At 68.7% G+C, this 57,450-nt stretch carries 53 protein-coding genes and 1 riboswitch (1 of these 54 only partly in view); of the genes, 6 read left to right on the forward strand and 47 right to left on the reverse strand.

Annotation, left to right across the window (positions count from 1 at the left end; all coding sequences use genetic code 11):
- The 13 genes from ACIA12_RS08585 to hrpB all read right to left on the reverse strand — a co-directional run.
- Positions 1-79 carry the beginning of an O-methyltransferase gene (locus tag ACIA12_RS08585; protein WP_396366287.1) on the reverse strand. It extends 572 nt beyond the left edge of the window, so 79 of the gene's 651 nt are visible here — the first part of the coding sequence; it begins with the start codon at positions 77-79; its stop codon lies off the left edge, out of view.
- Between the two features lie 4 nt (positions 80-83).
- Positions 84-1,583 carry a hypothetical protein gene (locus tag ACIA12_RS08590; RefSeq protein ID WP_396366288.1) on the reverse strand — a complete coding sequence of 500 codons (1,500 nt, stop codon included), beginning with the start codon at positions 1,581-1,583 and terminating at the stop codon, positions 84-86.
- A complete protein-coding gene (locus ACIA12_RS08595; protein WP_396366289.1) occupies positions 1,573-2,778 on the reverse strand; it encodes a PQQ-binding-like beta-propeller repeat protein in 1,206 nt (401 codons plus the stop codon). Before ACIA12_RS08595 ends, ACIA12_RS08590 begins: the two co-directional genes overlap by 11 nt.
- Positions 2,775-4,115 (reverse strand): MATE family efflux transporter, encoded by a 1,341-nt coding sequence (locus ACIA12_RS08600; RefSeq protein WP_396366290.1) that lies wholly within the window; start codon positions 4,113-4,115, stop codon positions 2,775-2,777. The genes ACIA12_RS08595 and ACIA12_RS08600 overlap by 4 nt, the downstream gene beginning before the upstream one ends.
- Before the next feature lie 6 nt (positions 4,116-4,121).
- Positions 4,122-5,348, reverse strand: a complete 1,227-nt coding sequence (locus tag ACIA12_RS08605; RefSeq protein WP_396366291.1) for a tetratricopeptide repeat protein — start codon at positions 5,346-5,348, stop codon at positions 4,122-4,124.
- The gene (locus ACIA12_RS08610; RefSeq protein ID WP_396366292.1) at positions 5,345-6,304 is read right to left on the reverse strand and encodes an arginase family protein; all 960 of its coding nucleotides are present in this window, start codon (positions 6,302-6,304) and stop codon (positions 5,345-5,347) included. The genes ACIA12_RS08605 and ACIA12_RS08610 overlap by 4 nt, the downstream gene beginning before the upstream one ends.
- Positions 6,301-7,482: a cytochrome P450 gene (locus ACIA12_RS08615; RefSeq protein WP_396366293.1), complete on the reverse strand. Its 1,182-nt coding sequence runs from the start codon at positions 7,480-7,482 to the stop codon at positions 6,301-6,303. The genes ACIA12_RS08610 and ACIA12_RS08615 overlap by 4 nt, the downstream gene beginning before the upstream one ends.
- Positions 7,483-7,547: 65 nt before the next feature.
- Positions 7,548-8,579, reverse strand: a complete 1,032-nt coding sequence (locus ACIA12_RS08620; RefSeq protein WP_396366294.1) for a hypothetical protein — start codon at positions 8,577-8,579, stop codon at positions 7,548-7,550.
- A 242-nt stretch (positions 8,580-8,821) separates the two neighbouring features.
- Entirely contained in the window at positions 8,822-9,391 is a 570-nt protein-coding gene (locus ACIA12_RS08625; RefSeq protein ID WP_396366295.1) for a CE1759 family FMN reductase, read from the reverse strand.
- A 158-nt stretch (positions 9,392-9,549) separates the two neighbouring features.
- Positions 9,550-10,218, reverse strand: a complete 669-nt coding sequence (locus ACIA12_RS08630) for a hypothetical protein (protein ID WP_396366296.1) — start codon at positions 10,216-10,218, stop codon at positions 9,550-9,552.
- A 58-nt stretch (positions 10,219-10,276) separates the two neighbouring features.
- Positions 10,277-10,966 (reverse strand): hypothetical protein, encoded by a 690-nt coding sequence (locus tag ACIA12_RS08635; protein WP_396366297.1) that lies wholly within the window; start codon positions 10,964-10,966, stop codon positions 10,277-10,279.
- Positions 10,963-11,472 carry an RNA polymerase sigma factor gene (locus tag ACIA12_RS08640; protein ID WP_396366298.1) on the reverse strand — a complete coding sequence of 170 codons (510 nt, stop codon included), beginning with the start codon at positions 11,470-11,472 and terminating at the stop codon, positions 10,963-10,965. Before ACIA12_RS08640 ends, ACIA12_RS08635 begins: the two co-directional genes overlap by 4 nt.
- Before the next feature lie 100 nt (positions 11,473-11,572).
- Positions 11,573-14,419, reverse strand: a complete 2,847-nt coding sequence (gene hrpB / locus ACIA12_RS08645) for an ATP-dependent helicase HrpB (protein ID WP_396367145.1) — start codon at positions 14,417-14,419, stop codon at positions 11,573-11,575.
- Between the two features lie 110 nt (positions 14,420-14,529).
- On the opposite strand from hrpB, the gene ACIA12_RS08650 reads away from it, so the two are divergent.
- Both ACIA12_RS08650 and ACIA12_RS08655 read left to right on the forward strand, forming a co-directional pair.
- Positions 14,530-16,047: a TldD/PmbA family protein gene (locus ACIA12_RS08650; protein WP_396366299.1), complete on the forward strand. Its 1,518-nt coding sequence runs from the start codon at positions 14,530-14,532 to the stop codon at positions 16,045-16,047.
- The gene (locus ACIA12_RS08655) at positions 16,044-17,453 is read left to right on the forward strand and encodes a metallopeptidase TldD-related protein (protein ID WP_396366300.1); all 1,410 of its coding nucleotides are present in this window, start codon (positions 16,044-16,046) and stop codon (positions 17,451-17,453) included. The genes ACIA12_RS08650 and ACIA12_RS08655 overlap by 4 nt, the downstream gene beginning before the upstream one ends.
- 62 nt (positions 17,454-17,515) lie before the next feature.
- Here the strand turns inward: ACIA12_RS08655 and ACIA12_RS08660 are convergent, their stop codons facing one another.
- The 20 genes from ACIA12_RS08660 to ACIA12_RS08755 form a co-directional block, all read right to left on the reverse strand.
- Positions 17,516-17,941, reverse strand: coding sequence for a DUF805 domain-containing protein (locus tag ACIA12_RS08660; RefSeq protein WP_396366301.1), 426 nt, complete (start codon positions 17,939-17,941; stop codon positions 17,516-17,518).
- 119 nt (positions 17,942-18,060) lie between these two features.
- Positions 18,061-18,735, reverse strand: coding sequence for a class I SAM-dependent methyltransferase (locus ACIA12_RS08665; protein WP_396366302.1), 675 nt, complete (start codon positions 18,733-18,735; stop codon positions 18,061-18,063).
- A 159-nt stretch (positions 18,736-18,894) separates the two neighbouring features.
- Positions 18,895-19,440: a hypothetical protein gene (locus ACIA12_RS08670; protein WP_396366303.1), complete on the reverse strand. Its 546-nt coding sequence runs from the start codon at positions 19,438-19,440 to the stop codon at positions 18,895-18,897.
- 83 nt (positions 19,441-19,523) lie between these two features.
- Positions 19,524-21,245 (reverse strand): IucA/IucC family protein, encoded by a 1,722-nt coding sequence (locus tag ACIA12_RS08675; protein WP_396366304.1) that lies wholly within the window; start codon positions 21,243-21,245, stop codon positions 19,524-19,526.
- Positions 21,242-22,534, reverse strand: a complete 1,293-nt coding sequence (locus tag ACIA12_RS08680; RefSeq protein WP_396366305.1) for a lysine N(6)-hydroxylase/L-ornithine N(5)-oxygenase family protein — start codon at positions 22,532-22,534, stop codon at positions 21,242-21,244. The genes ACIA12_RS08675 and ACIA12_RS08680 overlap by 4 nt, the downstream gene beginning before the upstream one ends.
- A gap of 1 nt (position 22,535) precedes the next feature.
- A complete protein-coding gene (locus ACIA12_RS08685; RefSeq protein WP_396366306.1) occupies positions 22,536-23,069 on the reverse strand; it encodes a GNAT family N-acetyltransferase in 534 nt (177 codons plus the stop codon).
- Position 23,070: 1 nt separating this feature from the next.
- Positions 23,071-24,729 carry an IucA/IucC family protein gene (locus tag ACIA12_RS08690; protein WP_396366307.1) on the reverse strand — a complete coding sequence of 553 codons (1,659 nt, stop codon included), beginning with the start codon at positions 24,727-24,729 and terminating at the stop codon, positions 23,071-23,073.
- Positions 24,726-26,216, reverse strand: coding sequence for a pyridoxal phosphate-dependent decarboxylase family protein (locus ACIA12_RS08695; protein WP_396366308.1), 1,491 nt, complete (start codon positions 26,214-26,216; stop codon positions 24,726-24,728). Before ACIA12_RS08695 ends, ACIA12_RS08690 begins: the two co-directional genes overlap by 4 nt.
- Positions 26,217-26,297: 81 nt before the next feature.
- Positions 26,298-28,673: an NB-ARC domain-containing protein gene (locus tag ACIA12_RS08700; RefSeq protein WP_396366309.1), complete on the reverse strand. Its 2,376-nt coding sequence runs from the start codon at positions 28,671-28,673 to the stop codon at positions 26,298-26,300.
- Positions 28,663-29,964: a serine hydrolase domain-containing protein gene (locus ACIA12_RS08705; protein WP_396366310.1), complete on the reverse strand. Its 1,302-nt coding sequence runs from the start codon at positions 29,962-29,964 to the stop codon at positions 28,663-28,665. The genes ACIA12_RS08700 and ACIA12_RS08705 overlap by 11 nt, the downstream gene beginning before the upstream one ends.
- 21 nt (positions 29,965-29,985) lie before the next feature.
- Positions 29,986-32,835 (reverse strand): aminomethyl-transferring glycine dehydrogenase, encoded by a 2,850-nt coding sequence (gcvP, locus tag ACIA12_RS08710; RefSeq protein WP_396366311.1) that lies wholly within the window; start codon positions 32,833-32,835, stop codon positions 29,986-29,988.
- 73 nt (positions 32,836-32,908) lie between these two features.
- Positions 32,909-33,009, reverse strand: a riboswitch (glycine riboswitch).
- A 21-nt stretch (positions 33,010-33,030) separates the two neighbouring features.
- Positions 33,031-33,624 carry a MerR family transcriptional regulator gene (locus ACIA12_RS08715; protein WP_396367146.1) on the reverse strand — a complete coding sequence of 198 codons (594 nt, stop codon included), beginning with the start codon at positions 33,622-33,624 and terminating at the stop codon, positions 33,031-33,033.
- 217 nt (positions 33,625-33,841) lie between these two features.
- A complete protein-coding gene (locus ACIA12_RS08720) occupies positions 33,842-34,333 on the reverse strand; it encodes a bifunctional nuclease family protein (RefSeq protein WP_164596575.1) in 492 nt (163 codons plus the stop codon).
- A 46-nt stretch (positions 34,334-34,379) separates the two neighbouring features.
- On the reverse strand, positions 34,380-35,021 hold the full coding sequence (locus ACIA12_RS08725) for a MerR family transcriptional regulator (protein WP_396366312.1): 642 nt from the start codon (positions 35,019-35,021) through the stop codon (positions 34,380-34,382).
- A 37-nt stretch (positions 35,022-35,058) separates the two neighbouring features.
- The gene (locus ACIA12_RS08730; RefSeq protein WP_396366313.1) at positions 35,059-35,580 is read right to left on the reverse strand and encodes an FHA domain-containing protein; all 522 of its coding nucleotides are present in this window, start codon (positions 35,578-35,580) and stop codon (positions 35,059-35,061) included.
- 124 nt (positions 35,581-35,704) lie between these two features.
- Complete coding sequence (gene gcvH / locus ACIA12_RS08735) at positions 35,705-36,085, reverse strand: glycine cleavage system protein GcvH (RefSeq protein ID WP_396366314.1); 381 nt, start codon at positions 36,083-36,085, stop codon at positions 35,705-35,707.
- A 36-nt stretch (positions 36,086-36,121) separates the two neighbouring features.
- Positions 36,122-36,934, reverse strand: coding sequence for a DUF881 domain-containing protein (locus tag ACIA12_RS08740; RefSeq protein ID WP_396366315.1), 813 nt, complete (start codon positions 36,932-36,934; stop codon positions 36,122-36,124).
- 1 nt (position 36,935) lies between these two features.
- Positions 36,936-37,268, reverse strand: coding sequence for a small basic family protein (locus tag ACIA12_RS08745; protein WP_020389931.1), 333 nt, complete (start codon positions 37,266-37,268; stop codon positions 36,936-36,938).
- Positions 37,265-38,056 (reverse strand): DUF881 domain-containing protein, encoded by a 792-nt coding sequence (locus ACIA12_RS08750; protein WP_396366316.1) that lies wholly within the window; start codon positions 38,054-38,056, stop codon positions 37,265-37,267. The genes ACIA12_RS08745 and ACIA12_RS08750 overlap by 4 nt, the downstream gene beginning before the upstream one ends.
- 97 nt (positions 38,057-38,153) lie before the next feature.
- Positions 38,154-38,750 (reverse strand): CDP-alcohol phosphatidyltransferase family protein, encoded by a 597-nt coding sequence (locus tag ACIA12_RS08755; protein ID WP_363822261.1) that lies wholly within the window; start codon positions 38,748-38,750, stop codon positions 38,154-38,156.
- 226 nt (positions 38,751-38,976) lie between these two features.
- Here ACIA12_RS08755 and ACIA12_RS08760 point away from each other — a divergent pair, with 226 nt between their 5' ends.
- Together ACIA12_RS08760 and ACIA12_RS08765 are read left to right on the forward strand one after the other, a co-directional pair.
- A complete protein-coding gene (locus tag ACIA12_RS08760; protein ID WP_396366317.1) occupies positions 38,977-39,348 on the forward strand; it encodes a YciI family protein in 372 nt (123 codons plus the stop codon).
- Positions 39,348-40,544, forward strand: coding sequence for an RNA polymerase sigma factor (locus tag ACIA12_RS08765; RefSeq protein ID WP_396366318.1), 1,197 nt, complete (start codon positions 39,348-39,350; stop codon positions 40,542-40,544). The genes ACIA12_RS08760 and ACIA12_RS08765 overlap by 1 nt, the downstream gene beginning before the upstream one ends.
- Here ACIA12_RS08765 and ACIA12_RS08770 read toward each other — a convergent pair.
- From ACIA12_RS08770 to ACIA12_RS08785, 4 genes are all read right to left on the reverse strand, one after another.
- Positions 40,514-41,590 carry a hypothetical protein gene (locus ACIA12_RS08770; RefSeq protein WP_396366319.1) on the reverse strand — a complete coding sequence of 359 codons (1,077 nt, stop codon included), beginning with the start codon at positions 41,588-41,590 and terminating at the stop codon, positions 40,514-40,516. The genes ACIA12_RS08765 and ACIA12_RS08770 overlap by 31 nt on opposite strands.
- Before the next feature lie 72 nt (positions 41,591-41,662).
- Positions 41,663-42,028, reverse strand: coding sequence for a VOC family protein (locus tag ACIA12_RS08775; RefSeq protein WP_396366320.1), 366 nt, complete (start codon positions 42,026-42,028; stop codon positions 41,663-41,665).
- A 36-nt stretch (positions 42,029-42,064) separates the two neighbouring features.
- Positions 42,065-42,232, reverse strand: coding sequence for a hypothetical protein (locus ACIA12_RS08780; RefSeq protein ID WP_396366321.1), 168 nt, complete (start codon positions 42,230-42,232; stop codon positions 42,065-42,067).
- Positions 42,233-42,305: 73 nt separating this feature from the next.
- Complete coding sequence (locus ACIA12_RS08785) at positions 42,306-43,163, reverse strand: helix-turn-helix domain-containing protein (protein WP_396366322.1); 858 nt, start codon at positions 43,161-43,163, stop codon at positions 42,306-42,308.
- 105 nt (positions 43,164-43,268) lie between these two features.
- Between ACIA12_RS08785 and ACIA12_RS08790 the strand changes: the two genes are divergently transcribed.
- Entirely contained in the window at positions 43,269-44,177 is a 909-nt protein-coding gene (locus ACIA12_RS08790; RefSeq protein ID WP_396366323.1) for an alpha/beta hydrolase, read from the forward strand.
- On the opposite strand, the gene ACIA12_RS08795 is transcribed toward ACIA12_RS08790, so the two are convergent.
- From ACIA12_RS08795 to ACIA12_RS08830, 8 genes are all read right to left on the reverse strand, one after another.
- A complete protein-coding gene (locus tag ACIA12_RS08795; protein ID WP_396366324.1) occupies positions 44,159-44,935 on the reverse strand; it encodes a RibD family protein in 777 nt (258 codons plus the stop codon). The two genes, ACIA12_RS08790 and ACIA12_RS08795, sit on opposite strands and share 19 nt — an antisense overlap.
- A 31-nt stretch (positions 44,936-44,966) precedes the next feature.
- A complete protein-coding gene (locus ACIA12_RS08800) occupies positions 44,967-45,554 on the reverse strand; it encodes an acyltransferase (protein WP_396366325.1) in 588 nt (195 codons plus the stop codon).
- Between the two features lie 10 nt (positions 45,555-45,564).
- Positions 45,565-46,155, reverse strand: a complete 591-nt coding sequence (locus ACIA12_RS08805; protein ID WP_396366326.1) for a dihydrofolate reductase family protein — start codon at positions 46,153-46,155, stop codon at positions 45,565-45,567.
- Between the two features lie 141 nt (positions 46,156-46,296).
- Positions 46,297-47,478 (reverse strand): MFS transporter, encoded by a 1,182-nt coding sequence (locus tag ACIA12_RS08810; protein ID WP_396366327.1) that lies wholly within the window; start codon positions 47,476-47,478, stop codon positions 46,297-46,299.
- Positions 47,479-47,564: 86 nt separating this feature from the next.
- Positions 47,565-51,197 (reverse strand): error-prone DNA polymerase, encoded by a 3,633-nt coding sequence (locus ACIA12_RS08815; protein WP_396366328.1) that lies wholly within the window; start codon positions 51,195-51,197, stop codon positions 47,565-47,567.
- A 57-nt stretch (positions 51,198-51,254) separates the two neighbouring features.
- Positions 51,255-52,094 carry an SMP-30/gluconolactonase/LRE family protein gene (locus ACIA12_RS08820; RefSeq protein ID WP_396366329.1) on the reverse strand — a complete coding sequence of 280 codons (840 nt, stop codon included), beginning with the start codon at positions 52,092-52,094 and terminating at the stop codon, positions 51,255-51,257.
- Positions 52,095-52,164: 70 nt separating this feature from the next.
- A complete protein-coding gene (locus tag ACIA12_RS08825) occupies positions 52,165-53,007 on the reverse strand; it encodes an LLM class flavin-dependent oxidoreductase (RefSeq protein WP_396366330.1) in 843 nt (280 codons plus the stop codon).
- A 17-nt stretch (positions 53,008-53,024) separates the two neighbouring features.
- Positions 53,025-54,050, reverse strand: coding sequence for an aldo/keto reductase (locus ACIA12_RS08830; protein ID WP_396367147.1), 1,026 nt, complete (start codon positions 54,048-54,050; stop codon positions 53,025-53,027).
- A gap of 94 nt (positions 54,051-54,144) precedes the next feature.
- Between ACIA12_RS08830 and ACIA12_RS08835 the strand changes: the two genes are divergently transcribed.
- Positions 54,145-54,726, forward strand: a complete 582-nt coding sequence (locus tag ACIA12_RS08835) for a TetR/AcrR family transcriptional regulator (protein ID WP_396366331.1) — start codon at positions 54,145-54,147, stop codon at positions 54,724-54,726.
- A gap of 212 nt (positions 54,727-54,938) precedes the next feature.
- Here ACIA12_RS08835 and ACIA12_RS08840 read toward each other — a convergent pair whose 3' ends face one another.
- The gene (locus ACIA12_RS08840; protein ID WP_396366332.1) at positions 54,939-56,519 is read right to left on the reverse strand and encodes a DNA polymerase Y family protein; all 1,581 of its coding nucleotides are present in this window, start codon (positions 56,517-56,519) and stop codon (positions 54,939-54,941) included.
- Positions 56,520-56,579: 60 nt separating this feature from the next.
- The gene (locus ACIA12_RS08845) at positions 56,580-57,401 is read right to left on the reverse strand and encodes a hypothetical protein (protein WP_396366333.1); all 822 of its coding nucleotides are present in this window, start codon (positions 57,399-57,401) and stop codon (positions 56,580-56,582) included.
- Positions 57,402-57,450 lie beyond the last annotated feature (49 nt).

Genomic DNA, 57,450 nt, shown 5'->3' on the forward strand with positions numbered 1-57,450 from the left:
CGTCCGGCCGCGGCTCGGCTGTCCTGCTGTCCGGCCCATGGCCGAAGATCTGGTCGCGGTACCACTCCACCCGTGACATCGCGTCAGCCCGCCGTCCGGGCCCGCAGGCTCCCGATCGACACCAACGTACCGGCGAACGGCGCAGCGTGTCCGGGCCGTCGGGACTCGTTCCACTCCTGTGCCAACGCTTCTCCCCACAGAATCGTGAAGTCACCGCCTGGTCGACGCCCCTGCAGTGACCAGGACTGGTAACTCGTCAGGCGCAGGTAGTCGCCGGGATAACCGACGACCTCGCCGGCGGCGGCCACGCACTCGGTCCAGCTCCGCTCGGCGTCACGGAAGTACAGGTACGACGACAGCGCGGAAGTCAATCGGTCCGGTAGCTCGAGCAGCCAGCGTGTCTCGGCGATCTGCCGTCCCACCGAGCCGCCGCCGATCGGGCCCAGGTGGGGATCGCTGAGGCTGTACTCCATCGCCATGCTCAGCTCGTCGAGGCGCTCCAGCGGCTCGTAGCAGAAGCCGTCGAGCTCTTCGCGCTGCGAGACCGAACAGTGCACGATCGCGTGCCCGATCTCGTGCATCGTCCGTTCTGCCGACCGGTGCAGCATCTCCCGGCCCTGATCGGAACCGACTCGCGCGGAGATGAAGGCCACCGGCGAATCCGCCTTGCCCGCCTCGATGACCCCGGCCAGTACGTCCTTGTCCGCCGGCGCCAACTCAGGGGTGCCCGTCGGGGAGGCGATCTCGACGACGACGTACCCCGGCGTGCCGGTGGTACCGACCTGCCAGCACTCGATCCCCGGCGTGGCGAGGATTCGCGTCAGCTCCACCCCGAGCTCCCGGTCGCGGGCGATCTGACCGGCCCGCGTGAACAACTCGTCGAGGGTGGTCGTCGGATCCTGCCTGGCCTGTCCGAGCGCGACGAGACAGGCGAACGCGTCATCGTAGGTGCTGCCCGCCGGGTCGATCTCCAGCTCGCCGCAGATCGTCTCCAGCCGGCTTCGCAGTCCGTCCATCAGTCCGTCGGCGGCCTCGAAGAAGGTTGCGACGTCGGTCTCACCGAGCACGCCGAAGCCAAGGCTCCAGTCCCCCACCGTGCCGGCCGGCGCGAGCTCGCGATGAGCGTCGGCGATCCGGTCCCAGCCCTGATCGAACTCGTCTCTGCGTCCCTGCAGGACCTGTCCCCGCAGCTGAGCGAGCTTGCCCCGGACGGCAGCCGACCGGGCCCGCGCGATCGTTGCGACGTAGGCGTGCTCGACCTCATCCGCACTGGTCGCTTCGGCGGCGCCCGGGAACCCCGCCGCCAGCCATTCACCGGCCGCTTGCCGCAATTCGGCTGCCCGCCGGCGGCCGGTCGCCTGCGCCCGTTCCATCGCGCGGGCCTGGCCGGTCGCGTCAGCACGTGCGAGAACGCGGCCCACCGCAGCGTCCAGCTCGGCGCAGTCAAGATCGTTGGACTCACGGTACAGCCGCAGGTACAACAGGTTCTGCCAGCCACGACGGCGTCCGAGGTCGCTGCCAGTGGCAACCAATTCCTGTTCCCAGGCGGTGACCGCCCAGGAGGCGACCTGGTCAGGTTCCATCTCCGCCACCGCCTTCGCTCGCCGGCTGGAACAGGTATTCGTACACATCGCCGTCGTACGACGTCGCGAACATGTGCCCGTCCGAGGTCACCACCGGTGTGGTGTGGACCTCGCCGTCATGCTCGGGTTTTCCCATCACCTGCGAGGTCTGCCACAGGAAAGACCCGTCTGATGCCCGGAGGGCCACGATGTCCTGCTGATCGCGTACGCCGATGACGACGTCCGCCCCCGCTCCGGCGAACGAGGTGTAGGAGAACGGCGCATAGACACCCGGTACCTCCCACCGCACCTCGATCCCACCGGTATCCGCTGCCAGCCCGAAGACGGACCCCATCCTGGTCCCGCACACCACCAGGTCCGCACAGACGTAGGGCGTGCCGTTGATCCGGCCGCCCAGCGCGACCGAGCCGTGCACCTGCCCGGTCTTGGCATCGACGGCCCGAACCACACCGTTCGTCGCTGCGATGACGACGGTGCCGCTGCGCGGTAGTACGACCGGCGAGGCCTTGACCGCCGAGTCGAGCTCCAGACGCCACTGGATCCGGCCCTGGTCGTCCAAGGCCACCACGCTCTCGCCTGCCACGACGACGAGCAGGTCACCTACCAGTACCGGAGTGGAATAGATCTCCCGGCCTGCGATGATCCCGTCGACCGCAGCATCCCAGGGCCTGGGCACCTCGACCAGGCGGTCCACGTCTCCGGTGGACGTGTTCAGGTAGGCCAGGGTGCTCCCGAAGCAGGCGCACACCACGGTCCCGGTCTCCGCCCAGACCGTCGGCAGCGCATAGACCGGGTGGTCGAGCTTGCGGGTCCAGTTGACCTTGCCCGAGGCCCCTATCGCGGCCACCAGACCGTTCGTCGCGGCCACGATGAACTGCCGGTGGGCGGGGTCGGCCACCGGTGAGGCGTAGACACCGGCCGACAGCCGCCTGGTCCAGACCTCCCCCGCCAATCCGTACCTGTACAACGTGACGCAGCCGTCGTCCCCGGCCAGCACCACACCGAGTCCCTCGATCACGGCCGGCGTCGAGTTCAGCGGAACCGGCCTCTCGGCGCCGTCCCGCAGATCTTCACGCGTCAGCCGGCGATGCGCCACCAGGCGCGGTTCCCGGTGCGGGTCGAACCGCGGTACGTCGCCACCACGATCGTTCAGCACCAATCGGCTGCGAACATGGCGGCCGTGCTGACCCGTCACGTCTGCGGCACCCGGCTGAGCCGGTTAAGCCGCCGGGTGAACGCTGTCGCCAGACCGATCGTCGGAATGACGGCCAGCGCGTAGGCCCAGAAGCCGGAGTGCAGCAGATAGATGCCCGCGGCGGCGAGCGGGATGTTGCCCAGCCAGGTCGCGACCGTCGAGGACACCGAGAGGAACCCGCCGTCCTCGTGGGCGGACAGCAGTTCGCCATTGAGCCCCTCGAAGAAGTACGGAATCACCAGGATGAAGAACGCTCCGACCATCAGCAGCGCGGTCCGCATCGGCACCTGCCCGCCACCGAACAGCAGCACCAGCAGCGGTGAGATCAGCAGGCAGACCACGACGGCGACGATCGTCGGCACGGCCGAGTAGCGGGTCACCTTTCGCCGGAATTCCGCGGTGATCTCGGATCCCTTGTCCACCGCGTAGCCGTAGTATATGAAGGCGGCGTTGAAACACGCCTGCGGAACGCGGCAGAAGAGCGTCCAGATGCTCGACGCCACGCCGATCGCCGCGACGCTCTGCACGCCGAGGGTGCCCGCCATCACCAACGGGATCGTGCCGCCGGCATAGTCGTTCATGTGCCGGACGCCGATCCCGGCGCCGCGGCCGAGCATGGTGCCCAGCTGGGCCCGGACCTCGTCCCGGCCCGGCCGTCGAAAGTTGCGATCGGCAACTTGCCGCCGGACGACCCGGATGCCGATCACGGCCATCGCGATCTGGGCCAGCACGGTGGCCAGCGCCACCGAGTACATCGGCGAGCCGAGGGTCCCGGGTACGGCGTACAGCAGCACCGCGTTGAGAGCCGCGTTGATGCCCAGACCGATCCCGAACACCGCGATGCTGCTGCTCCTGGCGCCGATCACCTTGAGGGTCTCCCGGACGGCCGACATCCCCAGCAGGATCGCCACCCCGAAGCAGCGGATCACGACGTACTCACGGGCCGCGCCGGCCACCTCCGGGTCGGCCACCAACAGCGGCAGCACGAACCAGCAGATCGCCCCGAACACGATCGAGACCGCCTCCAGGATCAGCAGGACGATGCCGAAGGCAACGAACACGGCGCCGAACTCGTCCTCCGACCGGCCGCTGCCCTCGGCCCGGGCCAGCCGCGCCGTCATCACGTCGACGAATCCGATGAAGAACGCGTTCAGTACCTGGATGACCGATTCGCCGACCGCCAGGCCGGCCACGTAGACCAGGCCGAGCGGAGCCGTCATCGCCATGTCCACCAGGCCGAACCCGACCGACAGCACGCCGAGGCCGAACATGAGCACGCTGAAGGAGGCGAAGTTCCCAGCGGTCAGTGTGGTGTGATCCCGAGTTCCGAGTCGCATAGCCGTTCAGTTGTCCTGTTCGTTGGTCAGCGCGGCGCGGAACGCACGCTCTTCGGTTGGTCGGCCAAGATTCTTCGCGATGCCGGCGCCGCGTTCCAGCACCTCGGCGGGCGCGCCCGCCGGGTCGAAGTCGACCAGCCAGCCGAGGATCTCCAGGCAGCGCTCCGGCTCGTCCAGCCGCTCGAGGACGCGCACCAGGCGCCAGGCGTAGTGCTGCAACCACGGCGGGCCGCAGCGGCAGGCCTGCAGGTACGCCTCGCTGGCGTTGCGGTACTCGCCGAACGACTCGTAGATCTCGCCGAACTCGCCCCAGCTCGGTCCCCAGACCGGATCGAGATCCACCAGCGCCTGCGCGGCCTCCACCGCCTTGTCCCGGTCCCGGTTCACGTACAGGCATTCCTTCGCCGTCGACTCGAGGTAGGTCTTCAGCAGATGGCGGTCGTAGTACCGGCTGCGGTTCGCGCTCAACGCCGCGACGGCATGTCCGCGGGCGCGCTCCATCAACTCGCGCGTCCGGCCGACGTCCTTGCCCTTCGCCGGGATCATGGCCACGCCCCGGTACCACGAGGACAGACCGCCCTGGTCGACCTCCGCCTTGTGCTCGATCGCGCATCTGGTGCCGAACTCGACGAACCACCGGTAGTCCTCCCGGTCGAGGGCGCCGGTCTTCATCTGGCAGACGATCGCCTGCGCGCACGCGTCCAGCGCCCGCGCCGGGGCGATCTCGCCGCTGTCCAGTTGCCTGCGCAGCAAGGCGAACCAGTCCGCGTCCTGCTTGGCGCCGACCCGGTTCCCGACGATGTAGCCGAGCAGCGCGAACTCGAACGCGAGCGGCGCGTCGAGCGACCGGTCCAGCGACTCGTCGATCAGCGTGGAGGCGATCTCGAACCTGCTGACCGCGACCATCATCGAGGTGAAGTAGAGCCGCTCCGGCCCGTCCGACTCCGGCATCTGCTCGAGTTGCTGCCGCAACCCGGTCTCGCGGCTGGTCCGGCCGGTCCGCAAGGTGGCCAGGTCGAGGTCGTCCAGCCCGGCCGCGATGGCGGCCTCCCGGCGAACCGCCGGCTCGAACACCTGGGAGATCGGAAAGCTCGGGAACGTCTCGTCGCGGAGCCCGAACGCCTCCGACACGCCACCGGAGTACAGGTCCAGCGGCCGGCCGGCGTCGTCGTCGAAGGAACTCATCATCGCGACGAAAGCGTTGCTGACGGCGACTTCTTCGTGAAAGGTCACTGCTGCCTCCCCGGGCGGCGCTGATCGGCAAGGGTGGTCAAGATGAACTGCAGGAGATTGGCGGCCCGGCCGGCGTCGAAGATCGTCCGGTGGCTGATCTTGGTGGTGGCGAACTCGACGAGGTCCAGCCCGACCACCCGGTTGCGCTGGAGCACCAGCTCGACCATCCGCTGGAGTTCGCGCAGCGACAGGCCGTGCTCGGCCGGATAGCCGGTCGACGACATCTCACCGACGTCGAGCACGTCGACGTCGATGGTCAGGTACACGTCGCGCCCGGAGGGCAGCCACCGCACGAACAGGTCCTCGTCGTGCAGGGTCCGGCTGAACAGGGCCGCCTGACCGCCGAACCGTCCCAGCAGTTCGCACACCGCGGAGGCGTCGTCCTCCTCGACCGGGACATAGGGGAACACGCCGGCCTGATAGACGTTCTCGGCGCCGACCAGCCGCGCGACGTGCGACATCACGTTGGTGTTGAACAGTGTGTTCGGCTGCTCCAGCTCCCAGACCTGGACGTCGAGATGATGGTCGAACTGCACGACGGTCAGGTCGGTACCGGGCCGGCTCAGCAGCAAGGCCTCGATCAGGGGGTAGGTGATCGAGTGGTCGCCGCCGATACCGGCCAGCACGGTGCCGGCCGGAAGCGCCGCGAGGATCTCGGCAGCCCGGGCCGACAGCTCGGCGAGCGAGATGCCGAGCTCGCAGTTGCCGATGTCCCACACTCCTGACAAGGGCGTGGGACCGTCCGCTCCGGTCAGATCGAGGACGGCGGACCGCCCCGCTGACCAGGCCATGTGGGACGACGCCCGCCGGATCAACGCCGGTCCGTTCTCACTTCCGCTCTTCGCGGACCCGGCAGAGGTTGGGATACCCAGTACCGCTGCCACTGCTCCTGCCTCGACCTCGCTCGGCAGCGCAGGGCGCGCCCCGGCGAAGATCGGGCGGGTTTCCTCGGTCACCGCCATCCGACCGCGATCCAGAGTGCGACGAATCCGCGGGAGGCCGGAACCTCGGTGCGCCGGCTGGCCCCGGTACTGGCTGGATCGATCGAGACGGTCTGCTCCAGCAGCGTCTCGAGGAAGGCCATCAATGCCGCACGGGCCAGCCCGGCGCCGAGGCAGTAGTGCGCGCCCGCGCCGAAGGAGCTGTGCACGATCGACGGCCGGCTGATGTCGAACTCGGCCGGAGCCGGACTCACTCGCGCGTCGTGGTTGGCCAGCGCCAGCGCCGGGAACATCCATTGGCCCCGCTGGACCGGACATCGCCCCAAGGTCACGTCCGCCGCGGCGACGCGGTCGGTCACGGTCACCGACGAGTCGTGCCGCAGTACCTCTTCCACAGCGTTCGCCAGGAGATCGGGCCGGGTCCGGAGCAACTGCTGCTGATCGCTGTGTTCGGCCAGCTGGTAAACGCCGTTGGCCAAGGCGTCCGCCATCGGCTGCACCCCCGCGACCAGCACCGACAGCGCCGCGGAGATCATCTCCTCGGCCGACAGCCGGCCATCGCGCTGGGCCCCGATCAGATCGCCCAGCAGATTGGCCGCCGGGCCTTGGCGGGCTTCCAGCTCGTCGAGCAGGTACGCGACCAGCTCGACCTTCGCGCCCACGATCAGCCGCTGTTCGGGGCTGTCCAGCGGCACGCTGAACTCGCGGACGAGCAGCCGGGTGTTCTGGACGAACATCTCCCGATCCGGTGTTCGCACGCCGAGCACACAGGCCAGCACATCGATCGCGTAGGGAAGCGCCGCGCCGGCCACGAAGTCGCCGCCTGCCGCCTGCCAGTTCCGGACCGCGTCCACCGCCGCGCTCTTCAGGCTGGGGGCCAGCTCCTTCACGGCGGCCGGCCGGAACCGGTCCCGCATCGTCGCGCGGATCCGGCCATGATCCGGCGGGTCCATGAACAGCAGGGAGGAACCCGACAACTCCTGCATCCGGTCCGTGTACGGGCCGGGGAGGGCGCGGTCCGGTGCCTTCAGGAAGCGCGGGCCGGCCAGCACCTCACGAGCCAGCCGGTAGTCGGCGACGATCCATCCGCCGAGCTCGCGGTCCTCGATCAGCCCGTCGCCGCCGACGGACCGCTGCCAGGCATACGGATCACGACCGAATTCAGCGCACTGCCATGTCGGACCGAATCGCATACTACCCCCAGTAGTGTCGATGTGCAGGGCTGTTCCTGGCCTTCAGGCAGTATTCCGGCCGCCGCTCAGACCGCCATTACCGCAGCAAAACACTGCATTCCCGAAGAAAGGCCCAGCATGCCGATCTGCTGGCCTTCGCTGAGTTTGTCGGTGCCGTCCAGAATCGCCAGGCAGATCAATGGATCGCTACCGCCGAAATGGCCCAGCATCGCCGCCATTCCGATATTGGTACGATCCGCCGGGACCCCGAGCGAGGTGGTCAGCTGCAGCATCGAATCGCGCCGGTCGTGCAGCATCAGCAGATGATCCAGCGATTCGGCCTTGATCTCGGCCACCGCGCAGCACTTCTCCAGCGCGTCGATCACCGCCCGGTCGCAGTCCGCCGCCCACTCGATCAGTTTCTCCGGGTCGTCACCGAAGTAGGCCATCGTCGCCTCGTCCACGTCGACCTTGCTGTTCGCCGCGTCGTCGGGAAGACACGAGGCGATCCGGCCGCAGTACGGCAGCCGGAAGAGTTCGTGGTGCCGGCCGAGCGTCGTCTGCGCGGTGGAGACCAGCGTCAGCCGTGGCGAGGAACGCGTGAGCAGCATCGCCACCGCGCCGTCGCTGTCGGTGGTCGCCGTACCGCTGCGGCGCTGGTGACGAGCGCTCAGCCGATCGACACCGACGTAGAGGATCTTGTCCACCTCGGGCCGGGTGGCGAAGATTCCGGCAGCCTGCTCCAGCCCGAGCAGGGCCGATCCGCAGCCCTGACTCAGCAGCAGCGTCGAGGCCCGGTGACAGCCCGCCTCGGCCGCGACGGCGGCGGACAGGTCCCAGATCAGGTACTCCGGCACCGAGGTGCAGACGACGATCACGTAGTCCACCTCGCCGGGATCCACCCCGGCCCGCTCGAGGCACCGGGTCGCCGCGGTCGAGCCGATGGTCTCGGTTCCGATCTCCGCGGAGATCTCGCAGAATCGTTTGAAGCCGGACCGCTCGAGCCGGTACCGGGACAGTTCGTCGCCTTCGACACTTTCCGTCGCGGGCACCCGGTCGCCCAGTTGGAGGCCGAATGCGGCGATACCGAAGTCGGCTTCCTTCGGGCTTCGGCGCATTACCATCCTCCGACAGAGGTCGCTGGGCGGATCGGACCACTAGGCCACTATTGGGCCAGAACAGGCTCGCATGATCTTCCAGCCGGCGCAACCGGATCTGTGCCGCCACGCCGCAATCTGCGAGCCGATCCGAGGTGTGGTAACGAGATTATCCAGGGCAAATCAATTGGGTCGCGCAATACCATGCCCAACACCCTGGCCACGATGACAGAAGTGGCAATTTTCCCGCCATTCCTGACTTATCAGGAAACGATGGCCGGATCGCCGGCCCGCAGCTTGGCGACCAGTTCGCCGGCCGCCGCCTCGACCCTGGCGGCGAACCGCTCGCCGGCCAGGTCGGTACCGGTCACGTACACCGACGACGAGATCACGTCGGCCTTCAGGTAGGCGAGCAGCGGCCGGAGGGTGAAGTCGAGGCAGAGTCCGTGCCGGGCCGAGCCTCCGGTCGCCGCGATCAGCACCGGTTTGCCCTGCAGCGCGCCGAACGGCAGCAGGTCGACGAACATCTTCAGCAGGCCGGAGTACGACGAGTTGAGAATGGGCGTCAGGATGATCATTCCGTCGGCGCCGGTGGCCGCGGCGATCAGATCCTGCAGAGCGGCCGACGGTGCGCCGGTCACCAGCGACTGGCCCAGGTCGGCGCCGACGTCACGCAGTTCGTAGATCTCGGTCGCGATCCGGTCGCCGGGAGTCCTCCCCCGCACCGCAACGGTCTTGGCCAGGTGCTCGGCCAGAAATCGGGTGTTCGACGGTCTGCCAACGCCGGAAGTCACGACAGCAACCTCGTAACGGCGTTCGCTCGCAGTCTTCATCCGGCGGTGACTCCTTACCGCGCCTGGGCGCATCGCTGGCGGTCGTCATCGGTTCAGGTGCCGGTGCCCCGCGATCAGCGGCTCGGCCCAGCAAATTCTGCCTGTCCCGCCGGACCCGTGCCGATTCTCCGGCGCGCCAGCCTGGTCCGGGATGCGATTCATTCCTCGTCGATGAGTTGCCAGTTGCGGCGTGGGAGGAGGCGGATGAGGAGGTACATGGCGGCGGCTCCGGCCAGGAAGCCGGGGATGGTCCAGCGCCAGCCGAGCAGGGGTTTCTGCTCTGTTTTCAGGACTGTGGTGGTGGGGGTGTCGTCGACCGCGGCGACCTCGGCGGGGGTCTGCGGTGCTTGCGGGAGAAGGGTCGGGCCGCCGACATTGTCGCTGTGACCCGGGCCGCGGTGCAGAAGGCCGAGGCTGACCAGGAGCTTGATGAGCCGCACATCGTCGGTGGCGCGGTGCCAGACCGGCTGGTCGGGGAGTTTGCCGGTGCTGAGGTCCGATTGAGTGGTGGCGATCCAGGGGCCGCCGGGCGCGTCGGGGTAGATGATGTCGAGCCGCCAGGGCGTCATGTCGTGGATCAGCCAGGTCGCCCGGATGAAGGTGCCGCTGGAGTGGTCCATGTCGTCAGCGGGACCTTTGGGCTCGATGTCGAGCAGGGTCTGCAGTTCGGAGTAGGTCTTGTCCTCGTAGCCGGTGGCAACGACTTTGGCGGTGTCCGGTGAGCTCAGCAGCACACTGGTCGGGCCACCCGCGTGCGCCGGGAGAGTGCCCAAACCGGCGATACTCAGGACGATCAGCAGGACGGTACGGCGTACCCAGTGCTTCATGGCGGTCTCCTCAGTCGACTGCCCTTGATACACCGCTGGCTGTCGGCTGGTTCCCGCATCACCGGGCCAGCTCGACCGCGCGGTCCTTCTCCGGCACACCCTCGAGGCGGAACGTCACCCCGTCCCGCACCCAGACCAGTGTCGGCCCAGCCACCCGCACTGTCTGCTCGACACCGGTCTTCTTCTGCAGTACTAGCTCGTGCGGCGTGCTGAACCAGAAGCCGTCGATCTCCTGCACGTACTCCAGCTCTGTATAGAACTTCTTGATGTACATCGGCGACGGCTCCGCCAAAAACTGCTCCAGCCGTACTACACCGGTGCCCGTCGCCCAGCTCATCGCCACGAACCCGGCAGACGCTTGGACGTGCGCCGGTGTCCCCAATGCTTTGGGAACCACTGGTGCGAATCCAGCGGCCTTGGTGGCCTCTGCCAAGCTCAGCTGTCCGGTGGCTGCTGGAGGCTGAGGGGCACTCGTCGGACCGTTGGGAACGTGTACCGCCTCCACTCCCCCGATGTTGAGCCACTCAGCCACGGCGGCCCGCACTGGTGGCGTCACAAGCGCGCCGGCGAGTAGTACGGCCAGTAGAGCCAGCAGCGAACGCCAGCGACTCCGGACGGCGTCGGCGAAGGTACGGCGTACAGGCGGCTCTGCGATTCGCTCGAGCACCTTGGCGGCTAGCCCGTCAGCAACGGGAGGCACTGCGGCGCTACGGCCGAGGGCGCGGAGCTCCTCTTCCAATGACGTCATCGCTGCACCTCCCTGTCAGGTAGTTGCGTCCGTAGTCGCCCCAGAGCCCGGTGCAGTCGCGACTTCACGGTGCCTCGCGGCCAACCCAGCACAGTGGCCGTCTCCTGCTCGTCCAGCTCCAGCAGGTACCGGCACGTCACCACTAGGCGGTACTGCTCAGGCAGACCCCGTACTGCCGCCAGCAGCTCAGCACTGCGCTCAGCAGAAGCCGCCTGGTCCGCCGGGTCGAGTACCGCCTCCGGAAGTACCGCCAACTCCTCGCGCTTCGCCCGACGCCCGCGCGACCTCTGCAGGTTGCGCGTCTCATTGGCCACGATCCGCAGCAGCCAAGGCCGGAACGCCGCGCCATCCCTGAACGACCCCAACGCCCGGTACGCCTTCACGAACGACTCCTGCACCACGTCGTCCGCGTCAGCACCGGCGCCCAGGAACACCGCCGTCCGCTTCGCCACGGGGGCATGCATCAGCACCAACTCGCCGTACGCGGCGGTCTCGCCACCGCGCACCCGAGTCAGAATCTCCGCCTCGTCCGACCCGCCGATCCCGGCCTCCCATCAAACTGCCTACGCCCTCACTACACCTCCGCCGGGCCATTGGTTCCAGTTCCTACTGGCGGGGTTTGACTCGTTTGGTCGGCGGCGCTGTCAGGGGGTCTTCCGGCCACGGGTGGCGGGGGTAGCGGGCGCGTAGGTCGGCGCGGACCTGGGGGTAGCCCTGGACCCAGAACGACGCCAGGTCGCTGGTGATCGCCACCGGACGTCTTGCGGGCGAGAGCAGGTGCAGTACCACCGGGACGCGGCCGTCCGCGACGACCGGGGTGGTGGTCCAGCCGAAGACCTCTTGCAGCTTGACGGCGAGCACCGGGGGCTCGACACCGTCGTACGCAAGGCGTACCTGGGATCCGGACGGCACCTGGATCCGCTCCGGCGCGAGCTCCCCGAACCGGGTCGCCTCGGGCCAAGGCAGCAGTCGGCGGAGCGCGGTCGCAACGTCGAGCTGGCCGAGGTCGCGCGAGCCCTTCACGGACGACAGATCGAGCCAGTCGTCGAGGTTCGCCAGCAAGGCCGCATCGTCGACCGCCGGCCACGGAGCTCCGAGATGCGCGTGACAGAACGCCAGCCGCTCCCGCAACGAGGCAGCCGCCTCGGACCATCGCAGTACGCCGAGGCCACTCCGCCGCAGCCCATCGCGGACGGCCGCCTGAACCAGCAACGGATCCGGCTTCGCCAGCGGTACCTCGCTGAGCACGATCGCACCGAGCGTCTCCACCCGCCGGGTCACGACCCGCCCGTCGTCCCAGCGGATCTGATCGGTGGTGGAGACGAGGTCCCCGGCGATGTCCCGCGCGGTCGCCTCGTCGATCGGCGCCGCCAGCCGAATCCGCGCATCCGCCCGCCCCGGCCCCCGATCAGCAACCGCAACAGCCAACCACCGAGTACTCCGCAACCCCGACTGCGCATCCAGCACAGCCCCCGTCCCACCCGACATCTGATAACTACCCGCCCCCTGCACCCGAGCCCGAGCAATCCGATCCGGATAAGCCAGCCCCACCACAATCCCCGCCGCCAAGTCATCCGGCACCCCCGAACCACCAACCCCACGCTCAGCCGCCCGCCGCGAGCCGGCCCCCGCCGCGCCTTCCGCCGTCGATCGGGTGGCCGCTCCGGCTGCTTGGTCAGCTGTCGATCGGGGTGGGACTTCGGCGGTACCTCGTGATTTCGGTTCCGTGCCGCGGCTGAGGCGTTTTGTTTCTTCTCGCCAGCGGGCTGTGGCTGCTCGGTCGGTGCCTTGGCGCAGCGAGCGCCAGCGGGCGGGGAGGTCGTCGCCGAAATCGCGGGCGGAATCGTCGGAGAGCATCGCCACGATCTCCGTGGCTCGGTTGGCGCCGACCCGCGGCGTACCGTCCAGCAGCGCGCGGGCCAGCCGCGGGTGTGCTGCGATTGCAGCCATCTGTCGCCCGCGCGAGGTGATCCGGCCGTTGTCGTCGATGGCGTCCAACCGGCGCAATAGGTCCGTCGCCGCGCTCATCGCGACCACCGGCGGTGCCTCCAGCAATGTCAGACCATCACCCCCGGGCGCACCCCACGCGGCAAGATCCAGCGCGAAGCCGGCCAGATCCGCAGTAGCTATCTCCGGCGCGGGGTGCTCGTCGAGATGCGAGTGATCGGTCGCCGACCAGCACCGATAAACCCGACCAGGCGCCTCCCGCCCGGCACGCCCGGCCCGCTGATCCGCCGACGACTTCGACACCCGGCAGGTAACCAACGCCCCCAGCCCACGCGACTGATCAGTCCGAGGCTCCCGAGCCAGCCCCGAATCAACCACAACCCGAACCCCCGGCACCGTCAGCGAACTCTCCGCCACCGATGTAGTAACCACAACCCGCCGCCCATCCCCCGGCGTCAACGCCCGCTCCTGCTCAGCCCGCGATTGCCGCCCAAACAACGCCAAAACACTCACCCGACCGCCAGCCCCCGCGTCCCGCCCTCCGCCAGCACTTGCCTCGCCCCCTCCGCCGGCACCCATCAGCAGTTCGGGCTGCGCCGTCAACCGGCGCGTCACCGCGTTGATCTCGGCCTCGCCCGGCACGAACACCAGTACGTCGCCCTCGTTCTCACCCAGCGCCCGCCGCACCACCGCCGCAACGTGATCCAGCAACCGCGGATCAACCCGCCCACCCGGCAAAACCGGCACCGCCACAGACGGCGGCACCCACTCAACCTCCACCCCAAACATCACCGCAGAAGCAGTAACCACCGGCGCCACCCCACCCCCGACGCCACCTTCCCCCAAGCCCTCCCCGTCCCGGCCACCTCCACGCGAGCCCTCCCCATCCCGGCCACCACCACCGGAGCCCTCCGCCCCGCCCGCGCCACCCCGGCCACCTCCGCCCGAGCCCTCCGCACCGCCCGCGCCACCCCGGCCGCCCCCGCCCAGTACGCGGCTCAGCCGGACTGTTTCGGCCGTTGCGGACGTAGCGACGAGCGCGAGGTCCTCGCGTAGGTTGGTGCGGATGTCGACGCAGAGGGCGAGCAGCAGGTCCGCGTCGAGATGTCGCTCGTGGCATTCGTCGATGACGATCGCGGCGACCCCCGGCAGTTCCGGGTTCTGCTGCAACCGGCGTACCAGCAGCCCGGTCGTCACCACCTCCACCCGGACGTCCTTGCCGCCGCTGCGCTCGCCACGCATCGCATACCCGACCCGCCGCCCGAGCGGTTCACCTAGCAGCATCGCCAGCCGGCCGGCCGCGGCCCGGGTCGCCATCCTCCGAGGCTCGGCGACCACCACCACGCCGTCCAGCGCATCGGCGAGAGCCAACGGCAGCAGCGAGGTCTTCCCCGACCCAGGCGGCGCGACCAGCACCGCCGTACCGTGCCGACGGACCGCCTCGACGGTCTCGGGCAGCACCGCCCGTACAGGCAGGTCGGCCCCCGGCACAGACACATCAGGCATCAACACCCCGCCGACGCTAGCCGACCACCCCCACCCAGCACCCGCCACGCACCCACCACGCACCACCGCGCGGATGAGCGTCGCACCGGTGGGGCATTAAGGTCGAACCCGTGCCTGAAGTCGATGCTTCCTTCCTGAACCTCCCCCGACACGAACTGGCCGATGCCGCGCTGCAGCGGGCCAAGGATCTGGGGGCCACCTTTGCCGAGTTCCGGCTGGAGCGGATCCGGTCCGAGTCGATCAACGTCCGCGACGGCGTACTCGAGAGCGCTCGTGACGACGAGGATCTCGGCCTCGCCGTCCGGGTCATCCACGACGGCACCTGGGGCTTCGCCGCCGGTGTCGCGCTGACGATCGACGAAGCCGTCCGCGTCGCCGAGCAGGCCGTTCACCTGGCTCAGGTCTCAAGACCGATCAACTCCGAGCCGATCGAGCTGGCCGACGAGCCGATCTACGACGACGTCACCTGGACCTCCGCGTACGAGGTCGACCCGCTGAGTCTTCCGCGGGCCGACAAGGTCGCACTGCTCGTTGACTGGAGCAACCGACTGCTCCAGCACGACGCAGTCACCCACGTGACCGCGCACGTCTCCTCAGTCAACGAGTGCAAGTTCTACGAGAACTCCGAAGGCACCTCCACCACACAGCAGCGCGTCCGGATCGGCCCCAAGGTCCGCGCGACCGCAGTGGACCCCGAGACCGGCCGGTTCGACACCATGGCCAGCTGCGCACCACCTGCCGGCCGCGGCTGGGAGTACATGACCGGTACCGGCTGGAACTGGGATGAGGAGCTCGCCCAGATCCCCGGCTGGCTGGCCGACAAGATGAACGCCCCGAGCGTCGAAGCCGGCTACTACGACCTGGTGATCGACCCGACCAACCTGTGGCTCACCATCCACGAGTCCATCGGCCATGCGACCGAGCTGGACCGCGCACTCGGCTACGAGGCCAACTACGCCGGTACCAGCTTCGCCACCCTCGACAAGCTGGGCAGCCTCAAGTACGGCTCCCCCGTCATGCATGTCACCGGCGACCGCACCGCGGTCAACGGCCTGTCCACCGTCGGGTACGACGACGAGGGCGTGGCCGGCCAGCAGTGGGACCTGGTCAAGGACGGGATCCTGGTCGGGTACCAGGTCGACCGCCGAATGGCGAAGGTCAACCAGGACGTCCTGGGCACCGAGCGCTCCAACGGTTGCGCGTACGCCGACTCCTCCGGGCACATCCCCATCCAGCGGATGGCCAACGTGTCCCTGCAGCCTGCTGTGGACGGCCCCTCGACCGAGGAGCTGATCAGCAGGGTGAAGAACGGCATCTACATCGTCGGCGACAAGTCCTGGTCGATCGACATGCAGCGGTACAACTTCCAGTTCACCGGTCAGCGGTTCTTCAAGATCACCGACGGCAAGCTGGACGGCCAGCTGCGCGATGTCGCCTACCAGGCCACCACGACCGACTTCTGGGGCTCCATGGAGGCAGTCGGCGGCCCCCAGACGTACGTGCTCGGCGGCGCCCTCAACTGCGGCAAGGCCCAGCCCTCGCAGTCCGGCGCGGTCACCCACGGCTGCCCGTCCGCTCTGTTCCGCGACGTCCGCATTCTCAACACCACGCAGGAGGCCGGCCGGTGACGTCCCCCATTCAGCTCAGCCCGCAGGACACCATCGAGCGCGGACTCCAGCTCGCTGCGGCCGCAGGGGCCTCGGGTTGCGTAGTACTGGTCTCTGAGACCTCCAGTGCCAACCTGCGCTGGGCCAACAACACCCTGACGACCAACGGCGCCATGCGCGGCTCCCGGGTCACCGTGATCGCCACTGTCGGCGCAGGCGAGGGTACTGCGGCCGGCGTGGTCGGCCGCTCGTCCGCTACCGACACAAGCCTCCAGGAGCTCGTTGCGGCCGCCGTGGCCGCCGCGCGCAACTCCGACCCCGCCGAAGACGCCAGGCCGCTTGTGGAGGGCGCTGTCGGCGAGGGCTGGGACGAGGAGCCAGATGAGACCTCCGTCAATGTCTACGCCGAGTTCGCACCAGCACTCGGCGAGTCGCTCGCCAAGGCCACCAAGGAGAGCCGCTGGCTCTACGGCTTCGCCGACCACGAGGTAGTCACCCTGTACGTCGGTTCGTCCACCGGACTCCGCTTGCGGCAGAGCCTGCCCCGGGGATTCGTCTCGGCGACAGGCAAGTCAGGCGACCTGAGCCAGTCGGCCTGGGCCGGCGCGGCCACCCGCGACTTCCGCGACATCGACCCGCTCGCCATCGACGCCGAACTCACTCGCCGACTCGGCTGGGCGACCCGCACGGTTGCCGTCGAGGCAGGCCGGCACCCGACGGTGCTTCCGCCCGCGGCGGTGGCCGACCTGACGACATTCCTCTTCTGGGAGCTCGACGGCCGCGACGCCCACGAAGGCCGCAGCGTCTTCTCGAAGCCCTCCGGCGGCACCCGGATCGGCGAGACGCTGTTCCCGCAACCGGTCGCTCTGCACTCGGATCCGCAGCTGGCCGGGCTCGAGACGTTGCCGTTCGCGGTCGCGAGGGCATCAGGCGGCGCGTCCAGCGTCTTCGACAACGGCCTCGCCCTCGGCCCGACCGACTGGATCCGCGGCGGCAGGCTCGAGCACCTGATGCAGAGCCGCTTCACCGCCGACCTCACCGGCGCATCCGCGGTCACTCCGGCGATCGAGAACTACGTGCTCTCGGTCGACGGCGCCTCCGGTAGTACCGAAGACCTGGTCGCCGGTTTGGACCATGGCCTGCTGGTCACGTCGCTGTGGTACATCCGCCCGGTCGACCAGCAGACGCTGTTGCTCACAGGCTTGACCCGGGACGGCGTCTACCTGGTCGAGAACGGCGAGGTGACCGGTGCTGTGAACAACTTCCGCTTCAACGAGAGCCCGATCGACGTGCTCGCCCGCTTCACGGCGGCCGGCGCGACCGTACCGGCGCTGTCGCGCGAATGGGGCGACGACTTCTCCCGGACCGCGACCCCGCCGCTGCTGGTCCCCGACTTCAACATGTCCAGCGTCAGCCAAGCGTCCTGAAACGCCAGAGGCCCGGCACCCCGTACTGCGGGATGCCGGGCCTCTGCCGTTGCGTCAGGCAATCAGGCCTGGGGCGCCGGCGGGTAGCCCGGGTAGCCCGGCTCGCCACCGGGACCGAAGCGCTCGGCGGCCTTCGGGTCCGGACCGTACTGGTTGTCGCCCGCGTTGCCCTCCTGGATGGCGAAGACCAGGAAGACGATCCAGCCGACACAGGGAACGAGGTTGATCAGCAGCCACCAGCCACTGCGGCCGGTGTCGTGCAGACGACGCGCACCGACGGCCAGGGACGGCAGCAGCACGGCAAGGGAGTAGATGGTGCTCAGCACGCCGGTGTTGGCAGCGCCGTACGTCAGGCCGGCGATCCGGTCGACGATGCTGATCACGATCGAGATGATCACGTTGAACAGCACGAACATCCAGTATTCCTTGCGCCGCGCGCGGCCGCTGAACTCGGCGTACTTCTTGATGACATCTGTGTACCACTGCATGGGTGTTTCTCCGATGGTCGAATGTGAGCGCGGACCGAGCCTGTCGGTACCCACTAGGTTCGTCAATGCAAGGTTTCGCTTCAGTGACCAGATCGCAACACGGCACGCCGTAGTTCGAGTCAACTTGAGATCAACGGAGCCGGTTTCGCCTGGGTGACCCGCCACAGCCGGCGGCCGTTCTCCTCGTACGAGTCGGCGCCGCCGAGCTCCCAGCGGTCGGCCAGTTCGTGCACCAGGTCGAGGTCGAAGAACCGGCCGGCGAACCCGTCTTTCGCATACAGTCCGTCGCCGATCTCCGCGCACTTGCCGAAACGGCTGTCATCGGTCGACCACACGGTGTAAACGAAAAGCCCGCCAGGGCGTAGTACCCGGCGGATCTCGTTGACCAGGGTGCGCAGTTCGGTCCGCGAGAAAGCCATGTTCAGCAGCACATTCGCGTACACCGCGCCGACCGTCGCGTCGGCCGGTGGCAGTGGATCGCGGACGTCGTGCAACGCCGCGGTGACCCGGTCGTCCAGCCCTTCCCGCTGCGCGTCCAGCCGCAGCCGGTGCAGCGCCGACTCGCTGAAGTCGGTGGCATGCACACTGAATCCCTGCCTGGCAAGGTAAAACGCGTCCCGCCCCTGCCCGGCGCCCAGCTCCAGCACATCATCGATGCCCGCCGCACCGAACAGCTTCGCCGTCCACCGCGCCGCCGCCGAAGCCTCCGCGCCATGAAGGCTCGGATGCTGCTCGTACGCCGCCTGCCACCGCTCTTGCTGAGCCCTCGCGAGCTCCACATACCCAGTCTTCATCTTGCTCCCCGTGTACGCCTCGCCAGTCTTTTCCGAACCAGCAGACCCCAGCACCCTACGCGACGAAGGGAGTACATGTACCCAAGTGCCCACCCCACGCTCCGGCCTAGTTGCCAGCAGCAACAACGACTGCCTCCGAGCCGGTCGACGCGGGAGCGGTCAGCGGTTGGCTTCCAGCAGTTTCCTGAGGACGGCGAGGCGGGTACGGACCGGGTCGTACTGGAGCTGGAGCGGCGTCATCCGGTGCCTCGGGCGGTAGTCGACGCGCAGTACCGTCTGGAGGTCGTCATGCCAGGCACAGACCACCGGGTGCGCCCGCAGGATCTCCGACTGGTCGCCGGTCAGGTCGACGACCAGCCGGTCGTCGCCGTACGTCACCTCGACCCAGCAGTGCCGGCCGATCTCGATCCGGTCGGGCTCGTCCATGGAGTAGACGTCGCCGTAGCAGTAGCTCAGGTCGCGGACGTGGGCGGCGGCCAGGGTTTCTGTCAGCCAGGCGGAGCTGACTCCGCATTGGCCATGGGAGGGCATCACCTGGACGCCGGTGGGGCTTCTGAAGGCTTCGTGGATGGTGGCGTCGGACCAGGCGTCCTGGAGGCGTTTGCGGAAGCCTGGGAGGTCGTCGGCCCAGCGGGGGTACGACCGGCTGTGCAGCATCGGGCTGGTGGAGGTGACAGGGCGGCTCGTACCGACGGTCGACGACACTGACTCAGGGCTTTCTGTGCGGAAAAGTTGGCACGCGATGTGGCGCAGGCCACAAAGTATCCAACGAAGCGGTGATCCGCCAGTTACCACTCGCGAACTGGTCTGATGCTTTTCACTCCGTGCAGAGGGTTGGGCATCCGGCCGGTGACCGGGATCGGGGGCCGGGTGACGAGGTCGGTGTAGCCGAGGGTGAGGCGGTAGCCGTTGAGGGGATAGCGGGCGAAGGTTTCGCCGAGCAGGGCGGTGGCTTCGAGGCGGTCCTCGTACTGCGGGTGGGCACGGGCGTACTCCTCGATCTCGCCGCGGAGGATGCCCCAGAGTTGGTCAGGCGCGATCAGCTGGAGGTCTGCCAACGGGTTGAGGACGCCGAGGAAGAGGGCGTCGACCAGGTACTGGCGGAGGATGTGCCAAGGCTTACGAGGCAGGACCCGGTCGTGGGAGTCGGGTTCGGGGCCGCGGGCCGGGATCGGCTCGGTGGAGATGTTGACGTCGTCGATGAGGTCCTTGATCACCAGGCGGGCCGGCAGGCCGTCGGGGCCGCAGATGATGGAGAGGTTCTCGCCGTGGGGGTTCACCGTGATGCCGTAGTGGTGCATCAGGTGGAGCAGCGGGCGGACGAGGGTCGAGATGAGCTCGGCAAGCCAGACTGTGGCGTCCGTATCGCCGATCAAGGCCGCCACCAACGGCTCACCGTTGACGTCTCGGTGCAGTACGGCGGCCAGCGGCCAAGCCGTCTCTCCCGACCGCAACCGCGGCGTCAGTGGGTCCCTCCAGATGCAGCCGAGAGTCTCGGTCCACTGATAGGGAACCCCGGAAGACAACTGCGGATGCCGCACGGTCACCGATGCGACCTCGCCGAGCAACTCGGTCCCCAGCCGGTTGAAGACCTCATCGCGGTACCAGAGTCCGCGCAGCCATTGCGTCACCATCGGCGCCGCCAGCGAGCAATGCGGCGGGATGCCCCGGTACACCGAGGTGTTCAGGATCTTCAGGGGAAGCTTGACCTGGTACCGGCCGGGGTTCGACGTGTTGACCATGGTTCGGATCGACTGGGTCGGCAGGTAGTCGTCCGGCCCCTCGCCCAGGACGATGATCTCGCCGGTTGCCAGTTCTCGCGCCCACTGGGTCGCTACTACGTGGTCGAGTTGCCACGGATGACAAGGCAGCCACACGTACGAGTCCGGGTCGACCAGCTGGGAGCGGAAGGAGTCCCAAGTCGAACCGAGTTCCTGCTTGAGTACTGCATGCTCGGACAGCTCCGGAGTCCCCCGGAACTCGGCCAGGCCTCGGCGCACGGCCAACCAGACCAGGCGGAGCGGAGTACGGGCCTCTGGGGTGTAGCGGAGGCTGTCGGCGGCTGAGAAGCCCAGGCGTCCCTTGTTGGCCACCAGCAAGGGATGGCCGGTCAGGTGTCCTTCAAGAGCCGTATGCGACAGGCCAACGAGCGACGCGTTGGGCAGCGCAGTAGAAGCCAGCTGTACGTCGGCAGCCAACGTGCTGGACAGTTCGGCCACATACCCAGCCACTGTGGACCCGGAGAGCCCGAGAGCCTCCGCCGCGTCCACCAGGAACTGCACTGGGTCAGTGGCCTCCTCGCTCTCGTCATTGCCGAGGATGCCGGCCGCAGTACGGCGTACTGACCCAGGGATCACCTGATAGCTGCCGAACCCACCACGTGTCGAGGTGAACGTGTAGGTGGCTGCACCGAACACCAGACGATCACCGTCAGGCTGCAGGAGATCCTCTGTGCAGAGCTGCGAGATGAGCTTGGCCAGGAGTGAGGCAGAGCTCTCAGTCCAGCTCATCCCGGGATGGAGAAGGTAGTGAACGCAGTGGACTTGGGCAGCCGGAAGATCTCCCTCCCGGCGATGCTGTTGAGGATGGTCGCGTTGCGGATGGCGCCGATACCCAGGTCAGGTGCTGCTACCCCGTGGCTGTGCAGATCCGCGTTCGCAACGAACAGCCGACCGGTCAGCGGGTCATCAGTGCTGATGCTGTGATCCCTGTTCACCACCCACCGCCCGGCGGCATCCCTGTGCACCAACGGATCCAGTGCCGTGAAGAAGGGCAGTGGACGATTGCGGTAGCCAGTAGCCGCCACTACGGCATCCGTCACGTGCTGGAAGGTCCGCCCGCTGTCAGCGTGCCGCATGGTCAGCTCGATGCCGTCAGGGCGAGCAACCGCAGACTCCACGGCCACTCCGACCTGCAGCTCTACTGGTGCCACCGCCGAGGCACTGAGGTCGCGCTGGTAGAGCACGTCGTGGATCTCCTCCAAGGTGTCCGAGGAAATTCCCTTGTAGTGCCGCCACTGATCCTTGACCAGCCGATCGCGCGTCGACTCCGCCAGTTCGTGGAAGTAGTCGACGTACGACGGTGTAGTCATCTCCAGGACCAGCTTGGAGTAGTCCAGAGGCGTGTACGCCGCTGTGCGGGTCAGCCAGGCCACGCCCGGCCCACCCTCGGCATTGGCCCGCAGCAGGTCCAGCGCGCACTCCGCACCCGACTGGCCGGATCCCACCACCGTCACGCGCCCAGCCCGCAGGAGGTCGTCGCGGCGGTACAGGTAGTCGGAGGAGTGCAGGAACCGCTCCGCGGGCAAGTCGGCCAGAGCAGTCGGTACTGCGGGCTCAGTGCCAACGCCGACCACCAAGTGGCGGGCCCTGAACACCTCAACCGTCCCAGCGCGCTCCACTGTCAGCACAAAGGCATCACCGTCGAACAACACCTCCGACACGTGGTGCCCGAAGTGCAGCGAGTCCAACTGCGCCGCACTCCAACGCAGGTAGGCCTCGTACTCACGCCGCGTCGGGTGGAACTTCTCCCGCACGTAGAACTGGTAGAGCCGGTCGTTGTCCCGCAGGTACGACAGGAACGACAGCGGATGCGCCGGCTCGACCAGACTGACCAGGTCGGCCATGAACGACACCTGCAGCATCGCGTCGCCAAACATCAGCCCGCGGTGCCAGGTGAACTCGGGCCGGCTGTCCAGCACCGCCAGCTTCACCTCGTCCAGGCCACTGGCCAGCGCGGCCAGGCCCAGGTTGAACGGGCCACACCCGATCGCGATCACGTCGTACGGCTCGGTACTCATCTCAGGCCTCCACGGTCCGGGTGTGGACCATCAGTAGTGCTTTCTTCTCGGGTAGCTCCAGCTCCGCGTGGGTGACGAAACCAGCGGCCTCGAACGCGCGGATGGATGGAAGATTCGTGACATCTGGCTCGGCGACCACGCGCTGGCTGAGTGGGTCGGCCCGGAGCAGGGCATCGGCCAGCGCACGCAGCAGCCGGCGCCCCAGTCCCCGGCCGAGCCGGTCGGTATCGCCGATCGCCACGTGGATGCCCCAGTCGTGCTCCTGCCAGGCGTAGAACTCCGCCAGCCGGTCGTGCCGCACCCTGTACAGCTCGACGTACGCGAAGTCCTCGCCGTCGACAGAGGTCAGGCAAGGGATCGAGTGCTCCCCCGCGAGCTGCTCCTCCAGAGCCTGCGCCCAGTGCTCGACCGACCAGTCCTGGCACCACCACTTCTGGATGTGCGGCTGCACCATCCACCAAGCGATGGTCGGGGCATCCGACGACGTGGCCGGCCGCAGGTCGAAGCCGCTGTCCAAGTGGAGCAGCGGCGCCACATCACACCTCACTGCGCGCACCCAATCGCAGGGGATTCGGTATGTCCAGATAGACCGACTGTGCGTCGAGTGGAGCGACTACCTCGTCGATGCCGCGCAGCCGGGTCATCATGTTCGCCTTGCACGGCAGCTGGTCCGCAGACAGCCAGCGCTGGGCCAAGCGGTCGCCACGAGGCCCAGCAGCCTTCAAAGACGGCAGCGCCTCCGACAACCGGTCGCGGACCACCTCAAGCAAGGCATCCTCGTCCGCCAGCCCATCCACGGCCAGTGAGCCCACCACCGCGAGCGCCTGGTTGTGCAGCAGGTAGTAGGTCAGCCGGTCGTCGACGATCGCGTCATCCACCACGGCCAGCGTCGAGTCACTCAACCCGGTCACGTCCAGCAGTCCCCGCAGGTACGACGACGCGAGGTAGTACCCCTGGTTGTCGCGATAGGCCCCACCAGCAACCCGTCCTGCGTCATCCAGTCGGACCAGGGTGTTCTGCTGATGCGCCTCCAGCCCGATGCCCGTCTCGGCGTACAGGTGAAGCATCGGGACCAGTACTTCGTCCACATACGACGCCACCCACGCCTCCGCCCCGCCATCGCCATGACCAGCGACAGCAGCTCCGAGCCGACTCAGCTCACCCGGCCGGGGTGCCGCCAGCCCCGCCAAACACGCGTAGCTGTCAACACCAGCCGGTACTTCGCGCACAGCGACGTCCAGCCCGGTCAACAGCGGCCCACCCTCGTCCAGCGCGACCCAGGCCGGGTCCCGGACAATGGAGAACCGGGGGTGCGCCGTCGCAGTACCAGCGTTGTAGGCAGCGTCGAGGAGCCGGTTGATCTCCAGACCGCGGCGCAGCTCCGTCGGCGTCGACTCACGTCGCGAGTTGGTGATGCGCAGTCCGAGCGACAGCTTGAGCATCACGGGCAGGTCCGGGTGGTACACCGTGCGCAGACTCGAGGTCGGATACCACTTGGCGCCCAGCGGCCCCAGCGCCTCCATCCGGCCGTCAGCGATGAGCGAGGCGATCCGTGGCCGCTTCAGCACGTCAGCGGCCTGCCAGGGATGGGCCGGCACCAGCACCCGGCCGTCTGGTGGCGTGATGCCGGCCAGCGCCGCCATTAGCTGCAAGGCGTCCAGTCCCTGCAGTGACGGCGCGCCGGCCACCTGGTCCGAGGACACCAACTCGGCGTCCACTGCGAACCAGTGCACCGCGAAGCGGCCGCCCAGCTCCGGCGAGTACGCCGCCAGCTCGGCACCGCTCAACCCGTCTCGGCTCTTCGGAGCCGGGTGGTTCAGGTGGCCGAACAGCAACGCCTGCTCAGCCTCGAGAAAACGTCCGGGGCCATGCTCACCGCGGTCGGCCACGAAGGCACTGACGTTGCGGACGGACTCCGCAGTACGGGCGGCGAGGTCGTCGATCTCGGCCGGGTCGGCGTCGACCGACAGCAGTCGCACCAGCCGCTCAGGAGTCACCGGCGCGCCGTCCACCCGGACCTCTGCAAACTGGTGCAGCCCGGTCCTCGACGCGTGCAGCACCGTCGCCGTCACGATCGACGACCCGACCTCCAGCGTCAGCGGACCGGTCGTGACCGGCACGGAGGTCTCCCGCGTGTAGCACCGCAGGATCGCGTTGAGATGGGCTTCGATCGCCACTGAGTCCGGTGAGGTCACGCTGCTCCTTCGCGAGGCAGGACGTCGTGACCGGTGGCCACGACCTGGTCGAGCAGTTCCTCGATGTCCGTCGCGGTGGCATTCGGGTTCAGCAGCGTCAACTTCAACGCGACCGCCGCCGGACGGCCGCCGTGGGCCGGGATCCTGGTCCGGCCGATCAGCACCCGTCCCGACGTCAGCAACCGGCGCCGGACCTCACCCTGGACGGCATCCAGTTCGGAGGCCGCCAGCCCCTGCCCGGCGACCCGGAACAACACCGTGGTCAAGGTCACCGGCGCCAGCAACTCGAGGTTGCTGTCGGCAACGACCCGGGCCGCGGCGGCGTGCGCGAGCTCGTGACAGGTGTCGAGCATCCTGCCCAGTCCGGACCGGCCGTATGCCGTCAGCGTGGTCGCGACCTTCACCGCGTCCGGCCGGCGGGTGGTCTGCAGGCTGCGGCCGAGCAGCCCGTCCAGTCCGGAGTCGATGTCGTCGGCCGGGTTCAGGTACTCCACCGAACGGCCGAGCGAGGCGAACCGCTCCCGGTCGGCGACGAGCAGCATGCTGGTCGCGGCGGGCTGCCAGCCGATCTTGTGCAGGTCCAGCGTCACCGAGTCGGCGGCCGGCAACTCGGCCAGCAGTGGCGCGAGCCGGTCCGAGAACAACGCGCCGAACCCGTACGCCGCGTCGACGTGCACCCAGGCCCCGTACTGTCGTGCCAGCCCGGCGATCTCCCCGATCGGGTCGATCGAGCCGTAGTCCGTCGTACCGGCCGTTGCGATCACCGCGAGCGGCAACCGGCCAGGCTTCGCCAGCTCATCGGCCAGAATGTCCAGCCGCATCCGGAAGTCACCATCGGCCGGGATCGTGACGGCCGCGTCCTCCCCCAGGCCGAGCGCCGCGCACGCACGCTGCACCGAGAAATGGGCGAGCTCGGAGCAGAACACGACCGGCTTCTCCAGCCCGGCCAGGCCGTTGCGGCGTACGTCGATGCCGAGCGCGGCGGCCGCGTTGTCCCGAGCGATCAGCATGGCGAGCAGGTTGGAGATCGAGCCGCCAGGGGTGAGCACGCCATCGGCAGCCGGGCCGAACCCCGCCATCGTCGCCAGTGCCCGGACCACCCAACGCTCGATCTCCAGCGTCACCGGGCCGGAGTCGTAGGTGTCCATCGATGCGTTGCTCGCGGACGCCAGCGCATCGGCGTCGACCGCGACCTGGAGCACCGGCGGCTGCAGATGCGCGGCCGCATGCGGGTGACTGAGATCGATGCCGTCCCGATCGAGCAGACCGGCGATCAGGTCCAGCGCGGCGGACTCGCCGACCCCCGTCGACGGCACTCGCGGAGCACCCAAGGTCTCGGCCGTCCGCTGCTGCACAGCAGCCGGAGTACCGGCCGGCAGCGGACCCCGTTGGCTGTCCCGCACCGTCGTTGCCAAGGGCCAGCGATGCAGCTCCACCACCCGCTGATCGCGATCGAAGGGACTATGGGGAGCGTCGAGGGACGACATCCAGCTTCTCCAGGGAAAGTTGTCGAGTAAGGGAACCCTTACTTAGGTAGCCCTAACCTACTAACCTCGAAGCAGTGAGTGTCAACCGGGGGTGGCCTGCAAGAGATTGCGGACCTCATCGGCGGCCGGATCCGCGACATGGTCGTAGAGCGCGATCGCACGCTCCCAGTGCGGTCGCGCCAGGCCCGGCCGGCCCGCCTCAGCCTCGACCGATCCGAGCAGGTGACGGATGCCCGCCTCCCGGTTGTCGCCCGGATGGCGAACGGCGATCGCAAGCGCCAGTTCGAAGTACTCCGCTGCCGTCACGAGGTCGCCGAAGCTCCACCAGGCCCGCCCCAGATGCTCGAGCGCATCGAACTCGGCCATCACCGGGCCCTCGACCCGCGACCGCTCCAGTACGCCGGTCAGCATCGCCAGCCCCTGCTCGTACCGGCCGCTCTCGGCCAGCGAGAAGCCCATGTACATCAGGTGCATCAACGGCCCGTCCCCGGCGCCGCGAGCCCGATGGTTCGCGATCACCGCATCGAACGCGGCCCGCTGACCGGCCAAATCGCCGATCGCGCCGGCGGCCATCCCGGCGACGAGATTCGCGTTGGACTCCGCCAGTACGAAGTCCACCCGCGGCGCCAGTGCCAGCGCCTCGGCCGCGAGCTCAACGGCTTCAGCGGCGGCACCGGTCCGTACCAGGACGGTCCCCAGCTCGACCAGGCAGCAGGCCACCTGCATCGCGTCCTGCCGCGCTCGGGCCAGCGGCAGCGCCAATCGCAGGTAGCCCTTCGCCCGGTCGTACTGACCGAGTGCCAGGCAGATCTGTCCCAACGCGGTCCACAACCGATCAGGCTCCGCCTCCGGCGGGAGATCGCAGTCCAGCGCGGCGAGGAGCGCGTCTCGCGCCTCGGCGAACTGCATCCGGACGAGCGAGAGCCGGTGGACACCCCAGGCCATCCGGGCCGCGATCAGCCGCTCCTGCGGACCGCCGCCCGCCGCCGCGCGAATCACCCGGAGCACGTTGCCGAGCTCACTCTCGAGCCAGGCCAGCGCCGCTCGAGGATCGGTGACGTCCTCGGCGCCGGCCGACCAGCCCGTTGCTTCGACCGGATGCTTCTTCGACGGTTGCAGCTCGCTCGACCGCCACACCATCGCGAAGTAGCACTGCAGTTCGCGCCGCCGAATCCGATCGCGCTCCGAACCGGTCAGCTCCAGATCAGCCCGTTCACGACCGACATCGCGAACCAGGTCGTGCATCCGGTACTGCCGCAGTGCCGGTGTCTCCAGCAGGTGCACGTCGACCAGCCGCTCCAGCAGGTCCTCGGTCTCCTCCATCGGAAGGTCGAGCACCGCGGCCGCCACCCGCAACGGAAACCGGTCGCCCTCCAAGACAGCGAGCACGGGGAGAGCGAGCGCGCAGGCGGGATCGCCGGCCCGACCGCTCGCGGCCAAGGCCTGGACCGACAAGTTGATGCTCGGGCCGACTCCCCTGCCGGGCGCGCTGAGCACCTCCAGCCGCTTGTCCCCGGCAGCCAGCAGCCCGGCCAGAACCGCCAGCCCGCCGCCCTCCTGGATGCTGGGATGGCTGCCCGCGATCCGTACCGCCAACGGCAGCAATCCACACCGCCTGACCACCTCGAGGGCCGCTTCGGGGTCAGCCTCGACCTGCTCGCGCCCAGCCACCTCACCGAGCAGAGCGACCGCCTCGACCTCGCTCAGCACCTCGAGGCCGAGGTAGCGGACTCCCGGTACGGTCGTGAGCTGATTCCTGCTGGTGATGACCACGGCCGACCCCGACGTACCAGGGATCAGCGGCGTCACCTGTTCCGCGCTGACCGCGTCGTCGAGCAGCACCAGCATCCGCCGGCCGGCGATCGAAGTACGGTATCGACTGGCGGCCGCCTGCACGTCCGACGGATCGTCCGCGGGCGGCACCTCCATCGCCGCGAGCACCGTAGCGAGCGCCTCGGCTGCCGGGACCGGCCGGCTGCCACCACCCAGGTTGAGGTAGAGCTGACCGTCGGGGTAGTGCTCCGCCGCCAGCCGGCAGGCCTCGACCGCCAGCGTGGTCTTGCCGATTCCCCCCATCCCGCCGACGGCCGAGATCACCACGCTCGGTGCGACCACGTCCGCCTCCCGAAGCAGCCGCACCAGGTCGTCCAGTTCCTTCGTCCGGCCGGTGAAGTCGTCCAGACCGGGAGGCAGTTGCCGAGGAATCCCCGACGACTCGCCGCGGCCCCGGCCCGCGGCCGCCGCAAGCTGCTCCTGCTCCGCCGCCGAGAGACCGAAGGCCGCCGCCAACTGGTGCAGGGTCGACTCGCGCGGGTACCGCCGGCGACCACCTTCCAGGGTCCGGATCGCGCGCACGCTGAGGTCGGCCCGCTCAGCCAGCGCTTCCTGGGTCAGCCCGGCTCGACGCCGGAACCCCTTCACCAACTGGGCAACGCTCAGCGCATGGTCAGCTGCCATAGGGCGTGCGGGTCAGGGTGAAGGTGGCGAGGTCGAGGTGGGTGATCCGGTCACCCTCCCGGATCACTCGCAGGCGTTCGCCGGCGAAGTAGCCGTCGCGGCCTTGGTAGAGGTCTGGGCCGATGGGTGAGAAACGACACGGATAGCCGGTGGTGAGCTGGAGGATGCCGCCGACGACGGACATCGTCATCTGGGTGTTGCCCCAGTACCAGTGGCCGAGGAGTTCGGAGCCCTGCGCGAGTTCGGGCTCGGGGATCCACTCGATGGGCAGCGCCGGCTCGTACGACGCGAGGATGCGCATCAGGTCCAGGGGCACGGACGCGCATCTGCCCGAGGTCGAGTTGGCGAGCGTGACCGCGCCGATGCGGCGGACCCGGTCGACGAACAAGCCGGCCATGAAACCCGGCATCGAGCCGGTGTGGCCGACGAACAGGTACGGGTCGTCCGCGTGCATCCGCAGACCCAGCCCGTACGACGCGGTCAGCGCCTCGCGCGGATCGGCGGCCGTCGGAGCGGCCATCTCGTCGACGGTGTCGCGGCTGAGCACCTCGTAGCCGGGGTCGATCCAGAACGCGGCGTACTTCGCCAGGTCCTCGATCGTGCTCCACAACTGCCCGGCCGGCGCCATCGCGCCGGAGTCGTACGCCGGCTCCAGATCGAGCCGCCCGCTGAACGGGTGCACCGAGTATCCCCTGGCGGCGGGAGTCACCGGGAAGTACGTCGTCCGCCGCATCTCCAGCGGGTCGAGGATCCGCGCCGCCACCAACTCCATCCACGCGGCGCCGCGCAACCGCGCGACCACCTCGCCGAGCAACGCGTAGCCGAGGTTGGAGTAGTGATGCCGCCGATCGGGCTTGCCGGCCGCCTGCGACTCGTCCATCGCCGCGGTCAGCGCCTCGAACGAAACACCCGGATTGCGTTCCCACCAAGGGCCTTCGGGCTCGGCGTTCATCCCGCCCGAGTGCGCGAGCAACTGCCGGATGGTCAGGTCGCCGAACGCCACCCCGGAAAGATGCTTGCCCACGGCATCATTCAGCGCGAGCAGTCCGTCGTCGCGGCACTGCATCACCAGGATCGCGGTCATCGTCTTGGTGATCGACCCGATCCGGTACTGCACGTCCGGACCGGGCGCCAGCGCCTCACCATCCACGATCTGCCCGCGGGAGCCGGTCCACGCCAGCGCGCCGTCCTTCAGCACACCGGCTGCGATGGTCGGCAGTCTGGTCTCACTCTGAGCCGCCGCGATCTCGGCGTACAGGGCCGCGGCGGTGTCAGAACGTACGTCAGTCACCTGAACAAGTATGCCTTCCGGCTACTCGAACGCTTCCGGGGACGGGCAGGAGCAGATCAGGTTGCGGTCGCCGTAGGCGCCGTCGATCCGGCGGACCGGCGGCCAGTACTTCGTGGTCCGGTCGACCGACTGCGGGAAGGCGGCCTCCTCGCGGGTGTAGGCGTGCTCCCACTTGTCGTTGATCACCGACGACGCGGTGTGCGGCGCGTTCACCAGCGGGTTGTCGCCGGCCGGCCACTCCCCCGCCGCGACCCGGTCGATCTCGTGCCGGATCGCGATCATCGCGTCGCAAAAACGATCCAGTTCCCCTAGATCTTCCGACTCCGTCGGCTCGACCATCAGCGTGCCGGCCACCGGGAACGACATCGTCGGCGCGTGGAAGCCGTAGTCGACCAGCCGCTTGGCGACGTCGTCGACGGTGATGCCGGTCTCCTTGGTCATCGGCCGCAGATCCAGGATGCACTCGTGCGCGACCAGCCCGTTCTCACCCGTGTAGAGCACCGGGAAGGCGTCCTCGAGCCGCTTGGCCACGTAGTTGGCGGTAAGTACGGCGGCCTTGGTCGCCGACGTCAGCCCCTCGGCGCCCATCATCCGGATGTACGCCCAGGAGATGGCCAGCACGCCGGCCGAGCCGAACGGCGCGGCGCTGATCGGGCCGACGCCTGACTCCGGGCCGGCCTGGTCGAGCAGCGGGTGGTTCGGCAGGTACGGCGCCAGGTGCGCGGCGACCGCGACCGGGCCGACACCGGGGCCACCGCCGCCGTGCGGGATACAGAACGTCTTGTGCAGGTTCAGGTGGCTGACGTCGCCGCCGAACTCGCCCGGCCTGGCCAGCCCGAGCAGCGCGTTCAGGTTCGCGCCGTCGACGTACACCTGGCCGCCGTGGTCGTGGACGATCTGGCAGACCTCGGTCACGCTCTCCTCGTACACGCCGTGCGTGGACGGGTAGGTGATCATGATCGCGGCCAGCTTCTCCGCGTGCTCAGAAGCCTTGGCGCGCAGGTCGGCCAGGTCGATCGTGCCGTCATCGTTGCCCTTGACAACGACAACCTTCATCCCGGCCATCACCGCGGAGGCGGCGTTGGTACCGTGCGCGCTGGCCGGGATCAGGCAGACGTTGCGATCTTCGTTGCCCTGGGCCCGGTGATAGCCGCGGATCGCCAGCAGCCCGGCGAGCTCACCCTGCGAGCCGGCGTTCGGCTGGATCGAGACCTTCGCGTAGCCGGTCACCTCGGCCAGCCAGCGCTCCAGCTGGCTGATCAGCTTCACGTACCCGGCGGCGTCCTCGATCGGCGCCAGCGGGTGCATGTCGGCGAACTCGGGCCAGGTGACGGCTTCCATCTCGGTGGTCGCGTTCAGCTTCATCGTGCAGGAGCCGAGCGGGATCATGCCGCGGTCGAGCGCGTAGTCGTAGTCGGACAGCTTGCGCAGGTACCGCAGCATCGCCGTCTCGGACCGGTGTGTGTTGAAGACCGGGTGCGTCAGGTACTCCGAGGTCCGGGCGACGGTCTCGGCCAGGGGCTCGCCGTTGAGCGCCGCGTCGTACGTCACGCCGAAGGAACGGCAGACCCCGACGAGCGCGGTCGCGTCGGTCTTCTCGTCACACGAGATGCCCACATGGTCGGCGTCGACCTCACGGAGCCAGATGCCGTTCTGCCGGGCGGTGTCGACGACATCGGCCGCCCGACCGGGGACCCTGGCCAGGACGGTGTCGAAGAACTGGTCGTGCACGACCTCGACGCCACCGGCCTTCAGCGAGGCGGCGAGGCTGTCCGCGTGGCGGTGGACCCGCTCGGCGATCGCCTTCAGCCCCTCAGGACCGTGGTAGACGGCGTACATCGACGCGACGACGGCGAGCAGCACCTGCGCGGTACAGATGTTCGAGGTCGCCTTCTCACGCCGGATGTGCTGCTCCCGCGTCTGCAGCGCCAGCCGGTACGCCGGCGCGCCGTCCGCGTCGACCGATACACCGACCAGGCGACCCGGGAGCTGGCGCTCCAGGCCGTCGCGCACCGACATGAACCCGGCGTGCGGGCCACCGTAGAACAGCGGTACCCCGAAGCGCTGGGACGACCCGATGACGATGTCGGCCCCCGCCTCACCCGGCGCCTCGAGCAGCGTCAGGGCGAGCAGGTCGGACGCGACCGCGACCAGCGTCTCGCGCTCGTGAGCCGCCGCGATCAGCGGCTTCAGGTCGCGGACGACGCCGCCGGAGCCCGGGTACTGAACCAGGAAGCCGAAGAAGTCGCCGTCCGGCAGACCGTCGGAGGTGTCGGCGACGACGATCTCGATGCCGAGCGCCTCGGCTCGGGTCTGGACGACGGCGATCGTCTGAGCGAAGCAGTCGGCGTCGACCAGGAAGCGGTTGCTCTTGCTCTTGCGGTTGGAGCGGTGCGCCAGCGTCATCGCCTCGGCGGCCGCGGTGGCCTCGTCGAGCAGCGACGCGTTCGCGGTCGGCAGGCCGGTCAGGTCGGAGACAACGGTCTGGAAGTTCAGCAGCGCCTCGAGCCGGCCCTGGGAGATCTCCGGCTGGTACGGCGTGTAGGCGGTGTACCAGGCGGGGTTCTCGACCAGGCGGCGGACGATCACCGACGGGGTGAACGTTCCGTAGTACCCCTGGCCGATCATCGAGGTGGCGACGTTGTTGCGCGCGGCGAGCTGACGAAGCTCGGTCAGCGCGTCGACCTCGGAGGCGGGCTCGGGCAGCCGGAGCGGCTCGGTCGAGCGGATCGAGGCGGGCACCGCGGCGTCGACGAGCGCGTCGACATCGGCGTACCCGAGGGTCTCGACCATGCGCGCGATCTCGTCGGAGCGTGGGCCGATGTGCCGGTCGGCGAAGACGGCCGATACCTGAGCAGGCGATTCAGTCATTGTGAGGAGGCTCCGTTGCTGACAATTGCCGGTGGCCTCCCCCTCTGTCACGCGTCGCGCGCTTCAGAGTCGCCTAAGACACTCGGTCCATGGGCCTGAGAGGTTCCGGGGAGGAATTGCCCCTTCGGCGCCCGACCAAACAACCGGAGGTCAGGACTCTCCCGAGTGTTGTGTACGGCTGAGAACTAGGCTACCTCAGCCGGTCATCCGGGCCCGGCGGCGGGCAGCGAGCTCGTCGTTGGCGTGGTCGTCGCCGGTCTCGCCGTGCGCGTCGAGACGCTCGGTCGGCAGCTCCGACAGCGATCCCTCGACCTCGCGCCAGACACCGCCGAGGGCGATCCCGAAGACGCCCTGGCCGCCGGCCAGTAAGTCGATGACCTCGTCCGGCGAGGTGCACATGTAGACCGAGGCGCCGTCGCTCATCAGCGTGATCTGGGTCAGGTCGTCGATGCCACGCTTGCTCAGGTGGGCGATGGCGCTGCGGATCTGCTGCAGCGAGATGCCCGCGTCGAGCAGCCGCTTGATCACTTTGAGCAACAACACGTCGCGGAAACCGTAGAGTCGCTGGGTGCCGGAACCGCTGGCCGGGCGCACGGATGGTGAGACCAGTCCGGTGCGGGCCCAGTAGTCCAGCTGGCGGTAGGTGATACCGGCCGCGGCGCACGCCGTCGGGCCGCGGAAACCGACGTCATCGGGCATCGGCTTGAGGTCGTCCTCGAAGAGCAGACCCTGAACGCCGGCGGTGACGGCCGCCTCGGCGTGTGCTTCGGACGTCGACTGCGCCGTCAGATCAGTGTCGCCGGTGCGTGTCACGCCTGAGCCTCCCTGGGTACCGACTGGAACGGATCACATCCGTGGAGTTACAACGCCCCACGACTCCTTCAAGGTAAGCCGCCGCTCAGGCCGGGTCAACGACAACCGCCCCGAGCCGGATGCGTGTCGCGGATCCGATACGAATCGTTACCTGTCCGACCTTGTACCAGCCCGGTCCAAGTCGGGACCCTGATCAGCTCTTGTCGAAGTCCTCGGGCGTCACGTGGTCGAGGAATTCGCGGAAGCGCTCGACCTCTTCCTCCTCCACCACCTCGTCGTCCTCGTTCTCGCTGTCCGGTACCGGGATGCCGGCCTCGGCCAGGATCTCCTCGGTGCAGAACACCGGCGTACCGGTCCGCAGCGCGAGCGCGATCGAGTCCGACGGGCGGGCGGAGATCTCGGTCTTGTCGTCGAAGACCAGGATCGCCTCGAACACGCCGTCGGTCAGGTTCACGATCCGGACCTGGCTCAGGGTGTGGCCGAGCACCCGGATCGTCTCCGCGAACAGATCGTGGGTCAGCGGCCGGGGCGGTTCCATCCCCTGCTGGGCGAAAGCGATGGCGCTCGCTTCGGCCGCACCGATCCAGATCGGCAGGTACCGCTCGCCGCCGACCTCCCGGAGCAGCACGATCGGCTGACTCGAGGGCATCTCAACCCGGACTCCGACCACGTCGACTTCGCGCACATCTCCAGCCTACTCTGCGGGCCAGGCCGGGGCTGCCCCGCCGGGGTCAGCGGGTGAGACGGGAGCGGACCAGTGCCGCGTGCAACCGAACCGCGAGCGCGGCCAGCTCGAGCGTCTTGTCGTCCCGGCGCGGCTGGACGACCTGCTCGATCAACCCGACCTCACGGTCGGCAGCCGCCCGGAACGGCCGCAGATGCCGCGGCTCGATCCCGTACTGCGCGAACTCCGCGGCCGCCTTGGCGATCAGGATCGCGTCGCCGTCGTAGTGGTTGCCCCTGGCCACGACGAGGTTGTGGCTCTCCAACTGCTCGAGCAGCTCAGGCGTGATCCCGGCCGCCTCACGCAGCTCGTCCCGGGTCAGCTTGAGCTCGGTACCGTACGTCGAGAAGTCCTCTGCATCGGGCAGACCGGCGGGCTGAGGCAACGTCTCCGGCGCCGCGGGCCGGCCACCAGGAGCAGGCGGCCGCAACCCGCGATCCATCGCGTCGAGGTGGTCCTTGATCACCTTCAGCGGCAGGTACTGGTCGCGCTGCGCGGTCAGCACATAGCGAAGCCGCTCGATGTCGGCGGTACTGAACTTGCGGTACCCCGAAGCGGTCCTGGCCGGCGTCACCAAACCCTCCGCCTCGAGGAAGCGGATCTTGGAGATGGTGACGTCGGCGAACTCGGCCTGCAGAAGCTGCAGCACCTCACCGATGCTGCTACCTACAGCGGAGCCGTCCGGCTCAGGCCTGACCACTGGCGTAGTAGACCAGGCGGTACTTGCCGATCTGTACCTCGTCGCCGTTCGACAGCTGCAGCTCGTCGATCCGGTCGCGGTTCACGTAGGTGCCGTTCAGGCTGCCGACGTCGCGGACCTTGACGCCCTGCGGGTCACGGCGGAACTCCGCGTGCCGGCGGGACACGGTCACGTCGTCGAGGAAGATGTCGCTGTCCGGGTGCCGGCCGGCGGTGACCACGTCGACGTCGAGCAGGAACCGGCTGCCCGCGTTCGGGCCGCGCTGGACGATCAGCAGCGCCGACCCCTGGGGCAGCGCGCCGACCGCGGCCTCGTCCTCGGCGGACAGGCTCTCGCCGGTGTCGAAGCGCTCGGTCTCCGGCTCGATGCTGATCGGTGCGAGCATCGCGGTGTCGGTCACCCCGGGGGCGGTCACCGGACGGTCCGCGCCAGGGAGCATCGTTCCGCACTGCGAGCAGAACTTGCTGCCCTCGGAGTTCTCGTGCCCGCACTGGTTGCAGAACGGCATGCTGTGATCCTCCCGATCGCCGGCGGTCCGGCGACGTTCTCGTTGACCCCGTGATGACAAGTGTGACCTGCGGCCCCAACCCTCGACCAGCGGTTGAGGTCCGACAGAACCTACCAGGTCCGATTCAGCTCTGGTCGAGCTGGCCCTTGTACGTGTCGGCGTCCATCAACGCCTCGATCTCTTCGTCGTCGTCGACCTCGATGTCGAGCAGCCAGCCCTCGCCGTACGGGTCGGTGTTGACCAGGTCGGGCTGGTCGGCCAGCGCCTCGTTGACGGCGCGCACGGTGCCGTTCAGAGGTGCGAACAGATCACTGACGCTCTTGGTGGACTCCAGCTCACCGCAGGAGTCGCCGGCCCGGACAGCGGTGCCGACCTCGGGCAGCTGGACGTACACGATGTCGCCGAGCGCGTCCTGGGCGAAGTCGGTGATACCGACCCGCGTGTGGCCCTCGCCGGCCTTCACCCATTCGTGCTCGGCCGTGTACTTCAGGTCTTCGGGGTACACCTCGGTCCCACTTTCTTTCAAAGGAAACTGCAGGGCTTATTTCGTCGGGCTCGGTGCCGGGCGAGCGTAACGATGCTCGTCCGGGGCATGCAACACGGTGATCGACACACTCGGCAGCTCGCTCACCTCGGCGGTACCGCCGACCTGCGGGCCTTCGACCTCGCTCACCAGGCCGCCGGGGAAGTTGGCCGCCTCGGCCAGGTTGTGGGCATCCCCGATCGCCTCGATCACGTACGGCGACTGCACCTTCTCGCCGTCGATCTTCACCCCGGGCGCGTCGTCGACCAGATCGGTGCTGGCCACCACCCGGACCTGCCCGTTGATCTGGATCGCCTCGGCGCCCGCGTCGCGGAGCTCCTCGATCGCGTCCAGCAGGTTGCTGGACTGCATCTTGGCGTCCGGGTCGTTCAGCGTGATCCGGACGCCGGGCCCCACGGCCGGCAACGTGCCGGCCAGGATGCCGAGCACGCGCACCTGCTGCTCGGCCTGCTCGCGGGCGGTCTGCGCCTTGTCCGCGCTGGAGGTCAGCGTGTTCTTGCGCGCCTCCAGCTCGGTGATCTCGGTCTCCAGCCGGCGGGTGTTCTGACCCAGGCCGTCGAGGATCGCGATCAGGTCCTCGCGCCGGGCGTTCTGGTAGCCGTCGTCGGCCCGGTTCACCCGGACCTGGACGACCGCCATACAGGCGACCAGCGCCAGCACCACGGCCACGATCGCCTGCCCACGGGACGGCTTGAAGCCGGTCCGCAGCCGCCGCAGCGCCAGGTTCGGCGTTTTCGGCTTGGGCATCGGTGTCGGCTCGGCCGGATGGACCGGCTCGGGCAGCGGCGGGTTCGGGTCGTCGGTACTCATCTCAGGCCCTGAAGACGTGGCGCCGGATCGCGGCCATGTTGGTGAAGATCCGGATTCCGAGCACGACCACGACGCCGGTGGACAGCTGCGAGCCGACCCCGAGCTGGTCGCCCAGGTAGACGATCAGGGCGGCGATCAGCACGTTCGAGACGAACGAGACGACGAAGACCTTGTCGTCGAAGATGCCGTCCAGGAACGCCCGCAGCGCGCCGAAGACCGCGTCGAGCGCGGCGACCACCGCGATCGGCAGGTAGGGCTGGGCCCACTCGGGTACGTCGGGAGCGACCAGCAGACCGACGACGACGCCGATCACCAGGCCGAGGACGGCGATCATCTCCCACCCACCTTCGCGTACCGCAGCGCGATGGTGGCATCGGCTGGCACCAGCAAGGAATCCTCCGTCGTGATCGTCATCCGGACATGGAAATTGCTGACCAGGTACTGCACCCACTGGCCGCCCGAGCTCTGCGCGAAGCGGGCCGGCATGGTCGCGGTGTCCCCGATCGCCAGCACCGTGTACGGCGGGGTCAGCGAACTGTAGTCGACGGTGATCGCGCTGCCCGCACCGCGGATCGCGGTCAGCGTGGTGAGCCGGTGACCGTTCACCGAGATCGCCTCCGCGCCGGCCGTCCACAGCCCGTTGACGAACTGCTGCAGGTCGACGTCGAGCAGCCGGCCCTGCTTGTCGTCGGAGTCCTTGGCGTCGTCGACGACGGCCTTCAGGCCCGGCCCGGTCACCGCGACCGCGCCGACCTGCAGTTCGAGGTCGTTCAGCTTCTGCTGCAGGGCGGCGCCCTCGCTGGTGTTGCTCAGGCCACCGGCCTGCAGCCCGCGGACCTCGTCAGCGAGCTTGATCTGCTCGCCGCGCAGGTCGGTCAGCCGGCCGTCGGCCGTGTTGATCCGGGTGATCAGCTCTTTGCGCTGCTTCTCCGCCTCGGGCGCGCTGCGGTAGTTCTGCGACGCGGCGACGGCGAGCAGGAAGCCCAGGAAGAGCAGCGCGATCACCAGGATGATCCGGTGCCGCGACTTGTTGGCCTTGCCACCCTGCGATGGCCGCGACCGGGCCGCGAAGGCGTAGCCCTCGTCCAGCGGGTGGGCCATCAGGTTGTTCAGCAGCGACATGGACGCGTCGACGCGCCGCTGCCCGGGTGGAGACTGGCCGGGTGGAGACTGACCGGTTGGAGAATGGCCGGGTGGAGACTGGGTCACGGGATCGCCCTTAGCCCGCCTGCTTGCTGATCGGCTTCACGGTCTGCATCAGGTGGCGCAGCTGTGCGAAGTACAGGGCGCCGGCCCAGTAGTACAGAGCGGTGCCCCAGATCGCGAAGGCCCAGCCGAAGACGCGGGCCAGCAGGTTGAGCGTGCTGTCGCCGTCACCGAGCAGCAGCAACGGGAACGCGTACAGCAGGCAGAAGGTCGCGGACTTGCCGAGGAAGTGCACCGGCAGCGCGTTGACGCCCCGGCGGTGCAGCGCCGGCAGGGCGAAGGTGAGCAGCAGGTCCCGCAACGGCAGCGCGATCGCCAGCCACCACGGGATGATGTCCCGCAGCGCCAGGCCGAGGACGGTGGCGAAGATGTAGAGCCGGTCGGCGACCGGGTCGAGCATCTGGCCGAGCCGCGTCGTCTGGTTCATCCGGCGCGCGATCTGACCGTCGGCCCAGTCGGTGAAGCCCGAGATCGCCAGCACCAGCAGGGCCCAGCCGTCTTCCTTCGGCCCGAGGATCAGCCAGAGGAAGAGCGGTACGCCCAGCAACCGGATGAAGCTCAGTGCGTTCGGGATCGTCAGCACCCGGTCGGACACTTCCAGGTCCGGCACGCGTTCCTCCCCCAGCTCTGCGAATCGGGCGACCGCGAACGGCGCCCCTGTCCCGGTCGTTACTGTACTTGGGCCCGGTACCGGGTTCTGCCCCGGCCACACCGGTGTTCCTTGACTAGGTGAACGTATTCACAACCCCACGGCTACGCAGACCACGGACCAGTGACCCGAAGGTGACCTGATCGAGATCAGCCCGTAGCTCGGCCCGGTCCGGCCCTAGGGTGGGATGGTGAAGTTTCTGGTACTGATCTATGGCAATCCCGAGTCGCGGCAGGTGTGGGACGGGCTGTCGGACGAGCAGAAGACCGAGTCGATGACCGGGTACACCGCGCTCAACGACGCGCTCGCGGCCAGTGGCGAGCTGGTCGTGTCGCACTCGCTGGGCGATCCGGCGGCGACCAAGCAGGTGCTGTTCCGCGACGGGCAGCCGATCACGACCGACGGTCCGTTCGCCGAGGTCAAGGAGCAACTGGCCGGGTTCTACCTGCTCGACTGCTCCTCGATGGAGCGTGCGCTGGAGATCGTGCCGCAGATCCCGGAAGCGCCGTTCAGCATCGTCGAGGTGCGGCCGATCCGGGACCTGAGCTCCTTCAGCTGATGATCGACCAGCTGTTGCGGGAGCTCGCCCCGCAGATCGTGGGTCCGCTGGTACGCCGGTACGGCGGATTCGACACCTGCGAGGACGCGGTCCAGGAGGCGCTGCTGGCCGCGTCGCAACAGTGGCCGGTCGACGGGGTGCCCGAGAATCCACGCAGTTGGCTGATCACCGTCGCGTCGCGCCGCCGGATCGAGATGCTGCGCAGCGACGCGGCCCGGCTCCGGCGTGAGGAGACCGTCGCCGGTCTGGAACCCTCGGAGCCTGCACCTGTTGGCGTCGATGATTCTTTGACGCTGTTGTTCCTCTGCTGTCATCCGTCGCTCACTCCGCCGTCGCAGATCGCGCTGACGTTGCGGGCGGTCGGCGGACTCACCACGGCCGAGATCGCCCGCGCGTTCCTGGTACCGGAGTCGACGATCGGCCAGCGGATCAGCCGGGCGAAGTCTTCGATCAAGAAGCAGAGCGCGGAGTTCCGGATGCCGGCCGCCGACGAGCTGCCGGAGCGGCTGGCCGCGGTACTGCGGGTGCTCTATCTGATCTTCAACGAGGGCTACACCGCGAGCTCGGGCGAGAGCCTGCAGCGGGTCGAGTTGAGCACCGAAGCCATCCGGCTGACCCGCCAGCTCTTCGCCCGACTCCCCTCCGAGGGCGAGGTCGCCGGCCTGCTGGCCCTGATGCTCCTCACCGACGCCCGCCGCCCGGCCCGTACCTCGGCGGACGGCGCGCTGATCCCGCTGCCCGAGCAGGACCGCTCGCTGTGGATCGACTCATTCGTTGCCGAGGGCACCGAGTTGATCACGGCCACGTTGCGCACCGCCCCGATCGGCCCGTACCAGCTGCAAGCCGCAATCGCCGCGATCCACGACGAGGCAGCCCGGGCCGAAGATACCGACTGGCGCCAGATCCTCGTCCTCTACGAACTCCTGGAAACGTTGAATCCCGGCCCGATGATCACCCTCAACCGCATCGTCGCCCTGGCCATGGTGCACGGCCCCGAGTACGCCCTGGAACGTCTCGCCTCCACCGCCGACGACCCTGCCCTGCGAGACCACCACCGAGTCGAAGCCGTCCGCGCCCACCTACTGGAGCTCTCCGGCGACAAACCCGCCGCCCAAGCTGCCTACCGCCGCGCAGCCCAGCAAACCCTTAGCACCCCCGAGCAGCGCTACCTGCTCTCCCGTGCCGAGTCGCTGTAGAGGCGAACCAGTCCGTCGGCGAGTTGCAGGAACTGCCCTGCGCCTCGGTGGTGGTGAGTCGGCGAGAACCCCGGCAACTCCTCGACGAGGCTTCCTTCCTCCAGGTCCCACGTCGACAACCCGGTCCCGGCCGAGCTGAACAGCCTGGCGCCGTCGCTGAAGAACTGCCCGGTCGGCCCCTCCAACGCCGCCAACTCGAGCGCTGTCGGCATCTTCCAGTCCGTCAGCTGGGTACGCCGGCTGGTGTCGAAGATCCGCGCGCCGGGCCGGATGGTGACGTCGTCGTCGCCGATCCCTTGAACGGCCACCCGGACCGAGTCGATCCAGACCATCGGGTGATCCCAGTAGTCCGTCCGGCCGCAGAGGTCGAGCCTGGTCGGACCGTCCTCGGACTCCCACACGTTGTCCTCGATCCAGCGATCAAGGCTCCACACGGCCGGGAACCCGACCGGATGCCACACCCAGCCGTCGTCCAGCACCTGCCGCCCGTCAGGGCTCACCCGCAACGCGCCATGGAAGTAGTCGAGGTAGTGCTCCGGCCTGCCCTCGGTTTCCGTCAGCAGCGGAGCCGGCCGATCGGTGAGCAGCCTCCCCGTCGCCGCGTCCGACACGTCCAGCCGGTTCCAGTCGGTCCGATGGATGACGACGTCCCGCCCCCGCCTCCGTGCGAAGGCCAGTGAGAAGGGCACCGTCTCCTCTTCGTACCCCTGGTTGTCCAGGAGCATCGTGGTCTCGCCGGTCCGCAGGTCCAGTACCTCGCCGAAGCGACCGTAGTCATTGACCACCGCGGCGAAGGAGCCGTCACCCGACGCATGAAGGTGTCGCCGGAGCTCATGCCCAGCCCAGGGTTCGCGGTCTGGTTCCGCCGGAACAGTGGTGGTCCCAACGGACACGTGCTCACCGGTCGCGAGGTCCCATCGGCTGATCCGGCCGTCCTCCCCCAGCACCAGCCATACGGGCCGGTCACCGTCATCCACTGGCACCAGGTCCGCGATCAGACCTAGGTCGCTCGGCACAGACAGCTCTTGGACGCTGTCACCGGACATCGTCGTACTCCTCTCGGCCAGCTTTGATCAGTTTTCTGATCATGAGGCTGGTGTGATCAGAAAACTGATCAGCTAGGGCCAGGTCGTGGCGTGTTGTGCGAAGTACTCCGGCGTGGTGTGCATCGGGATGACGCAGAGGAGCTGGCCGCCGGGTACGCGCAGAGTGTGGCAGCCCTGCCAGGTCGATACCTCGACCGCTCCCAGGGCGGTCAGTCGCGCGACCTCGGCGGGGACGTCGTCCGTCTCGATGTCGAGGTGGTAGCGCGGCTCGTCGTCGACGGCCTGGACAGCCAGGACGTACCCGGGCAACGCTCCTTTCAGATCCGTGTACTGCGGCTCGCCCGGCTCACTCTCGGCCGTCGCGTCCAGGGCCGCCGCCCAGAACGTCGACGCCTCCGCCGCCTGCTCTCGCGGTACGTCGATCAGAAAAGTAGACACTCGGCTCCTGTGCATGCTCCGAACTTAGTGCCCCCGTCAGCGAGCTAGCTCGAACCAGATGATCGTCGTCCCACCCGAGTTCGCCAGCACCACCGTCGCGCGCGAGGGCGAATCCAGCACTCCGTGGCTCACCGCACCCTGGACATCTTCACCGAAGCCGCCCACCTGGACCGCACCCGAGTAGCCCGCTGGGCCCACCTCCACGCCGTCCAAACCACCTTCTGGGGCCACCACCACGGCTACCGCCGAGGCCGAACCGGCCCACCCGAGGTAACGGCTACAGGTGGTTGGCCGGCGTGTTCCAGGAGGTGAGGATCTTCAGGGCGTCGTGGGACGGTGTATCGGGGGCGGCGGTCAGGATGAGAATTCTCTGGTCGGGATCTTCGGGGCTGACCCAGGTGTCGCAGTCGAGGTGGAGTTCACCGACCAGCGGGTGCCGGTAGTGCTTGGTGGCGTTGCTGGTGCTCGTCACCTGGTGCGTCGCCCACCAGGTGCGGAAATCGGCGTCGCGGACGGACAGTTCGCCGACGAGTGAGGCCAGTTGTGGGTCGTCGGGGTAGCGGGCAGCCTCCATCCGCAGGGTGGCGGCGGCGGTACGGGCCGCGTTCTCCCAGTCGGCGTGCAGCTCCCGCATCACCGGGTCGACGAAGAGCAGCCGGACGTAGTTGCGCTCGGCATCGGCATACCTCGCGAAGTCCGTATAAAGAGCAGCCGCCCCGGCGTTCCACGCAACGATGTCCAGCCGCCGCCCGAGCACCATCGCGGGCGCCTCGGTGAGCTGGTCGAGCAACCGGCGCATCGACGGCGTCACCCGCTGGGCGCGCTGCCGACGCCGCTTGGCCGGAGTCTTCCCCGCCAGCCGATACATGTACGCCTGCTGGTCCTCATCCAGCCGCAACGCGCGAGCCAGCACAGCAAGGATCGAGGCCGACGCCTGCAGCCGCCCTTGCTCGAGCCGCGTGTAGTAGTCGACGCTCATCACCGCCAACTGCGCCACTTCCTCCCGACGCAGCCCGGGCACCCGACGCGCAGAGCCAGTCTCGGGCAGCCCAACGGCGGCGGGGCTCAGCGCAGCCCGTCTCGCCTTCAGGAACTCGCCCAGCTCGGCTGCCGGCGTACCGTGCTCACTGCTCATGGCAACCATTCTCCAACCTGGTACGACGTTTGTGGGGGGACAAGTTCCTTCCCAGGCAGAAACCCGTCTCTACTCCCCGATTCGAACCAGCGGCACGGTGGATCCATGAGAACAAACGTCACCTTCGACAGCGCCGGCCTGCAACTCGCCGGACACCTCTATCTACCGGACAACGAACCCGCCACCCGTCGCCCCGCCATCGTCATCGGCCACCCCGGAACAGGCGTCAAAGAACAAGCCGCCGGCCTGTACGCCGAACGCCTGGCCCGCGCCGGCTTCATCACCCTCGCCTTCGACGCCGCGTACCAGGGCGAGAGCGAAGGATTCCCCCGCGGCCTGGAAGATCCCGGCCACCGCGTCGAGGACTTCAAGGCCGCCGTGTCGTTCCTCAGCGTCCACGACCAGGTCGACCCGGACCGCATCGGTGCCCTCGGCATCTGCGCCTCGGGCGGCTATGTGATCCCGGCAGCCGCCACCGATCACCGCATCAAGGCCGTCGCGACCGTCAGCGCGGTCGACATCAGCCGCCAGTTCCGCGAGGGCGCCGACGGCCGCCAAGACCCCGCGATCATCCAGTCCATGCTCGCTACCGCAAGCACAGCCCGTACTTCGGAAGCGCACGGCGAAAGCATCGGCGACCTCACGCTGTTCCCCGAAAGCGAGGAGGAGGCGCGCGCCGGTGGCCGGCACGTCTTCGAGGGGTGGGAGTACTACCGCACCGACCGCGCCCGACACCCCCGGTCGGCAAAGGCCATGCCGTGGAGCAGCGTCGACCGCATCACCCAGTTCGATGCCTTCCGCTTCATCAGCCTGATCGGCCCACGCCCGCTGCTGATGATCGCCGGACGGGAGGCCGTCACCTCCTGGATGACGACTCAGGCCTTCGAACAGGCAAGCCACCCCAAGGAGTTGCTCTGGATCGACGGCGCGAGCCACGTAGATCTCTACGACAAGGACAAATACGTGACTCCAGCCGTGGCAAAGCTGACCGACTTCTACCGGAGCACTTTGTAGCGGAGCCAGAGCATGCCGTCTGTCTCGGTGTGGCTGGACAGCAACTGCAGTCGAGTCGGTAGATCGTGATCGCCGAGCTCGGAACCGTCGAACAACGTCGGCGTGCCGAGCCCGCCGATCACGGCTGGCAGCACCAGCAGCTGAATCTCGTCGACCAAGCCTGCCCGAAGCAATGCGCCGTTGAGGCCGCCGCCGGCTGTGGACAGGACGCAGCTGACTCCCAGACGTTCCCGCATGCGTCCCAAGGCGACGGCGAAATCGACGCGGTCGTCGCCGGCGACCAGGTAGCAGATGCGGCGGGTGCGGAGGTGGGCGAGGTACGCCGCCGGAGTGGACCGTGCGACCAGCACCAGGATGTCCCACTCGCCGTGGTCCTCGTCCTCCCACGTCACCCGGCCGCGGCTGTCGACGACCGTGAACCACTTCGCGTGACCGGGCCGCTCGACCACCTCTGCGGGTAAGAAGTCGCTGTAGAGCAAGTCTGGTGGGTAGTCGAAGTCGGTCGGGAGATCGGTGAGTGGACCGGCCGAGTCCGCGACCAGGGACCCGCTGCCCTCCAGGATCGCCTCAGGTTGGTACCGGCTGTCGATCAGCGCGGAGCGCGCCTTGTCGAGTGCCTGGGCGCTGGCGGGCGCCAATGACTGCCAGACCTTCGAGGCGTTCGCGTCCATCAGCAGTCTGCTGCGGCTGAGCGTGACCCGGCCGTCGACCGACATCGTCACCGAGACCACGACTCTGGGTCGATCGATCTGTTCCATCTACCCAGTACTACCGGGCGCCACCGACAATTCAGCCGTACGTGATGGGGCGCAGTACCTTGGCCGGCACGCCTGCCGCGATCGAGTACGCGGGGATGTCCTCGGTGACGACGCTGTTCGCGCCGATGACGCACCGGTCGCCGATCGTCACACCGCTGGTGACGACCACGTTCGCGCCGAGCCAGACGTTGTCGCCGATCCGCGTCGGCCCCTTGGAATCGAACCCCTGCCAGGGCACCGGCCGGTCGGGATCGTCGAAGCGATGATTGGCATCCGTCACGAAGCACCCGTTGGCCAGCATGCAGTGCGAGCCGATCTCGACCAGCTCATGCGCGGCCACCATCACCGCGATGTTCAGGAACGTTCCCTCCCCGATCCGCACCCGCCCCTGATCACCCATCGTGATCCACACATCGGGCTCGAACATCGTCTGCGCCCCGACCTCGAGCCGCCCATCGGCGAACGCCTCCAGCACGTTCCCGTGCAACGGCCACCGCGCGAACGCCCCACGGCGCATCAGCTCCCAATGAATCCGCGCCCGATTCCAGGGCAGCGAATTCCGCTGGTACCACCACCACTTCTGCCCCCACAGCCTGGCCTTCGCGGCGAGATCGTCCACACCCGGCAGGTTACGCGGCGTGCCGGACCCGGTAGCGGAGGTGCATCACCTGCTGGTGCGGGGGCGTGCTCTCTGGAGTGGTCAGCGTGCGGAGCAGGTCGAGCTCGATGATTTCAGCGGGCAGGTTGTCGAACAACCGCCGTCCCTGACCGAGCAGAACCGGCACGACATGCAGTTCCAGCTCGTCGAGCTCCCCTGCGCGCAGCAGCGCTTGCGCCGCGCCGGCTCCGTGCACCATCACGTCGTCGTCGCCGGCTGCCTGACGGGCCTGCGCGGCACACTCGCGAACGTCGGTGACATACCGGGCCGATCCCTGCGCCGGCTCCGCCGGAACCTGATGGGTGAGAACGAAGATCGGTACGCCGTCATGGTGGTCGCCGCCCCATTGCCCCGCCAGCTCGAAGGTCCGCCGGCCGGCGATCACCGCCCGGGTGGCCATCGCCTCCGCAGACACCTGCCCGCTCGGCCCTGGTGCGTCGCGAAGGTCAAGCCAGTTGAAGAGCCGAAAGCCGCCAGCCCCCATCGGGGCATCCTTGCCGTCGTCCGGCCCGGTTACGAACCCGTCCAGAGAGATGGTCATGTAGAGCCTGATGATCGCCATCCCCCCAACCTGACGGTCAGCTCACAAGCCCGCAACAGCCCGGCATGCCCAACGCGCCCCACACCACCGCCAACCCAGTGCGGCACACCCCACACCCCCGCCAACCCAACGCGGCGTGGGTCATACCGTCGCCGGCGACGTTCAGCGGAAATCACGGGAGGTGGTTTTGGCGGCGAGGGGGAGGCGTTCGAGTTTGTCGGCTACCAGGTAGCACGCGGCCAGGGACAGCACTACCGGGACCAGAGCCCAGCCCAGTCCGAACCATTGCGCGAGCACGCCGGTGAGGAGCGGGGCGACGATGTAGCCGGGAAGTTCGCCGAACTCGAGGACGGTCCTGCCCTCGCCGGAAGTGACGTTGTCCTGCAGGGTGGTGAGGGTGTTGATGACGGGTCCGACACAGGCCATGCCGACACCGAGGACGGCGAACGAGAGCAGCGCCGTGGTGAGCGATGGAACGGCTAGGCAGACAGCGAAGGCAGCACCGCTCACGAGCATGGAGACCCGGAAGATCCGCTGCCAGCCGAAGCGCGCCAGCAGGCGGTCGACGAACAGCAGTGCTATGCCTTTGGAGACCATCATCAGCGTGTAGGTGGCTGCTCCCCAGGAGTCGCCGGCGCCGATCGAGTCGCTGGTGTACACCGCGCTCCACTGTGAGGTGATGCTGTCGATCACGCTGGCCAGGCAGGCGATCGCGGCGAGCAGCAACAGTTGTGGCTGGGCCCGTGCCCGGAGGCGCGGGAGCAGCCGGAGGTCTGCCGAACTGGAACGGGCCTCATCGGGGAGCCAGCGCAGCGAGAACAGGAACGCCGCGGCCAGTACGACGTTCGAAGCGGTCAGTTGGAGCCCTGGCGAAATGTCGAACCTGGTGGCCAGGTAGGCGAGGCCGCCGCCGGCGAACATGCCGAAGCTGTAGCAGGCCTCGAACATTCCGATGATCGGCCGGCCCAGCTTCTGCTGCTGGACCAGCGCCAGGGCGCCCATCGTCGTACCGAGGACTTTGTTGGCCACCGCCCAGACCAGGAGCCCGACGGTGACCGCTTGGAGGGTGGAGGTGAAGGCCGTCAGCGGTGCGCACAGCAGGGCCAGTGTGGCGGCGAGGATGGTGATGCCACGGGTGCTGTACTTGCCCACGGCAACGAGGATCAGGAGGAAGCCGACGAACTCCCCGATCCCGGCGACGCTGTTCGCGAGGCCCCAGGAACGGTCGTCCGCGCTGACCGCGGTCCGTACTTCCGGTATTCGCGCGAGCCAGCCTCCGAGGGGAAGGCTCATCACGACGTACAGCACGGAGATGGCGAAGCGAGACGGCGATCGGGGCGTCATACCCGCATCCTGCTGGAGGCAGCCTCAGATCTCCCGGTGACTCGGCGTTTGGCCTCCCGCGGCCGTCTGCTCCCAGCAGCGCGGGGTCAGCGGAAGTCTCGGGAGGTGGTTTTGGCGGCGAGGGGGAGGCGTTCGAGTTTGTCGGCTACCAGGTTGGTGACGCCTTGGGAGCGTTCGAGGCGGCCGCGGATGATCATCGCGCTGGATTCGCGGGCGATCCGGCGGTACCGGTTCCAGACCCCGTTCGAGCAGACGATGTTGATCATGCCGGTCTCATCTTCCAGGTTGAGGAAGGTGACGCCGGCCGCGGTGGCGGGGCGCTGGCGATGTGTCACCACGCCGCCGACGTAGACGCGACTGCCGTCCTCGGCGGTGGAGAGCTGGTTCGCGCGGAGGATGCCGCGCTCGTCGAGGGCGGGGCGGACGTGCCGGATCGGATGGTCGTCGGGTGAGATGCCGGTCGCCCACAGGTCGGCCATCGTCGTCTCCACCCCGGTCATCCCAGGCAGCATCGGTGGCGGACCCGAACTGCTCACCCCGGACAGATGGCCCGGCCGCTCCTCGGCAGCACGTCCCGCGTTCCACAGTGCTTGTCGTCGCGACAACCCGAACGAGTCGAACGCCCCCGCCGTCGCCAGTGCCTCCACCTGTACTGCGGTAAGCCCGGTCCGCCGAACAAGGTCCGCCATGTCGGCGTACGGCCCATTCTTCTCGCGTTCCTCCACGATCACGGTCGCCGTCGGCACCCCGACCGACTTCACCCCGGCCAACCCCAGCCGCACCACGAGCCGCCCATCCCGCCGATGCAGATCGAAGTCGAACGGCTCCTTCGGGTCGAACTCCCCAACCGGCGGCTGCTCCCTCACCAAACAAGAATCATCACCAGTAGCAACCACCCTCCCCCAGCCCACCCCACCAGCGCCAACGCGGTCGGGGATGGCGGCGCCCGATTCGGAGGCGCAGGCCGTGGGATCGCCGGGGTCGGGGATGGAGACGCCAGGGGCGGTGAGGTCGAGGTCGGCGGAGGCCACGCAGGCTGGAGCGGTGCGGTCGGCGGGGGCGGGGGTGGCTGGGGCCTTGGGGTCGGGGGCGGTGGGGGCCGGGGTGGGTTCGAGGGTGGCGTGGATGTTGGAGGTTTGTAGGTCGGGGCGGAGGACTTCGACGCCGTGGCGGCGGGCGTCGGCTACCAGGGATTGGGGGGAGTAGAAGCCCATTGGCTGGGCTCGGAGGAGTGCGGCGAGGAAGGCTGCTGGGTAGTGCAGCCGTAACCACGTGCTGGCGTAGACGAGCAGGGCGAAGCTGATCGAGTGGGACTCGGCGAAGCCGAAGTTCGCGAAGGCCTCGATCTTCTCGTAGATCTCGTCGGCGGTGTCACCGGTGATGCCGTTCGCCGCCATCCCGTCGTACAGCTTGGCCTTCAGCGACGAGATCTTCTCCACCCCGCGTTTGGAGCCCATCGCGCGGCGGAGCAGGTCGGCGTCCTCGCCGGTACAGCCACCGACCGTCATCGCGATCTGCATCAGCTGCTCCTGGAACAGCGGCACGCCCAGGGTGCGTTTCAGCACCGGCTCCAGCGCTGGATGCAGATAGGTGACCTCCTCCTCCCGCAGCTTGCGGCGGATGAACGGGTGCACCGCGCCACCCTGGATCGGGCCGGGCCGGATCAGCGCCACCTCGATCGCCAGGTCGTAGAAGCTGCGCGGCCGCAACCGGGGCAGCGTGCTCATCTGCGCCCTGCTCTCCACCTGGAACACCCCGACCGAGTCTGCCTTGCAGAGCTGGTCGTAGACGCCCCGCTCCTCCTTCGGGATGGTGTCCAGGTTCCAGTCCTCGCCGAGGTGCTCGCGGACCAGGTCCATCGCGTACTGCAGCGCCGCCAACATGCCGAGCCCGAGCAGGTCGAACTTCACCAGCCCCATCCAGGCGCAGTCGTCCTTGTCCCACTGCAGCACGGTCCGGTTCTCCATCCGGGCGTGCTCGACCGGCACCACGTGCCCGACCGGGATGTCGGTCAGCACCATGCCGCCGGAGTGGATGCCGAGGTGCCGCGGGAACTTCAGCAGGTCCTCGGCCAGCGCCACCACCGGCGCCGGGATGTCGTGGTCGACACTGCTCCGCACCGCGCCCCACGCGTCCACCTGTTTGGACCACGCGTCCTGCTGCCCGGTGCTGAACCCGAGCGCCTTGGCCATGTCCCGCACCGCGAGCTTCGGCCGGTAGGTGATCACGTTCGCCACCTGGGCCGCGTTGCGCCGGCCGTACTTGCCGTAGACGTACTGGATCACCTCCTCGCGCCGGTCGGAGTCGAAGTCGACGTCGATGTCGGGCTCCTCGTCCCGGGCCGCGGACAGGAACCGCTCGAAAGGAAGGTCGTACTCCACCGGGTCGACCGCGGTGATCTCCAGCGCGTAGCAGACCACCGAGTTCGCCGCCGATCCCCGGCCCTGGCAGAGGATCCCCTTCCGCTTGGCGAACATCACGATGTCGCGCACGATCAGGAAGTACCCCGGGAACTTGAGACTCCTGATCACCTTCAGCTCGCGCTCGACCCTGGCCACCGCTTCGTCTCGGTACCTCGGCTTGTCGGCGTACCGCTTGCGAACCCCGTCCTTGCAGAGCTTCTCCAGCCAGCCCATCTCGTCGTACCCCTGCGGCACCTCCTGCCGGGGCAGGCTCGGCTTGGCCGCACGCAGGCTGAACTCCAACTGGTTGGCCAGCTCGACGGTCCGAGCGACAGCCCCGTCGTACCGATGGAAGCGGGCGAGCATCTCCTCCCCCGAACGCAGGTGGGCCGTGCCGGCGGGTGGCAGCCAGCCGTCCATCGCGTCAAGGCTGCGCCGGGCTCGGACGGCGGCGATCGCGGCGGCGAGCCTGTGCCGCCGAGGCTGGGCGTAGTGCACGTTGTTGGTGGCGATCACCGGCAGGCCCGCGTCGGCCGCGAGCCGGGCCAGTACCGCGTTACGCGTGCTGTCCGTCGGCAACTGGTGGTCGATCAGCTCAACCACCACCCGGTCCTTGCCGAACAACGCGGTCAGCCGGTCGAGCTCGCGGGCCGCGGCGGCCGGTCCGTCGGCCTGGCCACCCAGCTCGAGCGCCCGGCGGACCAGGCCCTTGCGGCAACCGGTGGGGATCAGCCAGTGGTCCTCACCGATCGCCGCAAGCTCCTCCAGGTCGTAGACCGGACGACCCTTCTCCTTGCCCCGCAACTGCGCCTCGGTGATCGCGCCGGCCAGCCGGTGATACCCCTCCTGGCGCTCGGCCAGCACCAGCAGGTGGCTGCCCTCGGGATCGGCCATCCCGTTCTGGGGTTTGGTCAGCTCGAGGGACAGCTCGGCGCCGAACACGGTCTGCAGATCGTCGTACTCCTCCGCCGCCTCGGCCATCCGGACGACGCCGTAGAAGCCGTCGTGGTCGGTCAGCGCCAGCGCGTTCAGCCCGAGCCGGACCGATTCCTCGACCAGTTGCTCCGGCGAGGAGGCGCCGTCGAGAAAGCTGTAGTACGAATGGCAGTGCAGCTCCGCATACGGCACCACCGGCCCGTCGGGGCGGCGCGGTTTGTCCGCCGGATCCGGATCGTACGGCGGCCGGTGCCGCGACCAGGCCGGCCCGTCTCCCCCGTCGGCATCCAGCAGCTCGTCCGCGGGCGCGGGCGGCCGCGACCGCCCAGACAACTTCCGCTCCAACTCCGACCACGGAATCGGCGGGTTGTCCCACCCCATCAGAGAACTCCGCTACCTGACGCCATACCCCGATGTTCGAACACTTGTTCGAAAGAGTCAAATCGGCCTCGGCACCCGAACCCGGAGCGCGAGAACCTCACCGGTACGAGGCCCGCCGGTCAACCGCCCGAGGTTGTCCCCGATGCTGTCATCCGGGCGCCACTCAGCGGTCATGATGAACAGCGTCCGACCGTCCGGGCCACCGAGCGCCAGCGCGAACGGAGCCCGCTCCGAGGCCAACTCGATCCGGTCCAGGACCTTGCCGCCCTCGGTCACCCGGACGACCGAGGAGCCACCGGTCGAGACCCAGATCGCGCCCTCCGCGTCGAGGCAGATGCCGTCCGGCCCGAGCCCTTCGGCGAAGACCCGCCGATTCGACAATCCGCCGTCCGGGTCGATGTCGAACGCGGTGAGCCGCCCCGCGAACGACTCCGAGATGACGAGCGTCTTGCCGTCCGGCGTGATGACCATGCCGTTCGGGAACTGGATGTCGCCCGCGACCTCGCGCAGCCGGCCGTCCGGCGTGAAGAGCTTGATGTAGCCGGGCTTGGGCGCCTCACCACCGGCGAAGTCGAAGTCCGCGCCGTTGAGATAGACGTTGCCCCGCCCATCGACCACGATCTCGTTCGCCTTCTGCTCGGCCAGCACGACCACGGACCCGTCCGGCTCATGACGCCGGAGCTTGTCGCCAGTCGTCAGCAGCCTGCCGTCGGGCAGCCAGTCGATGGACCATCCCATCAACTGCTCGACCGGTACGGCGAAGTACTCCGCCCCACCATCCGGATCGAGGACCACCACCTGCTGATCGATCCAGTTGCAGAACCACAACCGACCGTCATGCCAACGCGGCGACTCGGGAATCCCCAGCCCACTCAGCAAGACCTTCGGTTCGGACATCACGCCACCTCACTTCATCGAGAGACCTTTCAACCTCTACACGAGTGACGGACCAACAAATCGACAGCGACTACGCCGAAGGGGCGATGAGTTCCTCAGCAACCCACTTGGCGACACCGGCGGGAAAGGGTGCCGGCAGGCTGAGGATGACGTGGTGGAAGCCGGCGGCAGTGGCCTTGCCGATCGCTTCGCGCGTGGCGGCGGGATCCTCGTACGAGACCGGCAGGTGGATCGACCGGGTGATCGCCGCCGGATCCCGGCCGATCTCGGCGCAGTACCGATCCAGCAGCGCACTCCGGCTGACAGCATCGTCCAGATCCTCGCCAGTGTGATTCCAGATGTGAGCGTGCTCCGCGACCACCCGCAGGGTCGCAAGAGCCCGCCCGCCGATCAGGATCGGCGGATGTGGACGCTGGACCGGCTTCGGATTGCCGAACGCTCCGGTGAGCTCGTGATGACTGCCCTTGAAGTCGAACGGCTCAGCCGAGGTCCACAGCCGCCGGATGATCGTGCACGCCTCGCCCAGACTCTCCACCGCCTCGGTCGCGTCGAGATACGGCAGCCCGTGCGCGTCATACTCACGCCGGGCCGCCGGCAGACTCGGCCGAGACCCAGCCCCGATCCCGAAGTCGAGCCGTCCGCCCGACACGATGTCCACCGTCGTCGCGATCTTCGCCAGCATCGCGGGCGGCCGGAAGCGGTTGCTCGTCACCAACAGTCCGAGCCGCAGGCGTCGAGTCTGGGCAGCGAGGGCCGAGAGCAGCGTCCAGCCTTCGAGGATCGGCCCGGCCGGGTCGCCGCCGATCGGCATCAGGTGATCGAACAGCCACGCGTGCCCGATCGCCGGGACCGCGTCGGCCTCCCGCCAGACCCGCAGCAGGTCGTCGTACGGGACCTGCTGTGGGGCGGTCATGATCCCGAAACTGGTGGTCATGCGAGTCGGCGCCGCAGCGACGGGTCGAGCAGCGAGGGCGGGGCGTCGAACTTCTCGTCCGGCGCAAGGTCTGTGCCAGGGGCAACGATCTCGTCGATGGCGTCGAGCACATCGCTGGACAGCACGGTGTCCGCAGCGGCCAACTGCGACTCCAGGTGCGCCAGCGTGCGCGGGCCGATCAATGCGCTGGTGACCGCCGGATGCGCGGTCACGAATCCGAGCGCGAGCTGGATCATCGTCAGCCCGGCCGTGTCGGCGACCTTCGCCAGCCGCTCCACCGCGTCGAGCCGGGCCTGGTTGGACGGGATGCTCAGATCGAAGCGCGCCGGTACGACGGTCGCCCGGCTCGTGGTGATCTCCTGGCCCGCACGGACCGCACCCGACAGCCAGCCCGACGCCAGCGGGCTCCACGCGAGCACACCGAGTCCGTACTGCTCGGTCACCGGCAGGACATGCGTCTCGATCCCCCGCTGCAGGATCGAGTAGCTGGGCTGCTCGGTGACGTAGCGGCTCAGGTGGTTCGCCCGAGCGGCCCACTCGGCCTGCACGATCCGGTACGCGGGGAAGGTGGAGCTACCGAAGTACCGGATCTTCCCGGCGCGTTGCAGGTCGGTCAGCGCCGACAAGGTCTCCTCGTCGCTGGTCGTCGGATCCCAGCGGTGGATCTGGTAGAGATCGACGTGGTCGACGCCGAGCCGCCGCAGGCTGTTGTCGAGCTCGGTGACCAGCCACCGGCGCGAGCTGCCGCGATGGTTGCGCTCGTCCCCCATCGGCATGGTCGCCTTGGTGGCCAGGACCAGGTCGTCGCGCCGGCCGGCGATCGCCTTGCCGACCATCTCCTCCGACTCGCCCTGGCCGTACATGTCGGCCGTGTCGATCAGGTTGATCCCCGCCGCGAGCGCGGCGTCGACTATGGCGGTGGCCTCGTCTTGGGTGGTGCGGCCGATCTGGCCGAAGTTCATCGCGCCGAGCGCGAGCGTGCTGACCTGTACTCCGGTACGGCCCAAGGTGCGGTAGTGCATGGTGGTCCCTTCTGGCATCATTCAAGGAGAAGCGGAACGAGGTTCCGATAACCAACATACGGAACGTTGTTCCGGTTATCAAATGGAGGGTGCGGTGGCTGACGTCGAGGACAAGCCCGCGCCGCGGAAACGGGCCGACGCCCGGCGCAACGAGAAGACGTTGCTGGACGCGGCCGCGGCGGCCTTCGTCACGTCCGGCGTCGACGCACCCGTACGCGACATCGCGGCAAAGGCAGGCGTGGGCGTCGGGACGATCTACCGGCACTTCCCGACTCGGGCCGACCTGATCGTCGCCGTCTTCCAGCACCAGGTCGAGGCCTGCGTCGAGGCCGGCCCGGCGCTACTCGCGAGCTCCAGTACCCCGTACGCGGCGCTGGCCGGGTGGATCGACCTGTTCGTCGACTTCCTCGTCACCAAGCACGGTCTCGCGAAGGCGATGCAGTCCGGCGACTCCGCCTACCAGTCACTGCACGGCAGCTTCATCGATCGACTCGTCCCGGTCTGCGAACAGCTGCTGGACGCGGCCGCGGCGGCCGGCGAGATCCGCGCCGGCATCGGCGGCTTCGAAATGATGTTTGCCGTCGGCAACCTCTGCAGCGGCGCCGACTACGGGGACTCCCGGTACGACGCCCGCCGCATGGTCGACCTCCTCGTCGCAGGCCTCCGCGTCACCTAGCCTGAAACGTCTGGCAGGCAGCCAGCAGATGGCGCCTGGCGCAGAGCAGGTGATGCTGGGCCGCCAGGTGATGTCGCTGGCGGTGAGCTGCGAGCAGGTGGAGGCGCGCGCACCACAGCTGACGCTGGACCGGCAGCCGTTGTCGCTGCCGATTGGTGAGCCGGCGCCGGCCGCAGGACAACTCCCGCTTGCCGGTGCATCGGCAGAACTGATCAGTCATAACTCGCTTCTGTCCACCATTGATTGTTCCGTACTGCGAACAGCCAGGCGCGCCCGTCAGCACCCACCAGCTGGAAGCGGGCCAGCCGATTCTCGCCGTCGGCATCCCACCAGCGTTCATCCACCGGCCACGGCCCGGCCCACGCGGTGACCGGATGGAGTTTGTTGCTATCGGCAACCTGTGGGGCAGGCGCGAAGCGGAAGGCGGCCGGAGCGCCGGACAGTACGCCGCGGGCGCTCACCGAGACCTGCCGACCATCCGCCGAGAGCACCAGGGCCGGCTTCGGCTGCGGGTAGATCGAGCTGGGTGCCGGCGTCGGCCAGCGACTCCCCGTGCCGGTGATCGCGCCGGGCCAGGGAAGCTCCGGCGGGTTGGCGGGCACCGGGCGATCACCCCAAGGAATCAAGGTCTGCCGCTCCAGGAAACCGCGGCCGCCGCCGACCACCACCGAGACGACTCCGCCATGGCCGAGCATGCTCTGCACCCGGGACAGCGCCCGGTGGATCCGCTCGTCGGGACCGCCTCCCCAGAGGCCGTCGACATGCGCGCCGACCGGGTCGACCTGCTCCGGGATCAGCCGTATCCGCACCACTGCCGAGGTCAGCTCGCTGGTCGCCGTCCCGCTGCCCTGCAGTTGCCAGCGAACCCGGTCGACAAGGTCGGCCGGGCTGAACCAGCGTGGATGCAGCCACTCCCGCTCGTGCACCCGGCCCGACTCGGTCCCGACCTCGACCCGCAAGGTGGTGCAGACCAGGCCGAGCTTGGTCAGCTTCTCGATCAGCTCGTCGGCGACCGCCCGGACCGCGAACGCCACCTGGTCCACCCGGTCCACCGGCGGCTCGAAGTCGAGTTTGCGGGTCAGCTCGAGCGGCACCTGCCGGGCGACCACCGGCCGGTCGTCGTCGCCGCGGGCCAGCCGGTGCGCGAACGCGCCGTCCGGCCCGAACCTGGTCAGCACCTCGGTCGCGGGCAGCCGCGCGAAGGCGCCGAGCGACCGGAGCCCGAGCCGCCGGAGCAGGTCGGTGAGCGCGGGCCGCTCGAGGGTGTCGACCGTGAGCGGCGCGAGGAACTCCGCCGACCCGCCCTCCGGGATCACCCGCACCCGCGTCCGCGCCGAACTCCCGCGCGCCGCCTGCTCGGCGGCGAACGGCCCATCGGCGATCCCGACCCGCCCACCCGGTACGTCGAACGTCTCGAGCCGGTCGAGCAGCTTCTCCGCCGCGGCGGACTCGCTCCCGTAGAACCGGCTCGGCCCACGCGCCTTCAACGCGCACATCCCCGGCCGGATCACCTGGATGCCCGGGGTGAGCGCCTCCAGGCAGCCGATCACCGGATCGAAGGCACGGGCGTCGATCACCGGGTCGTACTTCAGCACCACCAGCTCCGGGCAGCGCGACTGCGCATCCCGGGCACGCAACCTGCGGCGCACCCCCTCGGCCCGAGCGGCCGCCGAGCTGGCCAGCACCCGCCCCTTCGCAAGCACCGCGACCGCAGCCTCCGGCGAACACCCAGCTGCCGAAGCAGCCGCCGTCACCGGCCAGTCCGGAACCCACACCACCATCGTCCGAGTCATCAGCTCACCACCTCCCAACCGGGCAGAGGCTTCGGACGGGCGAGACGAGAAAGGCGGCCATCAGCCCACCGCCTCCCAGCGGGCCGGGTCTTCGAGTGGGCGGGCCGGCTCGGCCGGCTTGGTCGGCCGGATGGTGCCGTCGGGGGCCGGCAGCCAGAGGTGGTGCAGCTGAGGACGGACGGCGGCACCTCGTCCGGTGACCGCGATGGTCGCCTGCCGGCCGGTCAGATACCCCTCGCCTTCACCGAGGCCGGTCCATGTGTTGGCCTGGACCTCCAGGCGGGCTTCGCTGCCCGGCCAGGAGCCGACCGCGATGAGCATCGCCCCACGGGTGCGCAACCGAGCCGACAGCCGGGAAGCCTCCCCCGGGGTCACCTCCCCCGGTGGGCGGACCACGACCACGGTCAGGGCGTCGACCAGCGCCGCCACCACGCTCAGCCAGTCGCGCTCCGGATCGGGGACAAGTACCAACCGGTCGAGATCCACCCCGAGACCGCGGGCTGCCTCCGCACCGAACGACGGCATCCCGACCACCCCACACCAGGCGCCCTCGGCGGACGGTCCGGCCATCATGGCCATCACGAGCGCCGTCGACCCGCGCACCGAGTACACCGAGCCGCCTCGCAGCACCGCGCCGGGCAAAAGGTCGGCGACGGCTGGCAGAGTAGGCAGCGCCCGGTCGACGGCGGCCGTGTCCAGCGCCTGCTGGACCTGCGTCTCGGTCGTCCGCGGCGCCAACACGGTCGGAGCCGGCGCCACCGCCTCCTCCGCGACTTGAAGGAGCCGTGCGGCCTTCTGCTCCTTGGCCCGGGCAAGCAGCGTGCGCGCCTGATCCAGCGCGGTCACCCGCGCAGGCAGCTCAGTAGCAGAAGTCCCCGTCACACCCCCATGTTCGAACACCTGTTCGACTCCTGTCAATTGCAGGAAGTGA

Origin of the sequence: Kribbella sp. NPDC051620, assembly GCF_044453825.1 — a bacterium.
Lineage (GTDB): Bacteria > Actinomycetota > Actinomycetes > Propionibacteriales > Kribbellaceae > Kribbella.

What these genes read in the sequence shown, in the direction of transcription:
- ACIA12_RS08790 (WP_396366323.1), top strand. Translation starts at nt 43,269, where the DNA reads ATGAGAACAAACGTCACCTTCGACAGCGCCGGCCTGCAACTCGCCGGA.
- ACIA12_RS08590 (WP_396366288.1), bottom strand. Translation starts at nt 1,583, where the DNA reads ATGGAACCTGACCAGGTCGCCTCCTGGGCGGTCACCGCCTGGGAACAG.
- ACIA12_RS08765 (WP_396366318.1), top strand. Translation starts at nt 39,348, where the DNA reads ATGATCGACCAGCTGTTGCGGGAGCTCGCCCCGCAGATCGTGGGTCCG.
- ACIA12_RS08635 (WP_396366297.1), bottom strand. Translation starts at nt 10,966, where the DNA reads ATGACGTCATTGGAAGAGGAGCTCCGCGCCCTCGGCCGTAGCGCCGCA.
- ACIA12_RS08680 (WP_396366305.1), bottom strand. Translation starts at nt 22,534, where the DNA reads ATGAGTACCGAGCCGTACGACGTGATCGCGATCGGGTGTGGCCCGTTC.
- ACIA12_RS08740 (WP_396366315.1), bottom strand. Translation starts at nt 36,934, where the DNA reads ATGAGTACCGACGACCCGAACCCGCCGCTGCCCGAGCCGGTCCATCCG.
- ACIA12_RS08830 (WP_396367147.1), bottom strand. Translation starts at nt 54,050, where the DNA reads ATGCACTACCGCACCTTGGGCCGTACCGGAGTACAGGTCAGCACGCTC.
- ACIA12_RS08700 (WP_396366309.1), bottom strand. Translation starts at nt 28,673, where the DNA reads ATGGCAGCTGACCATGCGCTGAGCGTTGCCCAGTTGGTGAAGGGGTTC.
- ACIA12_RS08665 (WP_396366302.1), bottom strand. Translation starts at nt 18,735, where the DNA reads ATGAAGACTGGGTATGTGGAGCTCGCGAGGGCTCAGCAAGAGCGGTGG.
- ACIA12_RS08815 (WP_396366328.1), bottom strand. Translation starts at nt 51,197, where the DNA reads ATGGGGTGGGACAACCCGCCGATTCCGTGGTCGGAGTTGGAGCGGAAG.
- ACIA12_RS08630 (WP_396366296.1), bottom strand. Translation starts at nt 10,218, where the DNA reads ATGAAGCACTGGGTACGCCGTACCGTCCTGCTGATCGTCCTGAGTATC.
- ACIA12_RS08795 (WP_396366324.1), bottom strand. Translation starts at nt 44,935, where the DNA reads ATGGAACAGATCGATCGACCCAGAGTCGTGGTCTCGGTGACGATGTCG.
- ACIA12_RS08825 (WP_396366330.1), bottom strand. Translation starts at nt 53,007, where the DNA reads ATGACCGCCCCACAGCAGGTCCCGTACGACGACCTGCTGCGGGTCTGG.
- ACIA12_RS08675 (WP_396366304.1), bottom strand. Translation starts at nt 21,245, where the DNA reads ATGAGCTGGACTGAGAGCTCTGCCTCACTCCTGGCCAAGCTCATCTCG.
- gcvP (WP_396366311.1), bottom strand. Translation starts at nt 32,835, where the DNA reads ATGACTGAATCGCCTGCTCAGGTATCGGCCGTCTTCGCCGACCGGCAC.
- ACIA12_RS08840 (WP_396366332.1), bottom strand. Translation starts at nt 56,519, where the DNA reads ATGACTCGGACGATGGTGGTGTGGGTTCCGGACTGGCCGGTGACGGCG.
- ACIA12_RS08600 (WP_396366290.1), bottom strand. Translation starts at nt 4,115, where the DNA reads ATGCGACTCGGAACTCGGGATCACACCACACTGACCGCTGGGAACTTC.
- ACIA12_RS08785 (WP_396366322.1), bottom strand. Translation starts at nt 43,163, where the DNA reads ATGAGCAGTGAGCACGGTACGCCGGCAGCCGAGCTGGGCGAGTTCCTG.
- ACIA12_RS08695 (WP_396366308.1), bottom strand. Translation starts at nt 26,216, where the DNA reads ATGTCGTCCCTCGACGCTCCCCATAGTCCCTTCGATCGCGATCAGCGG.
- ACIA12_RS08730 (WP_396366313.1), bottom strand. Translation starts at nt 35,580, where the DNA reads ATGCCGTTCTGCAACCAGTGCGGGCACGAGAACTCCGAGGGCAGCAAG.
- ACIA12_RS08750 (WP_396366316.1), bottom strand. Translation starts at nt 38,056, where the DNA reads ATGTCGCTGCTGAACAACCTGATGGCCCACCCGCTGGACGAGGGCTAC.
- ACIA12_RS08660 (WP_396366301.1), bottom strand. Translation starts at nt 17,941, where the DNA reads ATGCAGTGGTACACAGATGTCATCAAGAAGTACGCCGAGTTCAGCGGC.
- ACIA12_RS08810 (WP_396366327.1), bottom strand. Translation starts at nt 47,478, where the DNA reads ATGACGCCCCGATCGCCGTCTCGCTTCGCCATCTCCGTGCTGTACGTC.
- ACIA12_RS08760 (WP_396366317.1), top strand. Translation starts at nt 38,977, where the DNA reads ATGGTGAAGTTTCTGGTACTGATCTATGGCAATCCCGAGTCGCGGCAG.
- ACIA12_RS08620 (WP_396366294.1), bottom strand. Translation starts at nt 8,579, where the DNA reads ATGCGCCGAAGCCCGAAGGAAGCCGACTTCGGTATCGCCGCATTCGGC.
- ACIA12_RS08820 (WP_396366329.1), bottom strand. Translation starts at nt 52,094, where the DNA reads ATGTCCGAACCGAAGGTCTTGCTGAGTGGGCTGGGGATTCCCGAGTCG.
- ACIA12_RS08625 (WP_396366295.1), bottom strand. Translation starts at nt 9,391, where the DNA reads ATGAAGACTGCGAGCGAACGCCGTTACGAGGTTGCTGTCGTGACTTCC.
- ACIA12_RS08615 (WP_396366293.1), bottom strand. Translation starts at nt 7,482, where the DNA reads ATGCGATTCGGTCCGACATGGCAGTGCGCTGAATTCGGTCGTGATCCG.
- ACIA12_RS08745 (WP_020389931.1), bottom strand. Translation starts at nt 37,268, where the DNA reads ATGATCGCCGTCCTCGGCCTGGTGATCGGCGTCGTCGTCGGTCTGCTG.
- ACIA12_RS08805 (WP_396366326.1), bottom strand. Translation starts at nt 46,155, where the DNA reads ATGGCGATCATCAGGCTCTACATGACCATCTCTCTGGACGGGTTCGTA.
- ACIA12_RS08770 (WP_396366319.1), bottom strand. Translation starts at nt 41,590, where the DNA reads ATGTCCGGTGACAGCGTCCAAGAGCTGTCTGTGCCGAGCGACCTAGGT.
- hrpB (WP_396367145.1), bottom strand. Translation starts at nt 14,419, where the DNA reads ATGCCTGATGTGTCTGTGCCGGGGGCCGACCTGCCTGTACGGGCGGTG.